Genomic DNA, 57,671 nt, shown 5'->3' on the forward strand with positions numbered 1-57,671 from the left:
TCAGGACCCTTCTTTATTACCAATTTTAGAACAGTATGGTGTATTACCACGGCACCCTTCCCAACTTTATGAGATGTTTTTTGAAGGGATCGTTTTATTTATTATTTTAAATTTGTTTGTTCGTAAGCCCCGTCCAATGGGGAGTGTGTCAGGATTGTTTTTGATTGGTTATGGTGCTTTCCGTATTTTTATTGAATTTTTCCGACAGCCAGATGCGCAGTTGGGGCTATTTGGTGGTATAAGTATGGGACAAATTCTGTCTATTCCTATGATCATTATTGGTATTTTTATGATGATTTGGGCGTATAAGAAAGATAGCCATTGTACAAATTATTCCATTACTAGCAAGGTAGAAAAAAGTAAGTAGCAGAAGATGTTAATACGGTTTTTTTATTTATAGTATTAAATAATAAATTTTTAGCGAGTAATAATAATGAAACAATATCTGGATTTATGTCAGCGTATTATAGATGAAGGTCAGTGGATAGAAAATAAACGCACAGGTGTTCGGTGTTTAACAATTATTAATGCTGATCTTGAATACGATGTCGCAAATAACCAGTTTCCTTTAATTACAACTCGTAAAAGTTTTTATAAAGCGGCTATTGCTGAATTATTAGGTTACCTAAGGGGTTATTCAAGCGCTGCACAATTTCGAGATATTGGCTGTAATACATGGAATGCCAATGCGAATGAAAATCAGGCATGGCTCAATAATCCGAACCGTAAAGGTGAAGATGACATGGGGCGGGTTTATGGTGTTCAGGGGCGTTCATGGCAACGGCCTGATGGCACTTATTTAGATCAGCTACAAAAAGTCATTAGTAACCTTTCGGTTGGGATAGATGATCGTGCGGAAATAATCACTTTTTACAATCCGGGTGAATTTGAATTAGGTTGTTTACGCCCTTGTATGCATACTCACACTTTTTCTCTATTAGCTGACACACTTTATTTAACTTCATACCAACGTAGTTGTGATGTTCCTTTGGGACTGAACTTTAATCAAATCCAATGTTTTGTTTTACTGGCACTTGTTGCCCAGATCACGGGTCACAAACCAGGTAAGGTTTATCATAAGATAGTGAATGCTCACATTTATGAAAATCAACTTTCAATCATGCGTGATATCCAGTTGAAGCGTGCTCCTTATTCTTTGCCACAATTGCGGATTAATCCTGACATTAAGACATTAAAAGATATTGAAACCTGGGTAAGTAGTAATGATTTTGAGGTCATTGGTTATCAATTTCATGATGCAATTAAATATCCATTTACGGTATGACGACTTTTATCAGTTACTGTAATCATCCAATATGAAATCAGTAACGATCCTCTCATTACTATTTTTAATTAATATTATGGTTAAATTAGTAAATAAATAGCTTCTGAAAACATTCAAATTTGGGAGGCATTTCTATTTTTGTTTGCCAATTTTATGTAATACAAAATTTTTAATAGATCTGTTTCCCTTCTATCTCATTTGATGATTTATTTTTTTATCCTAAATGCATAACAATAGTCTGTGTTGATTGAGTTACATATGGCAAAAATAGATGCGTCAACAAGGGTTCACAGTGCTTGAAATTATCATTGCGATTGCAATAACCGCGTTGATTACTGTTGCTAGTATCAAGGGATGGCGGAATTATCAAAATAAAATACATTTAATTGTTGTCACGCAAAAAGTTGCTGCTTTTATTGCTCGTCACCAAATGCAGGCGGCTTATTTGAATCAGGAGAGGCAATTAATAATTAAAACGGATAAAACGTCAAATTGGATGTTGATAGTGACAATTAAGGGTAAAAAGGATAACCAGCAAAGTACAGAAATGAAGTGGATTAATAGGCATGATGAAATTCTGTTAAAAAGTTACAGCCGAATATCGACCTTGTTGCTAGGTAAAAGAGGAACAGCATTACCGACTACTTTACATTTTAGCAATCAATCAGAAGATATTTCGCTCATAATTTCTGGTTTGGGACGAGTGCGCTTGTGTAGTCATCAAAGGCTAGGGGGAATCGCCAGGTGTTAAATAGACGAATTTCTTATAGGCTCAAGCAACAAGGTTTTTCACTAATTGAAGTCCTAATCAGCTTAATAATAAGTAGTATTGTTTTTCTCGCTATTATAACGCTATACCCAATACTGACGCAGCAAATTCATCGATTATATCAAACTTATCATCTTGATATTGTGGCGAGACAATTTTTATTAATGTTGGAAAAAGATGCTCGACGTTCAGGTTATTGTTTTGGAGAGTGTGTCGGAGTGGCATTGAAAATTAGTGAAAAAAGTGGAGAGGCAGAGCATTCCTGTATTCGTCTTATTTACGATTACAATTTAGATGGCAAATGGGAAAAAGCAAAAGATGAGACTTCTGATTTCTTTATCTATCGTATGCATCGAGGTATGTTGGAAATACACCGTAGCGGAATAGATTGTGAAGGGCAAGGTTGGATAAACCTATTTGATCCTAAACAGATAGTGGTTTCACAATTTGCTTTAAAAGAAGTGACAATGGGTAATAAACGTTTTTTAACTGTGTATTTAAGTCTATTTCCACGCACATATCCAGATCTCTTAAGGGAATATAAACTGAAAATTTATTTAAGAAATCAATCGATATGAAACAAATAAATTGGATTTTTTCCCACAAAAACCAACAGCAAGGTAGCATTTTATTAATGGCAATAATAATGCTGATTACTATGAGTTTGTTAATGTTAAAAGCGTTGCATCATCATCAGGATAATATATTGCAGATGTTGGAAAATGAACAACGCTATTGGCTTTTTTTTGAGCAAGCAGAGTCTGCATTAGCATGGGGAAAATATCAACCTTGGGTTATTACTAAGCAAAAAAATTCCTCATGGTCTTGTCAGCAGCCGATAGGTGCTAATTTTAAAAGTTGTTTGCGCCACTATAAAAATGATTATTTTCTATTAGCCGGCCATGCTTATTTTGACGATAAAATTGTATTTTCACTTTATCTATGGTTGAAAGAAGATAAAAATGTAATGTCAGGTTTTATTCCTTTAAAGCAGGGATGGCTGGATTTTTGTCCAGTTAAAAGAACGGAATTTTGTCAATGAAACGTGCTAAACCCAATAGGCAATCTGGAATGGCAATAACCGAAGTTATGATTGCTATAGCGTTATTTGCTATTTCAGCTATAGCATTAATAAAATATGTTCATAATCTAAAGGCTGGCTTTTTTCTCGCTTGGCAAAAAACACAACAATTTAGATTAATGCACACTTTTTTTGAAAGCGAAGAAGCGATGCCAAGCCTTAATTCTACCATCGCTGATATAACGAATGATAGACTTAAAAATATTGATTTATCATATCGTTATGTGAATATTACAGATACTTGTAAGCAAATATTGATTACATTTAAGATGCCTAACAATCAATTGACAGCTGCATCAAGGTGGTACTGTTCGTCAGGGAGAGCATATGCTACAAATTTATCATTCTAATCAATTAGAAATTCATAAAGAGCTGATTTCTAGTTTGATCAAAAGTGATCCCTTGACCAATCCATTTGAACAAGAAATTATTTTGGTTCAAAGTCCAGGTATGTCGCAATGGCTGCAAATAGAGCTTGCACAAAGCTTAGGAATTGCCGCTAATATTTCTTTTCCTCTACCGGCAACTTTTATTTGGGACATGTTTACTCGGGTTTTACCTGATATTCCAAAAGAGAGTGCTTTTAGCAAAGGGGCAATGGCTTGGAAATTAATGACAATTTTACCTTCCTTGCTACACGAGCCGGAGTTTGAAGCACTTAGACAATATCTGAATGAGGATATGGGTAAACGCAAGTTGTATCAATTATCAGGCCGTATTGCAGATTTGTTTGATCAATATTTAGTCTACCGACCACAATGGTTAGAAAACTGGCATAAGAAACAACTAATTGAGGGATTAAGTGATAATCAGCAATGGCAGAAGCGCCTTTGGTTAGCATTAATTGAATATACTGAAAAGCTTAATCAACCTAAATGGCATCGGGCAAATCTCTATCAACAATTTATACAAAGTTTACAGGTTAATCAGTCTTCCCATATTAGGTTGCCAAAACGCGTATTTATCTGTGGTATTGCCGCATTACCTCCCGTTTATTTGCAGGCATTAAACGCCCTTGGCCAGCATATAGATATTCATTTAATGTTTACTAATCCATGTCGTTATTATTGGGGGGATATTCAGAGCTATGCTTTTTTGGCAAAGCTTGAGCGGCGAAAGTTAAGGGACTTTCGCGATCAACATGAAATTACACGTTTTAAGAGAGAAAGTTCACCTGATACTTTATTTAATCAGCTAGGTGAACAATTTCTGACTAATCCACTATTAGCGTCTTGGGGCAAGTTAGGGCGTGACAACCTCTATTTTCTTTCTCAGTTGGAACAATCTAATGAAATCGCTGCCTTTGTCGATTTACCATGTGATTGTTTATTGCACCAGGTTCAGAGAGATATTTTGGATTTAGAGGATCATGCTCAACTTGGTTTAACTGAAGCAAGATACAATAATAGTTTTTTAAAAAGACAATTAAGCAAACAGGATAAATCACTAACATTTCATTCATGCCATAGCCCACAACGTGAGGTTGAAGTACTGCAAGATTATTTATTACGTCTATTTGAGGAAGATCCAACCCTAACCCCAAAAGATATAATTGTGATGGTGGCTGATATCGACAGTTATGCACCTTATATACAGGCGGTGTTTAGTCATGTATCAGCTAAACGTCAGTTACCTTTCTCTATTTCAGATCGAAAAGCTAGGCAGGTGCATCCTATTTTACAAGCTTTTATTTCATTACTTGATTTACCCCAAAGTCGTTTTACGACAGAACAAGTATTAGCGTTATTAGAAGTGCCTGCACTGGCTCGCCGATTTTCTATCTACGATGATGAATTACTTTTATTGCGTCGATGGATCAACGAATCAGGTATACGTTGGGGACTTAATGATGAAAATATTGCAATGTTGGAGCTGCCGGTAACAGGGCAGAATACTTGGGCCTTTGGTTTAAATAGAATGCTGCTTGGCTATGCAATGGATAGCCATATAGGGACTTGGAATAAAATTTTGCCTTATGATGAATGTACAGGCTTATCCGCTCAGTTAGCCGGACAGCTTGCCACATTGATTGATTCATTAACCAGTTGGAGAAGTATACTTAATCAGGAAAGGAAACTGGCAGAATGGTTGCCATTATGTCAATGTTTGTTAGATGCTTTTTTTGAGACTGATGAGCAAATTGAATCGATATTCATTTTTATACTCCAGCAATGGCAGAAAACTATTGAGACTGGAATAGTGGCTAAATATGAAGATAGCGTTCCTCTATCACTTATTCGTGATGAGCTAGTAACATGTTTTGATGATGAAAAGATTAGTCAACGTTTTCTTGCTGGTGCAATTAATTTTTGTACTCTAATGCCTATGCGTTCTATTCCCTTTAAAGTTGTATGTTTATTAGGTATGAACGATCGGATATATCCACGTTCAATACCGCCATTGGGATTTGATTTAATGGCTGAACAGCCACAACGTGGTGACAGAAAGCGTCGAGATGATGATCGTTATCTATTTTTGGAGGCTTTAAATTCCGCTTCTCAGCTATTTTATCTTAGCTATATTGGCCATGCGATGCGTGACAATCAACCACATAATCCCTCGGTGCTAGTAAATGAATTACTTGATTATATTAGCCAAAGTTTTTGTTTAGAGGGAGATGAGCATTTAAATGTTGATAATAGCGCTGATAGAGTAAAAGAACATTTAGTTACTAAACACACTCGAGTACCTTTTGCGACAGAGAATTATTTGCCTAATAGTATTCATCAGAGTTATGCCACTGAATGGTTATCAGCAGCCAAAAAACAGGGGATTCCACCGCCTGAATTCTGTACACCGTTGACGCCAATAATTGAAAATGACAATGAAATATTATTAGAGCAGTTACTCTCTTTTTATCGACACCCGATACGGGCATTTTTTCAACAAAGGTTAAAAGTTAATTTTTTTAATGAAGAAGTGCAGTTACCGGAAAATGAGCCCTTTATTGTAAATAATTTGCAACGTTATAAATTTAATGAACGCTTACTTAAGGCTATGATTTATGAAGAATCTCTGGAGGAGCTGTTAACGACTTTACGGGCAACAGGTGGATTACCGGCAGCACATTTTGGTCAAATTTATTGGGAAAAACAGATCCAAGATATGCAGCCGTTAGCTAATAAAGTAAAGATAAATTGTCATGAATGTTTTAATAAACTATTTGTTGAACCCTTTGAGAATGCTCGTTTGGTCGGACAATTACGAAATATTCAGCAAAACGGCATTATTCGTTATCGTCCTGCAAATTTAACGATTAATGATGGCTTATCACTATGGATAGAGCATTTAATCTTTTGTTTAACAGTTAGATCTGGTGAAAGTTACTATTGGGGGAGAGATGATAGTGAATGGTGTTTTGAGCCAGTGGATAAATATCAGGCGAAAGTATATTTACAACAGCTTATTAATGGTTATCAAGAGGGAATGAACTCGCCATTACCACTTTTTAATAAAAGTGGCTGGAATTGGTTAATGTCATGCTACAACAAAAAAAGTGATCAATTTGATTTTGAATCTGAGGCTGTTTCGCAAAAAGCAAAAAAGCAACTTATCCAATCTTTACAAGGTACATATAATCAACCAGGTGAGATGGCAGATAGTTATATTGGACGAGCTTTCAGTAAAATAGATAGCAATTTGCTTGAAACAATACAAATAAAGGTACGTACTTACTTATTGCCAATGGCGATCTTTAGAAAAAATAACAAGAGGATGTAATAAGATGCTTAAAATGACATGGGTTGTTATGAAAAACATGATAGTCGTGCTCTTATTACTATTTGGTACAGTAAGCTTTGCTAAGCAGAATTGGCAAGTTTTGCCTGATAAGATAAATAAAAATGAAAAAGATACTCGAGGGTATCAGGCGATAAAACTTGCTAATGATATGATTGTATTGCTGGTATCTGATTCGAAGGCCAATAAATCATTAGCTGCAGTTACTTTACCAGTAGGCACAATGAACAGTCCGGATCAACAACTTGGTTTGGCGCATTACCTTGAACATATGGTATTGATGGGGTCTAAACGCTATCCTGAACCAGGTGCAATATCAGAATTTTTGCAAAAACATGGTGGCAATCATAATGCTAGTACGGCTCCAAATCTTACTGTTTACTACTTAGAGGTTGAAAATGATGCTTTAAGTGCAGCTACAGATCGTTTGGCAAGCGCACTAGCAGAACCATTGCTTGATCCTAAAAATGCAGATCGAGAACGTAATGCTGTCAATGCAGAATTAACAATGGCACGTGCTCGCGATGAAATGCGATTATGGCAAGTTCGTTCTGAAACACTTAATCCAGCTCATCCTAATTCACGTTTTTCTGGTGGAAATTTAGAAACGTTGAGTGATAAACCAGGTAGTCATTTACAAACTGAGCTCAAGAATTTTTATTACCGCTATTACTCGGCTAATTTGATGAAAGGTGTCTTGTATGGCAATCAATCACTAAGTCAATTAGCTAAAATTGCAGCTGAAACTCTCGGTCGTATCCCGAATCGAAAGGTTGTTGTTCCGGAGATAACTGTACCCGCTATAACCGATAAAGAAAAAGGGATAATCATTCATTATGTGCCAGCACAACCTAAGAAAGCTTTACAACTTGAATTTAGTATTGCAAATAATTTAACTGAATTTCGTAGTAAGACTGATGGGTATATTGGGTATTTAATAGGAAACCGAAGTCATAATACCCTTGCTGATTGGTTGCTAAAAGACGGACTTGCTGAAGAGATTAATGTCGACGTGGCACCCGATGTTGATAGCAATAATGGTATTTTTTCGATCAATGTTTTATTAACAGACAAAGGATTGGAGAATAGAGATAAGATTATTGCAGCAATATTTTCTTATATTGATTTATTAAAAGAGAAAGGTATTAAGAACGATTATTTTAACGAGATCGCTAATGTTCTAAAACTTTCATTTCAACATAATTCTATTGTGCGTGATATGAATTATATTCAACAGCTGTCTAATCAAATGTTGAATGTGCCAATAGCCCATGTGCTTGATGCTAATTACATTGCTGATCATTTTGATCCTAAAGCAATAAGTAGCCGTTTAGCAGAATTAACTGCCAATAATGCTAGAATTTGGTTTATTGCACCAAATGAACCACATAATAAAGAAGCCTATTTTCTCAATGCACCTTATCAAGTTGATAAAATTAACAGCCAGCAATATCAGCGCTGGGCTGAATTAAAAAAAACAATCCATTTTTCGTTACCTGAATTGAACCCTTATATTGCTAATGATTTTTCTTTAATTAAACATTCCCGTCATTATCAGCATCCTGAATTAGTATATGAGAAAGGAAATGTGCGCATAGTTTATATGCCAAGCCAATATTTTGCTGATGAGCCTAAAGGGGGGATTGCTTTAGATTTACGTAATGAGCAGAGCAATAAAACGGCAAAATCTCAAGTTAGTGCAGCGTTATTAGAATACTTAGCCACTTTGAAATTGTCTCAATTAAGTTACCAAGCTTCTGTCGCCGGAATGGAGCTTGTTGTTTCTTCAAATTTAGGGTTGCAATTGAAAACCAGTGGTTATACACAACATCTAGCTGAATTGACAACAAAAATGGTTAAGGAATTTCTTACCTTTACAATTTCTGCCGATGAAGTCGCGCAAGCAAAATCATGGTATAGAGAACAGCTTGAGGTTACTAATAACCTTAAAGCCTTTGAGTTGGCAATGCAGCCAAAACAACGTTTAGAAAATGTACCTTATTTTGAGCAAGGACAGCGCTTAAAAGCTCTAGAAACGATCACAGCAAATGACATCCTAAATTACCGTCAAGAGACTATTGAAAATGCAGCCTTACAAGCGATTGTTTTTGGCAATCTCACTCAAAAGCAAGGGATTGATATTATTAAGTCCATTTACCATTTATTGAATAATAAAGGTAAAAATTGGTGGAGAGGAGACATTATTGTTGTTAATAAACAGCATAAAGTAAATTTTCAACATCAAGCAAATAGTACGGATAATGCGTTAGCAGAAATATTTATTCCGACAGGATATGACCGTTATAGAGGATTTGTATTATCAAATATTTTGGCCAATATTTTACACCCTTGGTTTTTTGAGCAACTGAGGACGCAAGAACAATTGGGCTATGCAGTTTTTGCCTTTAATACTAATTTTGGTGAGCAATGGGGATTAGGTTTTTTATTACAAAGCAATAATAAAACCCCTGCCTATTTGAATGCACGTTATCAAAATTTTTATCAATTGGCCTTTAAAAAATTAAATGCGATGCAAAAAAAAGATTTTGAGCAATACAAAAAGGCACTTTTGACGGAAATGGAACAGCCTCCGCAAACTTTTTATGAAGAAATAGATCGTTTTTTATCAGATTTTGCGAGGAATAATTTTGCTTTTGATAGTAGAGCAAAAATAATAAAAATATTAAAAACGGTTACCCAGCAAGATTTATTAACTTTTTATAACAATGCGGTTTTGCAACCAAAAGGTTTAGCTTTTGTTTCACAAATTATTGCCAAAGGTGTTAGTAAAGAGGGTTATGCTCAATTGAAAGATTGGATAACTTACCCCACTGCGTCTGAATTACAAAAGATTTTGCCAATTGAGGTAGATGCTAAGTGAGGAAGAGGAGAATACAAGCTTATCAACTGGATCCTTATCGTTTACCTCTCTATGGTCAACGGCTGATAGAAGCTTCAGCAGGAACAGGAAAAACCTATACGATTGCTTTACTCTATTTGCGATTGTTATTAGGTGTTGGGCAAAAAAATGCATTTTCTCGCCCATTAAGTGTTGAAGAGATTTTAGTGGTCACTTTTACAGAAGCAGCAACTGATGAGTTGCGATCACGTATTCGCCATAATATTCATCAGATGAGAATAGCTTGTATTAGAAATGGTATTGGATTTGATGAAACTTCAATATACCGAATCTTACTATCTTCTATTGCAGATAAAAACGAAGCCGCACAATGGTTACTTGCTGCTGAACGACAAATGGATGAAGCGGCGATTTATACCATCCACGGTTTTTGTCAACGCATGTTGGTGCATAATGCTTTTGAGTCAGGCATGCTATTTGAGCAATCGATAATAAAAGACGAACATACCTTACAGCAACAGGCTTGTGCTGATTTTTGGCGCTGTAATTGCTATCCACTGGATTATTCTATAGCAAAAGTTATTGTTGACGAATGGAGTGATCCAGAGGAACTGCTAGCGGAAATAAAGCCTTATTTACAAGGAGATATTCCAACCTTTATCAACCAACCCATTGAAACTCAATCAATAAAACAGCGCCATAAAACACTAATTGATACCATAAAAGTAGTAAAAGAGCTGTGGCTTTTAAATTCGGCGAGTTTCTTGGATTTAATTAGTGATTCTGCTGTTAATAAACGTAGCTACAGTCGCCGTAATTTACCGGTTTGGTTAGCTGAGGTCACTAGCTGGGCAAAGTCAGCAACCGTAGATTACAAAACACCGAAAGGACTTGCTCGCTTTTCCCAATCTGAACTGCGAGAGAAGACCCTAACGGGTAATGTACCAGAACATGAAGTTTTTCTTGCTATTGATAATTTGTTGCAACAATCACTTACATTACGTGATCTTATTATTTCAAATGCAATTATCAATATTCGTCAAACGATTGTTAAAGAGAAAAAACGGCGTGGAGAGATTGGATTTGATGATTTATTAAGTCATTTAGATCAAGCATTACAGGCAGAAGGAGGAGAGCGATTAGCTAATGCGATACGTAATCGTTACCCCGTTGTTATGATCGATGAGTTTCAAGATACCGATCCGCAACAATATCGAATTTTTCAACTTATTTATCAGGGACATGATTATTGTGGCTTATTATTTATTGGTGATCCTAAGCAAGCTATTTATGCTTTTCGCGGCGCGGATATTTTTACTTATCTTAAAGCTAAAGATCAGATTGAATCACACTACACCCTTGATACCAATTGGCGTTCATCACCAAATATGGTTGCGGCAGTTAATCAATTATTTAGTCGGGTGGCAAAGCCGTTTGTATTTGAGCAAATACCGTTTAATACTGTTAATCCAGCCTCTACGAATCAGCATTTAGCATTTATTCATAACACAGAAAAATTATCAGCATTAAATTTTTGTTATTTAGACAAAGAAACTGTTTCAACCATGGATTATCAGCAAACAATGGCTTATCAGTGTGCTCGTCAGATATGTGATTGGCTTAAAGGGGGTGAGAAAGGGACAACCTGGCTATATCGAGATAATGTAAAACAGCCGGTAACGGCTGCCGATATAATGGTGTTAGTCAGAAGTCGTCGTGAAGCAGTAATGATACGAGAAACCTTAAGTAAATTTAATATTTCGTCAGTTTTTCTTTCTAATCAAGAAAGCGTTTTTGCTACTGATGAAGCGCGCGATCTATTATGGTTATTACAAGCTGTGCTCTCACCCGAAAAAGAGCGTACGTTGCGTTGTGCATTGGCTACCCGTTTAATCGGGCTAAGTGCACAAGATATTGAACAATTAAATCAGGATGAAAATCAGTGGGAAAAACGGGTTGAAGAGTTTGCCAACTATTTATTGATTTGGCAGCGGCATGGTATTTTGCCTACATTACGGGCTATTATGGTTAACCATCGAATTGCTGAAAACCTACTAATGGATAATATAGAAGGTGAAAGGCGTTTGATGGATGTGATGCATCTGAGTGAATTATTGCAAGAAGCGGAATTACAACTTGATAGTGAGCATGCTTTAGTCCGCTGGTTAGCACGGCAGATAAACCAACCTGATCCTTTATTAGAAAATCAGCAAATACGTCTAGAGAGTGATAAGCACTTGGTTAGTATTAGCACGATCCATAAATCTAAAGGTTTAGAGTTTCCGATTGTTTGGTTACCATTTGCCTGTCAATTCTCTCAGCAAAAATTGGCCACTTTTCATGATCGTGATAATTTTCAAACATGCCTTGATCTGACACAGCAAGCAGAGAGCATCAGACTGGCTAATGAAGAACGTTTAGCCGAAGATTTGCGGTTGTTATATGTTGCACTAACGCGTTCAAAATATCATTGTAGTGTTGGTATTGCCCCGGTAATAAAAGGGCGCCCTAGTGGGGAAAGTGGTGACACAGATTTACATCAAAGCGCATTAGGTTACTTATTACAAAACGGCCAACAAGGCAATGCCGCTTTATTACGCGAAGCTTTAGGCGCATTAGTTAGTGAAAATATTAGTATCACAGCCATTAGTGATATTAACTTATCACCTTGGTATCCTAAAGAAAATAAACCTGTGACCTTATTGGCTCGAAATTTTACAGGTCAGATCCAAAATAGCTGGCGGGTTACTAGCTATTCAGGATTAACTTATCAAGATATATATTCTTCATCTGATAAGTTTACTGCTAGTGATGTAAATATCGAGATGGCTATCCAAGCTTTAGTACCTAAAATGGACGCAGATGCGCAAGGTGACAGCTTGCTGGTGCAAGATGCAATAGCAGATAGGAGTGTTCATACTTTTCCTAAAGGTGCCACCGCAGGAACTTTTTTACATTCCTTGTTGGAATTATTGCCATTTAATCAACATCCAGAAGAGTCTTGGTTAGTTGAAAAATTAGAACAAGCCGGTTTTTCTGCTGATTGGGCTCCTACATTAAAAATGTGGTTAATAAATATTTTTGACACCCCTTTGCTTAAAAATAATTTCTGCTTGTCAAAGATCACACCTGAGTATCAATTAAATGAAATGCAATTTCATTTACCAATAGAAAAATTATTATCGTCATCTGCCTTAGACAGATTAGTCCATCAATATGATGCTTTATCGCAACGTTGCCCACCACATAGTTTTGAACCAGTGACAGGTGTTTTGAAAGGATATATTGATTTAGTCTTTTTCTGGCAAGACAAATTTTATCTGCTTGATTATAAATCGAATTGGTTAGGAGAAAATGGTCTGGCATATAGTCAGCAGGCTATACAGAGCTCGATGATTGATCATAGATATGATTTACAGTATCAGCTTTATACATTAGCTTTGCATCGTTATTTACGAAATCGTTTACCTGATTATGATTATGAAAAACATTTTGGTGGCGTCATCTACCTTTTTTTGCGAGGGGTTGATGTTAACAACCCTGGTTACGGTATTTATCATACCATTCCTGCTTATGAGTTAATTAATAATCTTGATAAGCTATTTAAGCCAATTAATCGAGGTGAGGAATGATGATAACTTTACTAAAGCGAGCTGCTGAGCTTAATTTGTTTAATTCTTTAGACCTACAGCTTGCTATTCGGTTAGTGGAAGATGAAAACCCGTTATTATTATTAATATTTGCATTATTGAGTGCTGAAACTCGCGCAGGGCATGTTTGCTTGTTTATTGATAAGCTTCAACCACTCTATTTATTTGAAGGTAGGCAAGTTGAAATGGCTTTCGCCCTCTGGGAAATGGCGGGATCACCTGATAGTTGCAGTATCTATGCTGAGCTTAAACAATGTCATGCTGTTTGTGATGCTCAACAATTAGCCGCCAAGCCATTAGTGTTATCAGGTAACAAACTCTATTTTCAACGGATGTGGGCTGATGAAGGATTAGTGGCTGACTTTTTTTCTCGTCATTTGTTAGAAACCGTTGATGAACAGCGGCTAGCGACTATTTTAACACATCTTTTTACGCCCTTGAACACACCAGATTGGCAAAAAATAGCCGTTGCAGTTGCAGTAACCAGTCGGATTGCTGTTATTTCTGGTGGGCCAGGTACTGGTAAGACGACAACAGTAGCACGTCTATTAGCCACTTTAGTCAAATTAAGTCATGAAAAGTTGATTATTCAATTAGCCGCACCGACAGGAAAAGCGGCTGCAAGATTAACAGAATCGTTAAGTAATGCATTATTAAAACTGAATTTATCTGCAACCGAGCAAGCGGTTATGCCAGAACAAGCGCAGACTATTCATCGGTTATTAGGTGCTCAACCAGATAGCCAGTTATTACGTTATCATAAAGACAACCCACTGTTGTTAGACGTATTAATTGTTGATGAAGCATCAATGATTGATTTGCCTATGATGGCCAGATTGATTGAAGCCCTACCTGGCCACGCACGGGTTATTTTGTTAGGTGACAGAGATCAATTAGCTTCTGTTGAAGCAGGTGCTGTCCTCGGTGATCTTTGTCGTTTTTCCGAATGCGGATATAGTCGTGCAAGAGCAGCACAGCTGACTAAAATCACCGACTGTGACTTATCTGATTTTATATCGAACGAAGGACCCGAAGTTAAAGATCGGATTTGCTTATTACGAAAGAGTTATCGTTTTGAAGCGCAATCAGGAATTGGTCGACTCGCGACGGCAATTAACCAAGGTAATATCAAACATGTTGAGCAACTATTAACACAGCAAAGTGCAGATATTGCTTTTCATTCCGTTAATTCATCTGAACAATATGGCAAATTACTTTCTGATGCTGCTGCATGCTACCTGTGTTATTTGGATATGATTAAAGCGGGTCGCGATCCTGAAGAGATCCTGACTACTTTTAATCGTTATCGCTTATTAGCTGCTCTAAGGGATGGGCCATTCGGGGTTATAGGATTAAACGATAAATTAGAACAGCTTTTGCATCGTCAGGCAAGTATTCGACGACCAGCCTATAGCTGGAATAAAAACTATGAAGGCCGCCCAATCATGATCACTAAAAATGATCGTCCTCTAGGTTTATTTAATGGGGATATTGGCATCATGTTACGCGATGGTCAACAGGGTTTAAAAGCTTATTTTCAGTTACCAAATGGGGTGGTTAAAAGAATACAACCTAGTCGTTTACCTCAGCATGAAACCGCTTTTGTCATGACAGTACATAAATCTCAAGGGTCAGAATTTGAACATGCGGCGTTGGTTTTACCACCAATTTTTACGCCTATTATTAGTAAAGAGCTTATTTATACGGCAATTACGCGAGCTAAAAATCAGTTGACAATTTATGCTGATCGTCATGTATTTGCTAAAGCGTTAGTGACGCCGACAGAGCGGCGCAGTGGTCTGACTGAGCGATTAGTTTGATGAAAGTAGAACTATTTAACTTGCTAGCTTGTTTTATATTATTCATAGCCAATAGCCATAAAAAATAATAAATTATTAAACATAGGAACAGAATTGAAATATTGCGTTAAATAACTTTAGTTTCCGTTCTTATCAATTAATAAGTTACCTGTAGTAATTCTTATTTTCGTATTAATTGTTTTTTAGAAGTATAAATGGTCGATATTTGAGATGCTGTATAAAATATTTGAGCCTTATTATTATTCGATGGAAGGATGCAAATAAATGTTTAATTCAACCAATCAGACATCTCAGATTAGTAATTATTCATCTCAGGCAGTTAACCAACAAGCGGTTTCTGCCTTTACAGAGGCAAATACAGAAAATAAATTAGTTTCTCAATTTCTAACAGTAGGAAATTCTAATATTGATTTGCACGAGATAGAAAAAAAAGAAAATGATTTATTTGATGCAGTTAAAAAAACTCGAGCTCTTCTAACTGTCTCCAATACCCTTGAGCCCCCTGAGCAGACTAAAAGGTTTTATCAAGCTGGATTAGCCATTGGCATTGCGCATGATTTTCAACCGCTTGATCCAATTTCAGAAATAGCGGTAGCAAAAATGAAGGCTGAACACATTTATAATAATTTGCCGATAAAAAATCAGCTAGATGAGTCAGAATTGGTAATTGAAAATAGAGGAAAAGCTTTTGTAGCAAGTTTTTTATCGGCTAGTACTGTTTTGGATTCCACGGTCTATGCTCAGGCATTAAATATTGGTAGTGATGTTATAAATGAGAAGCCTACTGATAATCGAATGGTTAATCATTTTTTAACGATGTGGAATTTGCGTGATACTCTTGCAGTGCCAGCGCCTGACATGAAAACAACTAATTAACCGTTTCTTATTTTCGGATCTTCTCTTTATTAAATAGAGAAGATCCGCTATTTTTTTATTTTTTGCTTAAGATCAATAGAAAATTTTGTTTATTTAAATCATGTATTTTTTATTACAATAGAATTTATTAATTAATTTTTAATTAATTTTATAGTAATTTAATTAATATTAAGTATTAAAATTTTTGAGCATCGTTGATAATTATAAAGTGCTTGTTTTTTTATTGGCAACATATCAACTTTTGCCGGCAAAAATCCTCTTTCCTGAAACCAGTGAGTACTTTGGGTTGTTAATACAAAAAGTTTTTCTAATTTTAATTTTTTGGCTTGCAGAGTAATGTGTTCAAGTAGTTTTTCCCCTCGTGATAAATTTCGATAGTCAGGATGTACAGCCAGGCAAGCCATTTCTCCCGACTTTTCTTCTAAATAGGTATAAAGTGCTGCACAAGCGATGATCATATTTTCTCGCTCGATAATAGTATATTTGTCAATTTCCATTTCTAATTGTTCACGTGAACGGCAAATTAGTATTCCTTGCTGTTCCAATGGTTGAATTAATTCTAATATTCCAGTTATATCATTGATATTAGCTCGACGAATTTGTTCAGAATTTTCCCTTATAATTTGGCTACCAATACCCTTGTGAGAGAAAAGTTCTTGTAACAAAGCACCACTCTCTTGATAGCTTATTAAATGGCTACAACGAACACCCTGCCGGCATGCTTTAGTTGCACTACGTAAAAAAGGGAGTATATCAGAATGATTATTTTGTTGTTTTTCCAGTTCATTAATATGTATTTCAGCATCATTTGGCGAGAGTTGCGATAATATATTGCCATTTTTATCACTGATGCCTTGTGAAGAACAAAATCCAATTAATTTATCTGCTTTTAGCTTAATCGCTAATTGGGTTGCAATAGTTTCCGTGGCTAAATTAAAACTTTCTCCCGTTACTGAAACAGCAATTGGACCAATTAATACAATAGAACCACGCTCTAATTGATGATTGATGGCAATATCATCGATTCGTCGTATACGTCCGCTATGACAATAATCAATACCATTGTCGATCCCTAAAGGTTGAGCAATAATAAAATTACCACTAACGACATTAATATAGGCACCTTGTAATGGAGTATTATTGAGACTCATAGATAATAGAGCGGTAATATCCCATTGTAATGTACCTGATATTTGTTTAGTTAACTCGAGGGTATTGGCATCAGTGACGCGAATATTTTTATGATAGATTGCCGGATATTTATGGGTTATGAGTTTTTTATCTACCTGTGGGCGTATGCCATAAACAACAACCAGTCGAATCCCTAGACTGTGTAATAAACCTATATCGTTAATGATATTAGTAAAATTTTTATCTGCGATAGCGTTACCATTTAATGTAATAACAAATGTTTTATCGCGATGTATATTAATATAGGGAACAGAGTGGCGAAATCCATTAATTAAATCAGTACTACGTCCTTCCATATGTTTCTCATATAAATGGTTTGTTCCTAATGAGAGTCTTTTTATGATTTTTGACACAAAATAGCAAGAAAAAATGCATGAAAAATCATCATTATTGTTTCAGAATATATGAGTGACTAATTATTTTTAGAGAGTAATTTATTAATGACAGCTCATTAATGATTGGTTAAAGTTTTCTGTAGGTATTTTTTTGTTGTTGATAATATTGAGCGGTTTGTAATTATTTGATGCTTTAAGTGGGTTTTTCGATGGATCATTCAAAACACGGTTTTTCACGACGACGTCTTCTGCAAGGAGCAGCTGCTACTATGCTGTTAAGTATTAGTCCATTCGGACTAGCCTCATCTTCAAGTATAGTGGCTATTCGTATTTGGCCTGCTTCTAGTTATACCCGAGTAACTTTAGAATCGAATATTGCTTTAAAATATCGTCAATTTGCTTTGTCTGCTCCTGATCGTATTGTCGTGGATTTAGAAAATGTACAATTAAATAGTGTCTTACAAGGGATTGGCAAGCAAATCAGTTCACGCGATCCTTATCTGAAATTAGTGAGAGTAGGACAATTTGATCAAAAAACGGTTCGAATAGTTTTTGAAGTGAAAATTCATGTTGATCCACAAATGTTTACTATTGCCCCTGTTGCTGGTTTCAAACATCGCTTAGTTGTTGATTTTTATCCTGCTCCAGGTATTTACACCGATGACGATCCGTTATTAGCTCTATTAGAAGATTATAATAAAGGCAAGTTGGATGATGCGTTGCCGGTTAAAGCGAAAAAACCAGGTAAAGCAGGTAGAGATAGGCCGATTATCATTATGATCGATCCTGGTCATGGTGGGGAAGATCCTGGTGCGATAGGAAAATATAAAACGCGGGAAAAAGATATCGTATTGCAAATTGCCCGGCGATTAAAAATATTAATTAATCGTGAACCTAAAATGAAAGTTTATATGACTCGTAACGAAGATGTATTTATTCCTTTAAAAGTACGAGTTGCAAAAGCACGAAAAATGCAGGCAGATTTATTTGTTTCCATTCACGCTGATGCCTTTACTAATCGTAAAGCAAGTGGTTCTTCAGTATTTGCATTATCAACCAGAGGAGCAACCAGTAATACCGCCCGTTATTTAGCGCAAACACAGAATGAGGCAGATCTGATTGGTGGTGTTAGTAAAAGTGGTGATAAATATCTTGATCACACCATGTTTGATCTAGTTCAGACAGCGACTATTAATGATAGCTTGAAATTTGGTAGAGAAGTGCTTCAACGGATGGGTAACGTTAACAAGTTGCATAAAAACATTGTTGATCAAGCGGGTTTTGCGGTATTAAAGGCACCCGACATCCCGTCTATTCTGGTTGAAACTGCTTTTATTAGTAATATTGAAGAAGAACGAAAATTAAAAACAGCAAAATTCCAACAGCAGATGGCGGAATCTATTTTCCGGGGCATTAAAGCGTATTTTGACAATGGCGGAAAGCTGGCTTTGCGTTAAGCGGGTTAATTAGATAAATAATAGCTTTGTTGGGAAACTATTCTGATATTGAATGGAAGTTGGTTGCGGGGGCCGGATTTGAACCGACGACCTTCGGGTTATGAGCCCGACGAGCTACCAAACTGCTCCACCCCGCGTCTGAAAGGGTTAATGTTTTTTAATATTGGTTGCGGGAGCCGGATTTGAACCGACGACCTTCGGGTTATGAGCCCGACGAGCTACCAGGCTGCTCCATCCCGCGCCCGATAGCGGCTCACTATACTCAGGATCAGATCCGATGCAAGTTTTTTTCTTAAATATTGCGATATTTTATTATATCTTGTACATAAAAGAGGCGTGATGATTGATTTTTGTTCTTTTATGCACATTAGGCATCATGCATATTGATAGACTATGTCAGCAAAAATCGATAGCTAAATAAGCCATCAACAAAATAAATACATTATTTTTTTAATGGTAATGTAAAAGTAGTTATTTAATTATTATCTTAAATCAGTAAAATATTTTATTAAAAATTACCTTGTCGATTGGGTAAGGGGGTAATTTATTGCTAATTTAAATATCCAGAATGAGATTCAATTAAACTGATAAGTATGAGACAGATAGTATGAGTTAATCGTTATTACTCAATCGGTTATTATGCCATGCCGATAAATAGATAACGAGTCGATTTTATTATCATAATAGATATAATCAGGATTTGAATTAATAAATTAATTTTTTATTATTGGTGAACACGCTATTTTTGTTAACTAAGGTTAAACATGCAATTACTCCTTTCAGAAGCTTGGCTGCGGCGCTTCGCTGGTATCGGCCGCCTCTATGGTCAAAAAGCCTTAATGCTTTTTGCTCGCTCTCACATCTGTGTTGTTGGTATTGGTGGCGTAGGTTCATGGGCTGCGGAAGCATTAGCAAGAACAGGGATCGGTACGATTACGCTGATTGATATGGATGATGTTTGTGTGACAAATACTAATCGACAATTGCATGCATTAAGCGAAAATATTGGTCAACCAAAAGTTGAAGTCATGAAATCACGTATCTTGCAAATTAACCCTGAATGTCAAGTTAATATAGTTGATGATTTTGTCTCGGCCACGAATCTTACTGAGCTGATATCTATGCAATTTGATTATGTGATTGATGCTATCGATAGCATACGGCCTAAAGCTGCTTTATTGGCTTATTGTCGTCGTTATAAAATACCCATTGTCACCACTGGAGGAGCTGGTGGGCAAATTGATCCTACACAGATCCAAGTTAAAGATTTAGCGAAAACGATCCATGATCCCTTAGCTGCCAAATTACGTGAAAGATTAAAAAGTGATTTTAAAATAGTCAAAAATAGCAAAGGTAAATTAGGTATTGATTGTGTCTTTTCGACCGAACAGTTAGTTTACCCACAAAGTGATGGAACAGTTTGTACGACTAAAAGTAATGTGGAAGGGACAATGCGTATGGATTGCGCCGCTGGTTTTGGCGCAGCAACAATGGTAACAGCGAGTTTTGGTTTTGTTGCTGTTTCGCATGTCTTAAAAAAATTACAGCGTAAAATGATAGCTAGTGAAAGAGGATGAAATAATTTGTTAATTCAGTATAATCCGTTAAGGTAATAGCGTAATTTTCAGCCTGTTGCCAATTAATGGCTTTCATCCAGTCTATAACCGCGTTAAACGCCAACACTCTGGCAATATTTGGCTTGCCTGCTTCAAATCCATAAAGAATGGCTTCTGCGGTAAAATGGGAAAAATTAGCTTTGGTTAATATTTTCCCCCCCTTGCAAGGAGCTATCTCTGCTAACAGTGCGATTTTTCCATCACAGATACCTAATCCTGTTGGGCCATACAGTTTATGGGCTGAGAATACATAGAAATCAATGTCTAAAGCTTGCACCTCAAGACCACGATGCACAATGCCTTGTGCACTATCAGCCACGACTAAAATATTATGTTGATGCACTAATTTAGTGATAGCCTGAATATCGGGTTGTTCACCGTTAACATTCGACATTTGGCTAATCACAATGATCCGTGCTCTTGTATTAATAAGCGCTGTTGGGTGTTTAATCGAAAGTTGTTTTGTCTCTTCTAAGGGCCATTTAACTATTTTAGTATCAGCCTGTTCAGCCACGATCAACCATGGGATCAAATTGGCATGATGTCCAATTTCGCTAACTGTTATTTTGTCATAGGGTTGGAGGCGAGAGCGAAAATAGCCTTGAATAATAAAATTAATTAATTTAGTACTATCTTTTGTCCAAATAATTTCCTAGGTTTGATTAGCATTAATCAGTTTCGCTACTTTCTTGCGAGTTTGTTCATAAATATACGTTGCTGTTTATGCGGTAGGATATTGGTCGCGATGAACATAGGTATTAATATGTTGATAGTAATCAACGGTCGCCGCGAACAACTTATTGAGTTTGAAGGCAGTCGCCGCACTGTCTAGAAAAATAGTTTTGTCTTGGATTGCAGGAAAATATTGGCGAAATTGTGCTATAGAAAATGTTGTTGTCATGAAAAGCACGGTAATCAGAATATTTAGGATCTCTATGTCTAATTATTGCAATTTAACCATGCCAGAAATGATCTTTCTCACAAGGTCTGTTATATTTGCTTAAATTAGAAAAATAGTACTAGTCTTGATTAATAATATCTATTCTATCTGTATTATAAGTATATCATCCGATTATATTCGGCGATGAGAAAGATATTTATTTAAAGTATATAAAAAAACGCCGCGATAAGTGCGGCGCGATAAAATTACTATGGACAGACAAGGTAAATGTATAGGAGTGAAAATAGTAGTATTAACTACCCAACCTGGAAAAACCAGATAATTTGCAAACACAACATCACATCCATAAAGCCAAGAATTTTAAATAAATTAACTACTTAGCGATTCATTCAGGCCTAGGAAGCAGTCTTACTATAGACATATACTGGTTTATCTACAATGGACAATTTATAATGCTTCAGATTATAAAAACTAATGGATATATAAGGATGAGTAAGACGCGATCATGTCAAAATGTATGCCTCCTCTTAATGCATTAAGGGTATTTGATGCTGCAGCACGTCATTTAAGTTTTACTAAAGCAGCAGAGGAACTTTATGTTACCCAGGCTGCAATAAGTCATCAAATAAAAGGTTTAGAAAATTTCTTAGGTTTGAAATTATTTCGTCGGCGTAATCGTTCATTATTATTGACTGAAGAAGGACAAAATTATTATTTAGATATTAAAGAAATTTTTTCTTCATTACGTGAAGCTACTCGGAAACTACAGGCACTCAGGGCAAAGGGAGCATTAACCGTCAGTTTATTACCGAGTTTTGCTATTCAATGGTTAGTGCCGCGTTTATCGAGTTTTAATCATGCTTATCCTGATATTGATGTGCGTATTCAGGCTGTTGATCATGAAGGAGATAAAATGGCCGATGATGTTGATGTGGCTATCTTTTATGGTTATGGTAATTGGCCAGGCTTAAAAACAGATCGTTTGTATGCGGAATACTTAATACCAGTTTGTGCGCCAGCCTTATTAGCGGGGCGTTATCCATTGAAAAAACCGCAAGATTTGATTCATCATACATTGCTACATGATTCTTCTCGGCGTGATTGGCAAGCTTATGCACGTCAATTATTATTACAAGACATTATTAATGTAGAACAAGGACCCATTTTCAGTCATAGTGCTATGGTTATTCAAGCCGCCATTCATGGTCAAGGTATTGCATTGATTAATAATGTTATGACAAAAAATGAACTTGACTCAGGTCGTTTGGTATGTCCGTTTAATGATGTTTTAGTCAGTAAAAAAGCTTTCTACTTAGTTTGTCATGATAATCAAGCGGAGTTAGGTAAGATTGCTGCATTTCGTCAATGGATCCTTGCAAAAGCAGCTAGCGAGCAACAAAAATGGGGATTTGTTACCGGTGAGTCGTAAACTATATGACAAGTAAAATAATTAATTTAAAAGGGAAAGGATATTAACGTGAATGCTCGTTTAATGTTGATATTTGCAGGAATTAGTGGATTTTTTTGCGTTGCATTTGGCGCAATAGGTTCACATTTATTATCACCTCTACTAAACCATGATCAAAGAGAATGGATTTGTATTGGTTTACGCTATCAATCAATGCATACTTTAGTACTTATGATATTAGGTGCTATCTTATTACGTAAAGTCATATTATGGTTTTACTGGGGAGGTATTTTCTTCAGTATAGGCATTTTATTGTTTAGTGGTAGTTTTTACTGTATGGCACTATTACAAGTAAAATATTTTGCTCATTTGACACCAGTAGGCGGTTTTTGTTTTTTGATTGGCTGGATATTGATTGTTATTGGTGCAACTCGGCTTAGGAATCCAATAATACGTCATGAATAATAATGTTATTTTATATTGTCGTTCAGGATTTGAAAAAGAGTGTGCGGCAGAAATTACCGATAAGGCGACGCAGATCGGTGTTTATGGTTATGCAAAAGTAAAAGATAATAGTGGTTATGTTCTATTTGAATGCTATCAGGCTACTGATGCAGACCGTTTGGCTAAAGAGATACCTTTTGCTACATTAATATTTGCTCGTCAACTGGTGGTTGTTAGCAATTTATTGAAAGATTTGCCATCCAACGATCGCGTATCGCCGATTGTTACGTTATTGCAAGGTGTCATTGAACGAGCAGGTGAATTGCGAGTTGAAGTGCCTGATACCAATGAGAGTAAAGAACTACTGAAATTTTGCCGTAAATTTACTGTACCTTTACGTCATGCGCTTCGCCAACAAAAAATATTGTTATTGAAAGAAAACCATCAGCGTCCGGTTATCCATATATTTTTTATTGCGGCCGGCTGTTGTTATGTCGGCTATTCTTATGCGAAAAACAATTCACCTTTCTTTATGGGGATCCCACGGCTAAAACTGCCAGCTAATGCTCCAAGTCGTTCAACATTAAAACTGGAAGAGGCATTTCATCTATTTATTCCTTATGATGAATGGGAAGAGCGTATAGCATCGGGAATGAAGGCGGTTGATCTAGGTGCTTGTCCAGGTGGATGGACATATCAATTAGTGAAGCGCAGTATGATGGTTGATGCGGTTGATAATGGCCCAATGGCGGAGAGTTTAATGCAAACAGGTCAGGTACGTCATCATCGTATTGATGGTTTTAAATTTACTCCACACACTAAGAATATTACTTGGTTGGTTTGTGATATGGTTGAAAAACCGGCAAAAGTTGCTGCTTTGATAACAGATTGGTTGTTAAAAGGATGGTGTCGAGAAGCAATATTTAATTTAAAGCTACCAATGAAAAAACGTTATCAAGAAGTTTCACATATTTTGAACAAAATATCACTGACCCTAATCGAAAATGGTATTAATGCTCAAATTCAAGCAAAACAACTCTACCATGATCGTGAAGAGATCACGGTACATGTAAGACGAATTTGGTCAGCCTCTATACCAGAACGGGATTAAAAGAGAAGTAATTAACAATAAAATTTATATTTTTTATTGAGTTATGGCATAAATCTTAGTTGTTGTAAATTTCCATTTAACTGTAGATCCGTTTTGAGAGAAGCTACCTGTCGGCTAATAAAAGCTATTTTTTGCCCCGCTTCAATTCGTTTGCGCCATTTCTCAGGTAACGAATTGATATTAGCAAAAATAGCTTCTAAGGTAGGATATTGCTGAAGTAAGGTTGCTGCAGTTTTAGGGCCAATACCCGTTATACCGGGGATTTTACTGCTATTTATGCCAGTTAGTCCCCAATAATCTTGCAGCTGTTCAGGTTTAACACCAAATTCTTTGTTAACAAAGGATAAATCAAGCCAGCGTTTTTGAAAATAATCACGAATATAAATTGATGATGAGAGTAGCTGACAATAACCTTTATCTGTTGAAATGATGGTGACACGATATCCAGCGGTAGCCACTTTAATTGCTAATGTTGCCGCCAGATCGTCTGCTTCATTTTCAATGGAATGCCAACAAGCTAATCCTTGCGCCTTAAATGCAATTTCAAGATTGTTTATTTCTTGATAAAGATCATCAGGCATTGCTTGTCTGCCAGCTTTGTATTGAGGTAAAAGTTGTTGCCGCCAGTTATTTTTCTGTTGTTCTTTGCTATCGAATATTGCTACTGCATGGGTTGGCAAAGTATGGTTAATCAGCTGGCGAAGGGTTAAAACACAAGCTTGTTCGCAAGGGCTTCCCTGAACGGCATGAATACGTCTGATTAAATTTAAAGCATCAACAATAAGTAAGTGGATCATAATGTTTTGTGCATAGTTTGTTTTGTCAGTTATTTGATTATTTCATAGCAGGGTATATAGGCTGAACTGCTAGGTAGTTTCATTCGATGTTGACTAACAAATCCGCGTAATAATTTATCCATATGCGCCATAATTTTGGCATCACCATGGAGTTTATAGGGGCCATGCTTTTCAATTTCTCTCATACCAACTTCTTTCACATTACCGGCAACAATGCCAGAAAAGGCTCGTCGTAAGTTAGCGGCCAATTTTTCCGGTTGCTGCGGATCACAAAATAGATTAAGTTTTGCCATATTGTCATGGGTTGGCGTAAAAGGTTTTTGCAGTTCTGAATTAACTTTTACTGACCAATTAAAGCTATAGGCATCACCGCTATTGAGACGACTTTCTTTGACTTGTGGCATCAGTTTTTTCATTTCACGGGCCACAGCTTCTGGATTATCGATAATAATTTGATAATAATTACCAGCCTGTTCACCAAGGGTGTGCTTAATAAAATCATTAAGGGTGTCAAAATAAGCTTGGCTTTCTTTGGGGCCAGTGAGTATTAATGGTAATGCCTGATTACTATTGGCAGGATCCATTAAAATGCCTAATAAATAAAGTAGTTCCTCTGTAGTGCCTGCACCGCCTGGGAAAATAATGATACCATGAGCTATTCGCACAAATGCTTCAAGGCGTTTTTCAATATCTGGCATAATAACAAGTTCATTAACCAGAGGGTTAGGCGGCTCAGCAGCAATAATGGAAGGTTCAGTTAAACCAAGAAAACGACCATTTTTGTAACGTTGCTGAGCATGGCCTACCGCGGCGCCCTTCATTGGCGCCTCCATTGCGCCTGGGCCACAGCCAGTGCAGATATTTAATTCACGTAATCCTAATTCATTTCCGACTTTGCGGGCATAAAGATATTCAATTTCATTTATTGAATGGCCTCCCCAGCAAACAATGGTATTTGGATCTTCATCAAGATGCAGTACTCGGGCATTACGCAGAATGGTAAAAATAATGTTAGTGATATTGATACTATTATGCAGGCTTAATGCCAGCAGTTTTTCTGCTGATATAATCTGGGCATGAACAAAAAGAATATCTCTTAACACAGAAAATAAATTTGCTTGTAGTGAACGGATAATTCTGCCATCAACAAAAGCTTTTTCCGGCGGATTAATTAATTCCAGTTTGACACCGCGCTCACGCTGGAGAACATTGATATCAAAATTGGGATATTTAGCGATTAATTCTTTACTATTATCTGTCTTACTACCTGAATTAAGCACAGCTAAGGAGCAGTTTCTAAATAGTTGATAAAGATCGCTACTGGCAGTACGTTTAAGGATGCTAACTTCAATTTGAGATAGTAGATCCATTGAGCCTAGCGGGCTAACATGTGTTATCAATTTAAACTCCTTACTGCCGTGCTAATCGCATCATTGTTGGCTGGAAATTCTCATTGCTACGCCAAGGGTTGATGTCCAGCCCGCCACGGCGTGTATAACGGGCATAAACGCTTAACTTATTTGGTTGACATAAATGAAGAATATCATTGAAAATGCGCTCGACACATTGCTCATGAAATTCATTATGGTGTCTGAAAGAGACTAAATAGCGGAGTAGTTTTTCTCTATCAATTTTAGGGCCAAAATAATGAATTTGTATGGAGCCCCAGTCAGGTTGGTTGGTAATTAAGCAATTAGATTTTAGCAGATGACTAACTAATGTTTCTTCTACCTGTATACTCTCAGTGGCATTTTTAAGATAATCACGATTAAATTCATAATCAGTAATTTCTATCTCTTGCTCATCAATACATTCACCAGGCAGATTATAAATAGTTTGATTGGTAAAAATGGTGAGTGGCTGTAATTTTACTGTCACTTCTCCTGCCGCGCATGCAGTCAGATCTTGGGTTAGTTGTTTTTCAACTTCTTGCCAGCTGATAAATTTTGTCTGATTGAAACTATTTAGATAGAGCTTAAAACTTTTAGATTCAATCAAATTTACGCTACTAGCATTAATGGTAACATGGCCGATAGCAACTTGCGGAACGCCTCGACTGTTTAGCCACGAAAGCTCATAGAGCGTCCAAATATCTGCGCCATGAAAAGGCAATTTATCTGATGATAATCCTAAGGGTTGTCGATTTAAGCGACGTGGAACAGCCTGCAGTAGATGGGGTGCATAGTTATCTTGATATTCGGTTTTTTTTCCGAGCGTTAGGTGTTGTAGCTCGCCATTATCTTGATAAATTGGCATAGAGTTCCTTCCTAAAAGAGAAAATCAGTAAGATAGTTGCTAGCTTAATCGATATATTAGAGTAAGCTTGTTGTTTAATGTATAGCTTAACAACAAATTGCACAGATAGATAATAATACCTAATGATACTTTTATATATTAGAATGATTTATCTCTCTAATTCATCACTAATGAGAATAATCGACCATGGAAGCAACGATTTCTCAGGCATTAAATGAACTTACCCAGCGTTATATTGCTTACTGGCAACAACAAACAGGTGGTTTACCGGCTAGTAATAGTTTTTACAGCATCCCTTCACCTTGTATAGAATATAGTAAAGATGAAGTCATCTATTGGTTACCTAAACCTTTTCCAATGCTAAATGAAAAGTTACATTCTGTTGAAAAAGCGTTGGATATCCATTTTTACCCTAATATTCATCAATTTTATACTACGCAATTAGCGGCTGATATGCGAGTAAGGTTTCAAGGTAGGCAACTTGATTTAATTCAGGTATGGAATATGACAGACTATACTCGTTTACAAGAGAACTTAATTGGACATTTAATTACGCAAAAAAGACGTAGACTAACCCCAACTCTCTTTATTGGCAGTTTAGATTCTGAATTTGAAATTATTTCTGTAGATAATATCACTGGCCAAGTTATATTAGAAACATTGGGTCAAACAATACGTAGCGTCTTAGCTGGTAACCTGATTGAATTTTTAAAACAACTTACTCCTGTAATTGAAGTGTAATGTAATTAAGATATTTACTTTTTTTTTGTGAGATATGGCTTACAAATTATGTAAGTTATATCTGCGTTTATTGCTTTTTAAACCATGAGGCAAGATGAAATATTTTTTTATTTCAGTAGGATAAAAAAATATTCTGTAATTATCGAGAAAAAATGATTAAAAACTATTTTTTCTATTCTTGTGTTCCTCAGATAAATCCGACATTCTTATGCCCGCCGATAAGTTAGCATTTATCAAATGAACCATAAATCGTAACGAGAAGTAGAAATAATCTAACAGCAGTTTATTGCACGCACTAGATTCAGTGATTGTTACTAATAATAAGTGGTGAATGAAAGTTTATTTTCTAACTTTGAAATTATTAGATGTTTAATAATATAGAGAAATAAGAAGGGTAGTGTTAGGGATAACGAATGATAAGTATGATTGCTTACAGATAACTACCTCGTAAATAGTAGGAAGATCTATTCAGCAGGATGCTGATGATGCAGGATGCATAATATTCTATTTAATAACGTTACATATTATATAACCAGTCGATTTTATAGGCTGGTTTTTTTATGGTTAAGATAGTTTTACAAAAGATTATTTTAATGTCTCAGTCGCTAATAAAAATATAACATTATAAGTCAGTAATGTTATTCATAATTAATAAGTGTATTTTGATTGATTAAAATTTTATAGATTGGCCGTTTTATTAAGATTTATTTATGCGTAATAAAATTAATATCGCAGGCTGCTTTTTTGTTTGATAGCTAATAATGTTATGATTCATTTATTTTTACTTATGATAATAGTGTAGGAAATGAATATTAATTTGTTAGTTATAGAAAAACTTCGTCTCATTGAAGCTGAAATGAAAAATCTTAATCTTTGGAGTAATACACCGCCGCCAGCGGAAGCTTTTGCTAGTCATTTGCCTTTTGCCATTGACACCATGGAGGCACATGAATGGTTGCAATGGGTACTATTACCTAAACTCTATAAGATTATTGAACAAGATATTGCTTTACCAAACGTATTCGCTATCACTCCCTATTTTGAAGAAATCTATAAAAGAGAACAAGATGGGCGCTATTGCCAATTATTGGCATATTTACATGCGTTAGATAAAATTTTTGCACAAGGTAACATAACGGATGCTTGAAGTGCTTTTTCAGGATCAGCATTTGATAGCAATACACAAACCCGCTGGATGGCTTGTACATCGGAGTTGGCTTGATCGTCATGAAACTCGTTTTGTCATGCAAACAGTGCGTGATCAAATTGGTCAGTATGTTTTTCCTGTTCACCGTTTAGATAAACCAACTTCAGGGGTGTTATTGATGGCGCTTTCTAGTGAAGTTGCCTGCCTTTTAGCGCAGCAATTTGAGCACCATGCAGTAGAAAAAAAGTATCACGCGATCGTACGGGGCTATATTAATGGAGCTGGTATTATTGACTATCCACTGAAGGAGGAAAAAGATAAAATTGCTGACAAATATGCTAGCAGAATACGCCAACCTCAATCGTGTATTACTCATTATTTGCCATTGGCTAGAGTTGAATGTCCGATAGAGATAGGTCGTTATCCTACTTCACGTTTCTCTCTGTTAGCGCTGAAGCCGAAGACGGGTCGCAAGCATCAATTAAGACGTCATATGGCACATATACGTCACCCTATAATTGGTGATACTACCCATGGCGATCTGCGTCAAAATCGGGGTGTTGCACACCATTTTGCTACCAGCCGTTTAATGTTACATGCGAGTTATTTATCTTTTAAGCATCCAATGACAGGTGATAAATTGCAGCTGATAGCAAAGTGGGATGATGCTTGGATGCATTTGTTATCACAGTTTGGTTGGTTAGGTATTGTGCCTGAACTCGAGAGTCAACATTCATCGAAGGTATAAATTTTAATACTAATAGTTATGCTAGTTTGTTTAAGTGAAATGTAATTTGGCTTAACAGCCAGTTAGTATTAGCATAAATAAGCTAGCTGTGGATTTTTCAGGAGAGCTTTTTTAAATCTGATTTAATTTCAGCAATTTTGCTTATTACTACAGATTCTAAATGACATAAATCATTTAATATCTTACTTTTTAAATCATGTTTGGTTTGGTCATGTTGACAAATTTGATTTAATTCTTCGATCACATCCTGTAGGTGGAGATTAATTTCATTGATTTCTTTGAGATTATTGTCAAGATTAATCAGCTTTCGTTGCAGTGGATATTTGAATTTTACGCTTTTAGCATAATGTTCATCTTTATCTTTGCGAAAATAGATCTTTAGAATGTCATGGTTAGCTTCTTGGCGAAGGGTGTAGTGATCGATATCTTTAGGTTGAGTAATACCTAAACTTTTTAGATTATCATACATATTATTATTGCTGGAATAAGGTTATTTAACAATTATTATAGGTTAGCATAATAATAAGAATAAGCGGATAGATAACTAATAATCCGCTATGATATTTTTTAGTCTATTGTTCTTAGTAATTCATTAATGCCAACTTTCTTCCTGGTTTTCTCATCGACTTTTTTGACAATAATCGCGCAATATAGGCTATAGTTGCCATTTTGGGCCGGTAAGTTACCTGCGACGACGACAGAGCCGGCCGGAATTCGGCCATAGAGAATTTCACCAGTTTCCCTATCATAAATTTTGGTACTCTGGCCAATATAGACCCCCATTGAAATAACCGAGCCTTCTTCAACAATCACACCCTCAACAATTTCAGAGCGAGCACCAATAAAACAGTTATCTTCGATAATGGTTGGATTAGCTTGTAAGGGTTCTAGCACACCACCAATACCTACACCACCGGATAAGTGAACATTTTTACCGATTTGCGCACATGAGCCAACCGTGGCCCAGGTATCTATCATGGATCCTTCGTCAATATAGGCACCAATATTAACATAGGAGGGCATTAAAACGGTATTTCGAGCGATATACGCGCCTTTTCGTGCCGTTGCAGGTGGAACAACTCTAAATCCTTCTTGTTGAAAACGGGCATGATCATAGTCAGCAAATTTCATGGCTACTTTGTCAAAATAGCGGCTTTCTGCGCCTTCGATTAATCGATTATTATTGATACGAAAAGAGAGTAGCACGGCTTTTTTTAGCCATTGATGAGTTATCCATTGTCCATCGATCTTATCAGCGACTCTTAACTGACCTTTATCAAGTTGGTTTATAACCTGATTGATTGCATCACTTAATTGAACATCGGTCGTCGCCGGTGTGATTTCTGCCCGATGTTCAAAAGCATTTTCAATAATGGTTTTAAGTTGCTCCATAAAATTACTCATCCTCTGGGTTGTTATTATTTAACATGTTTACTTTTTTCTTTGTTTATTGAAGTCAGGGTTTGTGCTAATTTTTCTGCCAGCTTTTGTTGTCTATTTTGATCAAGTGCTTGGTTGTTTTGATCAGTAAGTACAAACAAATCCTCAACTCTTTCACCAATCGTTGTGATTCTGGCTCCGTGTAAAAGTACGGCCATTTCAGTAAATATATTACCGATCTGTGCCAATAATCCGGGTTGATCGAGGGCAATAAGTTCCATATAAGTTCGTCTAGCATTTTGATTGGGCAGAAAATGAACTTTAGTAGGTACATTAAAATGGCGAAATCTATGATGGACGTTACGCCTTTTCAATGTATTGCTATCTGAAGTTTTAATAACTTTTAATAAAGCTTGGCGAATATTTTCATAGCGATCTTTAGCCAGAGGTTGTCCTTTAGGATCTAAGACCACAAAAGTATCCATCGTCATATTATCTTTGTTAGTAAAGATTTGAGCGCTGTGAATATTAAGATTTCGTCTATCAAGTTCTCCAGCAACGGCGGCAAATAGTGAAGGCCGATCTGGACACCAGATAAAAATTTCAGTACCACCATGAATAGATATTGTACTGATCAATATTAGCGGTTCATTTAAATTATGTTTTAATAGAGCGCTGGCGTGCCAGGCAAGTTGCTGTGGATTATGACGTAAAAAATAATCAGCATGGCAGCGTGACCATAATTTTTTCAGTTCACCTTCATCAATATTTTTTTCACGTAGTTGGGTTAACGCTTGCAGGCGATGGAGTTGGATACGTTGACGTAAAGTAGGTATTGCTTGTGTACCTTGATTTAATTGATTTTTAGTTAACAGATACAGCTCTTTTAAAAGACTCTGTTTCCAGCTATTCCATAAGGTATTATTGGTTGCGCATATATCGGCAACAGTCAGGCACAGAAGATAATCTAGACGGTTTATTGATTTTATTTCACTGGCAAATTGTTTAATAACCACAGGATCTTGAATATCACGCCGTTGGGCGGTCACTGACATCAAAAGATGTTGACGTACAAGCCAGGCAATTAAGGATGAATCATGCTCAGAGAGGCCGTGGGCTAGGGCAAATTGCTTTGCATCTTTTGCGCCCAGTTCAGAGTGATCTTCTTTTCTACCTTTAGCGATATCATGGAACATAGCCGCCAGACGTAAAATTTCAGGCTGAGCAAGCTTAGCATAAATGGCAACGCATAAAGGGTGTTGGCTATTATTTTTTTCATCAGCAAATTGATCAAGTTTTTGTAATACGCGAATAGTATGTTCATCGACGGTGTAAGCATGAAAAAGATCAAATTGCATTTGTCCAACTATATTTTGCCAAACCGGCATGTAAGCGCTGAGTACATCATGTAAGTGCATGGGAACAATGGCACCTTTTACCGCTCTAGGATGGCGCAGAATAGTAATAAAAATTTCACGAGCAAGCGGGATTTCACACAGAGGTTTAGCCAGTTTTTGACAAGCAAGCCGTAATTGACGTAACGTAGCCGAGTATATTCCTTGAATATTTATATGTTCGGCCATTTGATAAAATAGCCGTAATATGGCAGCGGGCTCACGCTGGAAAAGTGTACTGTCAATCAGATCGATCAGATCTCCTCTAAGTTGAAAGTCATGATCAAGTTTATGTGGTGCAGTTAGGTTTTTTTCGCTAAGAATAGCTTCATCAAACAGTTGTAGCAGCATGCTATTGAGTTCTCGGACACGTCGTGTGGCACGATAGTAATCTTTCATCATTTGCTCAACGGATTGATTGCCTTCACCTTGATAACCGAGTAAGTGGGCAACATTTAATTGATGTTCAAATAATAGGCGATTATCATAACGTTTGATTATTAAATGCAGCGCAAATCGGATACGAAGTAAAAAATTTAGACATATTTTTAACTCGCGATATTCTGCTGGGTTTAGAAAGCCGAAATGAACTGTCTGCTCAATTGTAGTTGTGCCAAAATGTCTGCGAGCGATCCATAACAATATATGAATGTCACGTAAGCCGCCGGGGCTACTTTTGATATCTGGCTCAAGATTGTAACTAGTACTGTGATAACGTTGGTGGCGTAGGTGTTGTTCATTACGTTTGGCGGCAAAAAACTTATCAGATGGCCAAAAATCATCGCTAAATATGGCTTGCTGTAACGCTCGAAACAGAGATTGATCGCCACAAATTAACCTTGATTCAAATAAATTAGTTGCAATCGACAGATCTGCCTGTCCTGCTTGTAAACACTCTTCTAATGTACGTACACTATGACCAATTTGGAAACCTAAATCCCATAATAGTGTAATAAATTGACCTATCTTAGCTGTGATAGTGGTAGCTAAAGGATGCTGACTTAAAATTAATAAGTCTATATCTGACAGCGGATGTAATTCTTGTCGACCATAACCGCCTACTGCAATTAAAGATAATTGAGGAATTGCTGCAAAACCATGAATCTGCCAAAGACGCTGTAACAATTTATCAAGATAATGGCTACGCATGGCAATAAGTTCAGCGGCCGCAACACCCTGTTTAAAAGATTGTTCTAACCATTTTTGCAAGCGCTCTACCTGTTGTTTTAATAAAGGTAAAGTAAACTCTTCTTGAGATAATTTATCAAGAGAAAGGATGAGCGGGACAGGTTGATTACTTTTCATCATGGTTGCGTAACCGAAATTGCTGCAGGAGATCTGATTATGAGATCGCTAATAAATGGTATTAATAAACAATAAAAAATAGTAAAACAATATCATTCACATAAAAGCCTCCAAAATTATGGAGGCCAAGCAGAAAATTATTTATTCACTAATATAGCCGAAATAAATGGTTCTTCTTCTTTTCGCAAGGTTAAAATTTCACACCCATCGTCGGTGACAGCTAATGTATGTTCATATTGTGCTGACCAACCTCGATCTTTTGTTTTTACTGTCCAGCCATCTTTCATCGTTCTAATACGATGATCGCCGGTATTTACCATCGGTTCGATAGTAAACGTCATGCCTTTTTGCAGTATTACACCGCCGTCATCAGCATCGTAATGTAATACTTGAGGTTCTTCATGAAAAACTTGACCAATACCATGGCCACAATATTCACGCACAACCGAAAAATGATGTTGTTCAACAAAATTCTGAATTGCCTGACCTATCGTCCGTAAACGAATACCCGGTTTGACCATTTTTAAGGCAAGATAAAGGCTTTCCTGTGTTACCTTACATAACCGTTCGCCTTGGATAGTTGGTTTACCGACAATGAACATCTTGGACGTGTCGCCATGGAAGCCATTTTTAATCACGGTAACATCAATATTAATGATATCACCTTCTTTTAAGATTTTTTCATCACTCGGAATACCATGGCAAATAACATCGTTAACAGAGGTACAAATAGACTTAGGGAAGCCATGGTAATTTAAACAGGCTGGAATAGCTTGCTGTTTTTCGACAATATGGGAGTGACAGATACGATCAAGTTCTCCGGTGGAAACGCCCGGTCTTATGTAAGGTTCAATAATTTCTAACACTTCTGCTGCCAAATGTCCGGCGATACGCATTTTCTGAATATCTTCTTCCGTTTTAATTGAGATAGCCATGAATTCTGCCTATTTATGCTGTTCTAAGTGAGTAATAAAACACTTATCAGCCAATTATGTTGATTAAATATAAATAATGTATGTTGACGGTTATGTTAGCAGCGAAGCGCGGTTATGCCAACTAACGACTTAACATATCAATTTTTTTTAAAATATGAAAATAGCCAAAAAGTAATGTTCGGTTATTTTAAATTGAATTATTGTTAGTGAGCGGCGAAAAAAATTATAAAAATTATGGCATTAACAACAACACACAATAAAATATTGTCATAGTGAATTTTATTCAGCTAAATGACTTAAGTGCAGAAAAATATAACTATGGGTGGTGTTTTATCTTATTTTATGGTATAAAGCGCGCCGGCATTCTGCGTATTTTCACTGTAGAAAAGGCAGATTGGCACTAACATAAACTTAACTGTGTTATAACACACACAGATCGGCACATTTTCCGGGGTGCTCTTATGTAGGAAGCCCTACAGCTAATGAGTCGGGGAATGGGATCTGTGGAGGCATAACCCCAATTTACTAAATTATAGAGGTTTAAATGGCAACTGTTTCCATGCGCGATATGCTTCAGGCAGGCGTTCACTTTGGTCACCAAACTCGTTACTGGAATCCAAAGATGAAAACTTACATCTTTGGTGCGCGCAACAAAGTGCATATCATTAATTTGGAAAAAACTGTTCCAATGTTCAATGAAGCATTAGCTGAATTGACTAAAATTGCATCACGAAAAGGCAAAATTCTGTTTGTTGGCACTAAGCGCGCAGCAAGCGAAGCTATAAAAGAAGCGGCTAATGGTTGTGATCAGTATTTCGTTAATCATCGTTGGTTAGGTGGTATGCTGACTAACTGGAAAACGGTACGTCAGTCTATTAAGCGCCTAAAAGATTTAGAAGCACAATCTCAGGATGGTACTTTTGATAAATTGACCAAAAAAGAAGCGTTGATGCGTACCCGCGAGCTTAGCAAGCTAGAAAATAGTTTGGGTGGTATTAAAGAGATGGGCGGTTTGCCTGACGCTTTATTTGTTGTTGATGCGGAACATGAGCATATTGCAATTAAAGAAGCAAACAACTTAGGTATCCCTGTATTTGCGATTGTTGATACTAATTCTGATCCAGATGGTGTTGATTATATCATTCCTGGTAATGATGATGCGATCCGGGCAGTTAAGCTGTATCTGGATGCTGTTGCTAAAGCTGTTCATGAAGGTCGTTCTCAGGATCAGGCGATTAAACCAGAAGAAAACATGATAGAGACTGAATAATAAGGCCAGCTCTTCGTTAAGCACAGAAGAGCCCTTATAAACCAGGTATTACAATATATTGGTTATAGGGGCCTAATTGGCTCCTTTTTACTTATCAGAATGAGAATTGTCTGCATGGGATGATTTCCCATCAGATAGATTGAGGAATAAATCACATGTCTGGAATTACCGCTGCTTTGGTAAAAGAACTGCGCGAACGTACTGGCGCAGGTATGATGGAATGCAAAAAAGCATTGGTTGAAGCTAATGGGGATATTGAATTAGCTATCGATAATATGCGTAAATCAGGTCAAGCAAAAGCGGCTAAGAAAGCCGGTCGTGTGGCTGCCGAAGGTGTGATCATGGCGGAAGTTTCTGCCGATGGTAAATTTGGTGCGTTGCTTGAGTTGAATTGTGAAACGGATTTTGTGGCTAAGGATGCGAGTTTTATCTCATTCGGTAATGAAGTATTGCAAGCCGTTGTTGCAAATAAATTGTCAAATATTGATGAATTGAAGGCAAAATTTGAAGAGCAACGTACAGCAATCGTTGCCAAGATTGGTGAAAATATTAATATCCGCCGAGTTGAGATCCTAGAAGGTGAAAAAATCGGCTGTTATTTACATGGTGTTCGCATTGGGGTTCTTGTTTCTGCTGAAGGTGCGGATAATGAGCTTGTCAAACATATTGCTATGCATATCGCGGCGAGTAAACCTGAATATGTTACACCAGCAGATGTGCCAGCCGATGTTGTTGCCCATGAACATCAAATTCAATTAGATATCGCAATGCAATCTGGTAAGCCGCGTGAAATTGCGGAAAAAATGGTCACTGGCCGCATGAATAAATTTACTGGTGAGATCTCTTTAACTGGTCAACAATTTGTTATGGATCCAAGCAAAACAGTTGGTGCGTTATTAAAAGAGAAAAATGCAAAAGTGACTAACTTTATCCGTTTTGAAGTTGGTGAAGGTATCGAAAAAGTGGAAACTGATTTCGCTGCTGAAGTAGCGGCAATGAGTAAATAATGATACCAATTGATAAATAGAGCCGCCAATGGGCGGTTCTGTTTTATCTAATATTGATAATTTATTTTTTATCTGTCTGATAATACATTATCAATGATAATTTATGTGTAAATATGCCACTAAATTATTTGATTCAGCATATGCTTAATTCAACGAATTAGGGTTATTATTTAAACTAAATTATCTTTTTACTAAAGAAATGAAGAAAAGTAACTAATCAACTATTTTACATTCAGACTTTGAACAAAGAATTTTAAACCTTCAATAATTTATCTGCTCAGGACGAAACACCATGGCAACTAATGCAAAACCCGTATATCAACGTATCTTGCTTAAGCTTAGTGGCGAAGCTCTACAAGGTTCAGAAGGTTTTGGTATTGATGCGAGCATTTTAGATCGTATGGCGCAAGAAATTAAGGAGCTGGTAGAGTTAGCGATACAGGTTGGTGTCGTTATTGGTGGTGGCAACCTATTTCGTGGTGCAGGACTAGCCGAGGCTGGGATGAATCGTGTCGTTGGCGATCATATGGGAATGCTAGCGACAGTAATGAATGGATTAGCCATGCGTGATGCTTTACATCGTGCATATGTTAACGCCAGGCTTATGTCTGCAATACCATTAAATGGTGTATGCGACAATTATAGTTGGGCTGAAGCTATTAGTTTGCTTCGTAATGGCAGAGTTGTTATTTTCTCGGCAGGCACTGGAAATCCTTTTTTTACAACAGACTCAGCGGCTTGTTTACGAGGTATAGAAATTGAGGCAGATGTTGTTTTAAAAGCCACCAAAGTTGATGGTGTCTATTCTGCCGACCCATCAAAGAGTTCCGATGCGGTTTTTTACGATAAGTTAACTTATCAGGACGTATTAGAACGTGAATTAAAAGTGATGGATTTGGCGGCATTTACTCTGGCTCGTGATCATAATTTACCTATTCGCGTTTTCAACATGAATAAACCCGGTGCGTTACGTCGGATTGTGATGGGTGAAAATGAAGGCACGTTAATCTCACGTGATTAATCTCTTGAGAGACACGAATGATTTTTAGCGGTATGATATTCTCAGCATCGTTAAAATAATTGAATTGGGTTATCGGTTATAGCCTAAATATTTATAACCAGTTGCTAAGGGTTTAAATGTGATTAATGAAATCAAAAAAGATGCTCAAGAACGTATGGAAAAAAGCGTTGAAGCATTGAAAAGTCAAATCAGTAAAGTTCGTACTGGCCGTGCATCGCCAAGTTTATTGGATGGTATAGTGGTTGAATATTATGGTGCTGCAACGCCATTGCGTCAGTTAGCAAATATTACAGCTGAGGATTCACGTACTCTCGCCATTACTGTGTTTGATCGTACGTTAGCACCGGCAGTGGAAAAAGCCATTATGGCATCAGATCTGGGTCTTAATCCTTCTTCAGCAGGAACCATAATACGGGTGCCTTTACCGCCGTTGACGGAAGAACGACGTAAGGATTTGATTAAAGTTGTGCGTAATGATGCTGAACAAGGGCGTGTTTCTGTTCGTAATGCACGACGAGATGCAAATGATAAAATCAAGGCCTTACTAAAAGATAAAGAAATTAGTGAAGATGATGAACGTCGTGCACAAGATGAAATCCAGAAGTTGACCGATAATTTTATTAAAAAAGTTGATGAAGCTCTGGAGCAAAAAGAAAAAGAATTGATGGAATTTTAAACATTTTTATAATAAAGCCATACGCTTTATATAAAAAGTAAGTATGGCTTTATTATATCGCTAAATTTATTGCTCCATTTTTATGTTATGCTATATCGCTGAGTTAGGTATAATCCTTTTTAATTAAATAGTAGAGCATACATATCACAATGATACGTCTGACAATTTTAGGCTCGACGGGTTCAATTGGTAAAACGACACTATCAGTAGTCAAAGAAAATCCAGCAAAATTTGAAATTATCGCATTAGTTGCACATAAAAATGTGGCTACTATGGTTCAGCAATGCTTAGAATTCCAGCCACAATATGCTGCTATGTCAGACGAAAAATCAGCCAATGTTCTAAGAAGCATGCTAATTAAACAAGGATGTAAAACTGAAGTTTTATCAGGCCAAAAGGGAGTTTGTGAACTAGCTGCACTGGATAATGCGGATCAAGTTATGTCAGCGATTACTGGAATTGCTGGTTTAATACCAACATTAGCTGCGATCCGTCAAGGTAAACGTATTTTATTAGCCAATAAAGAATCATTGATTACGAGTGGGCAACTGTTTTTCGACGCCATCAAAAAATATGGGGCTCAGGTACTGCCGATTGATAGTGAACATAATGCGATATTTCAAAGTTTACCGACTGAAATTCAGCGTAATTTAGGTTTTGCTAATCTTGAGCAACATGGGATAACGCGCATAGTATTAACTGGATCAGGTGGCCCTTTCCGTGAAATTGCCCTTGCTTCTCTTAAGAATATGACGCCTAATGAGGCTTGTAATCATCCTAATTGGTCTATGGGGCGTAAGATTTCGGTTGATTCGGCAACCATGATGAATAAAGGGCTTGAATATATTGAAGCACGGTATTTCTTTAATGCCTCAGCCGAGCAAATTGAAGTTATCATTCATCCACAATCTGTTATTCATTCGATGGTACGCTATCAAGATGGGAGTGTGATCGCTCAATTAGGTACGCCTGATATGAGAACACCGATTTCTTATAGTATGGCTTATCCAGATCGTATTCCTTCAGGTGCGGCTGCACTTGATTTTAACCAATTATCTTCATTAACCTTTATTGCTCCAGATTACCAGCGTTACCCTTGTTTGAAATTAGCCATTGATGCTTGTCATCATGGGCAAGCAGCAACCACAATTTTAAATGCTGCGAATGAAGTTTCCGTAGCTGCGTTTTTGGCAGGAAAGCTTCGATTTACAGATATTGCGCAAGTTAATTTGGATATAGTAGAAAGGTTAAGTTTAGCCGAACCTGATAGCATTGATGCAGTTTTAGCGATTGATAGTGAAGCACGTCAAATGGCAATTAATTATATTGAAACATTAGCAATATCCTATTAATAAATAATTTTAGATGCTTAAATGTTTCTATATTTATCTCAGCTTAATTTTTATAAAATTATAATGAGTTAAGGGTATTAAAAATGAATAAAGAGCTAACTATTAACTTTTTAGTAAATATGAAAATTGTTTGCCTCATCTTAAGTAATTATATTTTTATTATCCAAAATAATTAAGTGCAATAGTTATGTTAGCTTATAGTAAAGGAACTCTTTTGGCATGAAACTTATGTATGATAATGATAGCTCACAGCAACGAATTCCGAGGCATGTTGCTATTATTATGGATGGTAATGGACGTTGGGCGAAACTACATGGAAAGTTAAGAATCAAAGGGCATCGAGCAGGAACAGAAGCGGTGCAAAAAGCGGTTAAATTTGCAATCGAAAATGAGATTCAGTCTTTAACACTCTATGCCTTTAGTAGTGAAAATTGGAGTCGACCAGAAACTGAGGTTAGTGCTCTGATGGAACTTTTTACTTGGTTTCTAGATGATGAAGTTAAAAACTTAAATATTCATAATGTTAAATTAACTATTATTGGTGATATCAGTCGATTTAAACCTAAATTACAAAACCGTATTAAACACGCGGTTGAATTAACCGCAAATAATTCTGGACTACAGCTCAATATTGCCGCTAACTATGGTGGTCGTTGGGACATTACCAATGCAATAAGACTTATTGCTGAAAAAGTTAAAGCAGGTTCATTATTACCAGAAAATATTAACGAAGATAGGGTAAATGAATTTATTAGTCTACATGATCAACCAACCGTTGATTTAGTGATTAGAACTGGGAGAGAATATCGTATCAGTAATTTTCTTTTATGGCAGATTGCTTATGCTGAATTTTATTTTACCGATGTGCTCTGGCCGGATTTTGATGAAGAAGCTTTCAAGAGTGCAATTGTGGCTTTTAATCAGCGTGAACGACGTTTTGGTAACACTGAGCCTGATGATATCAATGAAGAATAGGGGACTCTTTTGCTAAACTTAAATTCTCGTATCATTACAGCTATCATACTTGTTCCATTAGTTATTGCTGCACTTTTTTTCTTACCGCCTAATTTGTTTGGTTATGTTATCATTGTTATTTGCTCGTTAGCTGCTTGGGAATGGAGCCAATTCATTGGCTGGACAGCGCCGATTAAACGAATGATATGTGCTGTTTTATTTGGTATTTGTTTATTGGGTTTACAATTATCATTGCAAGATCTCAGTCAATTAACAACAGAGCCTTTGATTATTTATATTTTATCGGCTGGATTAGTTTGGTGGTTAGTTGCGATAATCTTGGTTGTCACTTTTCCTACTTCTGCTCGATTCTGGTCCCAGTCAGTAATATTAAAAATTTTGTTTGGTATTTTAACCATTTTACCTTTTTACTGTGGCATGTTGGTGTTAAAAAGTGTCGATTATCATATTAACAATTTTATCGGTGCTTGGTGGATACTTTATGTCATGCTATTAGTTTGGAGTGCAGATACTGGCGCTTATTTTTTCGGTCATTTATTTGGTAAACACAAACTGGCAGCAAAGGTTTCTCCTGGTAAAACCTTGGAAGGTATGCTCGGGGGGATGTTGACAGCGGGTATTATTGCCTGGTTATTTAGTTTATCTGTTCCTGTTTTGCTGATATCCAAGAATTTACTATTTTGTTCTGTTATTGTTGTGATTATCTCTGTGTTTGGTGATTTAACGGAAAGTATGTTTAAACGTCAGTCTGGGATTAAAGATAGTAGTCATTTAATTCCAGGACATGGTGGTGTATTAGATCGAATCGATAGTTTGACAGCCGCTATACCTGTCTTTGCAGGATTGACATTGTTATTTTTTGGTTCTTAAGGTATATCATGGGATTTCTTTGGAGTTTAGCTGCATTTATTATTGCATTAGGTGTGCTAATTATCGTACATGAATTTGGCCATTTCTGGGTAGCTAGGCGCTGTGGTATTTATGTTGAACGTTTCTCCATTGGTTTTGGAAAAGCCTTATGGCGTAAAGTAGATCGCCATGGGACAGAATTTGTTATCGCTCTGATCCCCTTAGGTGGTTATGTTAAAATGCTAGATGAGCGAGTTGCTCCTGTAGCGCCAGAGTGTCGCCACTTTGCTTTTAATAATAAAACAGTAGGTCAGCGTGCCGCAGTGGTTAGTGCTGGGCCAATCGCCAATTTTTTATTAGCAATATTTGCTTATTGGTTAGTTTTCATTATTGGTATACCTTCCGTGCGCCCGGTTATTGAAGATATTCAATCAAAGTCGATTGCTGAGCAAGCTAATATTTCACCAGGTATGGAACTAAAATCAATAGATGGAATCGAAACCCCTGACTGGAACGCAGTTCGTCTCGCCTTAATTAGTAAAATTGGTGATGAGGAATTAAGTTTGAAGGTTTTACCTATTGGAAATTCAACGCCGATAAGCAAAGTGATTGATTTGAGGGAATGGCACTTTGATCCAGAAACCCAAGATCCAGTTTTATCTTTGGGGATTATGCCTGTTAGTGCCAGACAAGATCCGGTTGTACGTAATATTCAACCTGGCTCAGCGGCGGCATTATCAGGTTTACAAATAGGAGACAGGATTGTAAAAGTAGGTGAACAAATAATAGATATTTGGCATCCATTCACCTATTTTGTTCGACAAAGTCCTAACGTTCCATTGTTATTGACTATTGAAAGACAAGGTGAACAACAGCAATTAACGTTAACACCGGAAGTAAAAACGATAGCTAAAGGCCAGCAAATTGGTTTTGTTGGGCTTGAATTATCAGTAATACCACTGGCAGATGAGTATAAAATCACTCAGCAATATGGTCCGTTTTATGCGCTGTATCAGGCAACGGATAAAACGTGGCAATTAATGAAATTGACAGTAAGCATGATAGGTAAATTGGTTACCGGTGATATTAAACTTAATAATCTTAGCGGACCTGTTTCTATTGCAAAAGGGGCCGGCATTTCCGCTGAGTCCGGGTTAGTGTATTATCTGATGTTTATTGCATTAATTAGTGTCAATTTAGGGATCATTAACCTGTTTCCTTTGCCTGTATTAGATGGTGGGCACTTACTTTTCTTGTTAATCGAAAAGATTAAAGGAGAGCCAGTGTCTGAGCGTGTACAAGACTTCAGCTATCGTATTGGTGCTATTGCATTGATATTATTAATGGGGCTTGCACTTTTCAATGATTTCTCTCGTCTTTAAGAGAGAGACTAGTTAGGAATACTCATAACAACAATGGCGATGAAAAAGTTGCTCATAGCATCGCTGCTATTTGGCAGCGCCACTGCATACGGTTCAGACGGGTTTGTAGTACAAGATATTCATTTTGAAGGACTTCAGCGTGTCGCCGTTGGTGCAGCACTATTGAATATGCCGGTTCGGGTAGGAGATACGATTAATAATGACGATATAGGTCGTACTATTCGAGCGCTATTTTCAACTGGTAATTTCGAAGATGTTAGAGTTTTGCGTGATGGAAATACGCTAATTGTTCAAGTAAAAGAGCGGCCAACCATTGCAAGCATCACATTCTCTGGTAATAAGTCAGTTAAAGACGATTTATTAAAGCAAAATCTGGAAGCTTCAAATATTCGCGTTGGTGAAGCCCTTGATCGCACTAAGCTTGCGAATATCGAAAAGGGTCTTGAAGATTTTTATTACAGTGTTGGTAAGTATAACGCGACGGTTAAAGCTGTAGTCACACCGCTACCGCGTAATCGTGCTGACTTAAAATTAATCTTTTCTGAAGGCGTTTCAGCTAAGATCCAACAAATTAATATCGTCGGTAATAAAGCATTTACCACTGCTGAATTGGTAAATCGTTTTCAATTACGTGATGATGTGCCTTGGTGGAATTTTATTGCTGATCAAAAATATCAAAAACAAAAACTAGCTGGCGATTTAGAAACACTACGCAGTTTTTATCTCGACCGAGGTTATGCCAAATTTAATATCGACTCAACCAATGTCAGTCTCACACCAGATAAGAAAGGTATTTATGTCACCATCAATGTGACAGAGGGCGATAGATATACCATATCAGGCGTTGAATTGAATGGCGAAACCGCTGGTCATTATGATGAAATCAATCAATTAATCACCATCAAACCTGCTTCGCTTTATAATGGTACTGAAGTCACTAATATGGAGAACAAAATTAAGGATCTCCTTGGCCGTTATGGTTATGCCTATCCCCGTGTTATTACCCAACCTGAAATCAACGATGAAGATAAAACGGTAAAACTGCATGTGAATGTTGATGCGGGTAGCCGTTTCTATGTTCGCCAAATCCGTTTTGTCGGCAATGATGTTAGTAAAGATTCTGTTTTACGTCGTGAGATGCGTCAAATGGAAGGCGCTTGGTTAGGCAATGATTTGGTTAACTTGGGTAAAGAACGATTAAATCGAACTGGTTTTTTTGAGACTGTTGATGTTGAAACGCAACGAGTACCCGGTACACCGGATCAAGTTGATGTTGTCTATAAAGTTAAAGAACGTAATACCGGCTCGATGAACTTTGGTATTGGTTTTGGTACTGAGAGTGGTATCAGTTTCCAAGTCGGCGTTCAACAAGAAAACTGGCTTGGTACAGGTAATGCCGTTGGTATTAGTGCCAGCAAAAATGATTATTCGACTTATGCGGAATTATCATTAACTGACCCTTACTTTACGGTTAATGGGGTTAGCTTAGGTGGGCGATTATTCTATAATGATTTTAGTGCCAAGGATGCCGATCTTTCACGCTATAATAATAAAACCTATGGTGTTGATAGTACCTTAAGTTTTCCTTTTAATGAAAATAATGCATTTCGAATCGGAGCAGGTTTTGTTCATAACTCCCTATCTGATATGAAAGCTCAAGTTGGCATGTGGCGTTATTTACAAAGTATGGGTGAAAATCTCAATTTTGATGATAAAGCGCGCTATAATGCTAATGATTTTACCCTTAATTTAGGCTGGACTTATAATAACTTGGATCGTGGTTTCTTCCCGACAGCGGGGAATAAAACCTCATTAAATAGTAAGATCACTATTCCAGGTTCTAACAATCAGTACTATAAGATTCGGTTTGATACATCGCAATATTATCCGATTGATGAAGATAAAAAATGGGTGGTATTAGGTCGAGCACAACTGGGTTATGGTAATGGTTTTGGCGGTAAAGAATTACCGTTTTATGAAAACTTTTATGCTGGTGGTGCCGGAACGGTACGTGGTTTCCGTTCCAATAATATCGGACCTAAAGCGATTTATCTTGAACAAGATAAAAAAACAGGGCAAATCAATCCAAAATCGGGTAGTCCATCAACGGATGCTGTTGGTGGTAATGCAATGGCAACAGCGTCATTAGAATTAATTACGCCAACCCCGTTTATTGATGAAAAGTATGCTAATTCAATCAGAACCTCTTTCTTTATTGATGCGGGTACTGTTTGGGATTCGAATTGGAGTAACACCCCGGCAAGCTGGAGAGCAGGAATGCCTGACTATGGTAAGGCATCCAATATTCGAGTTTCGACAGGGATTGCATTACAATGGATGTCACCGCTTGGCCCACTGGTCTTTTCTTATGCCAAGCCAATAAAAGATTATGAAGGTGACAAATCTGAAGAGTTTCAGTTTAATATCGGTAGGACGTGGTAAAACGTCAATTCATCAATTCGCTTGTGGTCAGTTCATAAGAGATAAGGAGTTTAGTGTGAAAAAATTGTGGTGTGCAGCAGGTTTAGGTTTAATTTTATCCGTATCTGCCAGTGCTTATGCAGAGAAAGTTGCCGTTATTAACGTAGGTGAAGTTTTTCAGAACATAGCGACCAATAAAGCAGTATCTAAGCAACTGGAAAAAGAGTTCAAAGGACGAGCGAATGAGTTGCAAAATATGGAAAAAGACTTACAGGCTCGGGCGGAAAAATTGCAAAAAAGTGCAGCTAAGCCTAATGAGAAAGATCTGCAAGCGTTTGAGGCTAAACGGACAGATTTTCTTAAAAAAGCACAGCAATTTGAACAAGATAACCAGCGTCGTCAGCAAGAAGAGCGCAATAAAATTTTGCAAACTATCAAGACGGCCACCAAAGCTGTTGCTGAGAAAGAGCGTTATGACGTTGTGGTTGACGCGAGTACGGTTCTCTACCCAGAAAACAGTTCCAACCTGAAAAATATTACCGATCTGGTTATTAAGAAGGTTAAATAATAAATGGTTTCTATTCGATTAGCTGATTTAGCCCAAAAATTGGACGCGCAGTTACATGGTGATGGTAATATTATCATCACCAGTATTGCGCCTATGCATTTAGCGAAGGAAGGGCAAATTACTTTTTTATCGGATAGCCGTTACCTAACGCAATTAGCAAAATGTAAAGCTGCTGCTGTGGTATTAAAGCAGAAGGATCTACCAGATAGTACAATAGCAGCATTAGTGGTTAAAGATCCTTATCTTGCCTATGCGCGATTAGCTCAAATTTTGGATACAACGCCTAAGCCTGCACAAAATATCCATCCTTCTGCAGTTATTGCCGAAGATGTTCAGCTCGGTGAAGATGTTGCCGTTGGCGCTAATGCCGTTATCGAGTCAGGGGTGACATTAGGTAATCAGGTTATTATCGGCGCAGGTTGCTTTATCGGTAAAAATGTCAAGATCGGTCAGTCTACGCGTTTATGGGCAAATGTTTCGATTTATCATAATGTTGAGATAGGCGAACAGTGTCTAATCCAATCTGGAACAGTCATTGGTTCAGATGGGTTTGGCTATGCAAATGAAAAAGGCCAATGGGTAAAAATACCGCAATTAGGTACAGTTATCATTGGTAATAATGTCGAAATCGGTGCTTGTACTACCATTGATCGCGGCGCACTGGACAATACAATTATTGGTAATGGGGTCATCATTGATAACCAATGTCAGATTGCTCACAATGTGATTATCGGTGATCATACTGCTATTGCTGGTGGGGTTGTTATGGCCGGTAGTCTGAAAATAGGCCAATATTGTATGATTGGTGGAGCTAGCGTGATTAATGGACATATGGAAATTTGTGATAAAGTTACTATAACCGGAATGGGAATGGTAATGCGTCCAATTAGTGAGCCTGGAATATACTCTTCAGGCATTCCATTACAGCCAAATAAGGTTTGGCGAAAAACAGCCGCTTTAGTCTTGAATATTAACGAAATGGCTAAGCGCCTGAAGGTACTAGAACGTAAGGTATTTAGTAAAAATAACTAAATACCATTGTGTAGATTTGTTAATTGCGGCCTGCGGAGTAACCTTATTTAGGGTTAAAGCAGGCCGCATTATTCATATATGATTTTTTAAATTTAAACAAGAAGAGTCTTTTCTATGAGTGATAAACATACTCTGGATATAGAAGAAATTTTAGGGTTGTTACCCCATCGCTATCCTTTTTTGTTAGTTGATCGTGTGTTGGATTTTGAAGAAGGTAAATTTTTACGCGCTGTAAAAAATGTCTCTTTTAATGAACCTTTCTTTCAAGGTCATTTTCCTGGTAAACCCATATTTCCGGGTGTATTAATTCTTGAAGCCATGGCTCAGGCTGCTGGTATTTTAGCCTTCAAGAGTGTCGGAAAATTGGAGCCTGGTGAACTTTATTATTTCGCTGGCATTGACGAAGCAAGATTTAAGCATCCGGTACAACCTGGCGACCAGATGATTTTTGAGGTAACGTTTGTTAAAACGAAGCGTGGTTTGACACGTTTTGAGGGTATAGCAAAAGTGGGTGATAAAGTTGTATGCGAAGCGACAATGATGTGTGCTCGCAGTCAAGAAGCGTAAAAATGAGGGCTGAAATGATTAATAAAACAGCGATTATTCATCCTTCTTCTATTATTGAAGAGGGCGCGATTATCGGTGCGAATGTCCGTATAGGCCCGTTTTGCTATATTGGTTCTCAGGTTGAAATTGGGGCAGATACCACCCTGAAATCTCATGTGGTTGTCAATGGCAATACTAAAATTGGTTGTAATAACCAGATATTTCAGTTTGTTACGATAGGTGAAATTAATCAGGATTTAAAATACCAAGGAGAGCCAACTCGTGTTGAGATTGGTGATCGTAATCGCATTAGAGAGAGTTGCACTATTCACCGTGGTACCCTACAAGGCGGAGGTTTAACCAAAATAGGTAATGATAATCTATTGATGGTAAACACCCATATCGCCCATGATTGTTTGCTAGGCAATTATTGTATAATTGCTAATAACGGTACGCTTGGTGGACATGTTAAACTGGATGATTATGCCATTATTGGTGGTATGAGTGCGGTGCATCAATTTTGCCAAATTGGTGCTCATGTTATGGTTGGAGGCTGTTCCGGTGTTGCCCAAGATGTTCCGCCTTATGTCATTGCGCAAGGCAATCATGCGACTCCTTATGGAGTGAATATTGAAGGTTTAAAACGTCGTGGTTTTGATAAAGAATCACTACATGCGATTAGGAACGCGTATAAAATCCTTTACCGGTGTGGTAAAACGCTAGACGAGGCCAGACAAGAATTGGTTGAACTAGGCAAAAATAATCAACAGGTAAAAATACTGAGTGATTTTTTAGAAGATTCAGCGCAATCTAACCGCGGGATTATTCGTTAACAAGCAACCTGAATAGGAGAAATCTTTGGCGAATAGTCAGCAAGTTGCAATTCAACAACGACCTTTGACTATTGGTCTCGTTGCGGGAGAAACATCAGGCGACATACTTGGTGCGGGTCTTATTCGTGCGTTAAAACAGCAAGTTCCTAATGCGCGTTTTGTCGGTGTTGCCGGCCCATTAATGCAAGCAGAGGGCTGTGAAGCCTGGTATGAGATGGAAGAGCTTGCTGTTATGGGGATAGTTGAAGTTTTGGGGCGACTTCCGCGATTATTAAAAATTCGTGTTGACCTAACTAGACGTTTTGCTAACTTGCAGCCTGATATATTTGTTGGCATAGATGCGCCTGACTTTAATATTACGCTTGAGAGGAAATTAAAGCAAACAGGGATAAAAACCATTCATTACGTCAGTCCTTCTGTTTGGGCGTGGAGACAAGATCGTGTTTTCAAGATAGGGGAGGCGACAGATCTGGTGCTTGCTTTGTTACCCTTTGAAAAAAGGTTTTATGATCGCTACGACATTCCCTGTCGTTTTATCGGCCATACCATGGCTGATATCATACCGTTACAGCCTGATAAACAGGCAGCCAGAGCACAACTCAGTATAACCCATGATGCTAAATGTTTGGCTATTTTACCGGGTAGCCGTCGTGCTGAAATTGAAATGTTGAGTGCAGATTTTTTGCACGCTGCTCAGATTTTGACAAAAGACTTTCCTCAATTGCAAATCTTAGTTCCTATCGTTAATCAACAGCGTCGGCAGCAATTTGAAGCAATTTATCGAGAGGTTTCACCAACCTTACCACTGAAAATTTTAGATGGCCAAGCGCGCATAGCGATGATCGCAGCTGATGTCACTTTATTAGCTTCTGGGACAGCATCATTAGAATGTATGTTAGCAAAATGTCCGATGGTAATTGGATATCGAATGAAGGCAATAACCTATTGGTTAGCTAAGCGCCTGGTTAAAACGCCTTTTATTTCGTTGCCTAATTTATTGGCAGGCGAAGCATTGGTTAAAGAATTTATTCAGCAAGATTGTCAACCTGAACAATTAGCAGTCTCACTTAAGTCATTACTGAACGACGAAAAAAAGGTTGAGCAGCTAAAACAGACCTTCTTGCAACTGCATAAAAGTATCCGTTGTCATGCCGATCAACAAGCAGCTGAAGCCATCTTGGAGCTAAGTAAAAAATGAATAATTTTATTTATCCTAAAGCTAAGTTTATTGCTGGTGTCGATGAGGTTGGTCGAGGGCCTTTAGTCGGGGCAGTGGTGACAGCGGCTGTGATTTTAGATCCCAAGCAGCCAATAATAGGACTGGCGGATTCAAAAAAATTAACTGAGAAGCGGCGTAATGCACTCTATATTGAGATTCAAGACAAGGCATTATGTTGGAGTATTGGACGCGCAGAGCCCGAAGAGATAGATAAAATCAATATATTACAGGCAACTTTTTTAGCCATGCGCAGAGCAGTGGCAGGACTTACTACTCGGCCTGATATTGTGTTGGTGGACGGCAATAAGAGCCCTGGCTTTCCTGTACCCTCTCAAGCAATTATTAAAGGTGATAGTTTAGTGCAGGAAATTAGCGCCGCGTCAATATTAGCGAAAGTGACCCGTGATAGGGAAATGCGAGAGTTAGATATCCTTTTTCCAGAGTATGGTTTTGCTCAACATAAAGGTTACCCAACAGCATTTCATTTAGAAAAACTGGCTCAGCATGGTGCAACACAGTTTCATCGCAAAAGTTTTGCTCCTGTTCGCCGAGTACTAAATTCTAGAGAGTATAGCTAAGAAAATGGCCGAACCACGTTTTATACACCTGCGCGTACATAGTGACTATTCCATTATGGATGGGTTAGCAAAAATTAACCCACTCGTTAATCGAGTGGCAGAATTAGGCATGCCGGCACTGGCGATAACTGATTTTACCAATCTTTATGGTTTAATAAAATTTTATGGTGCTGCTCATGCAGAGGGTATTAAGCCGATAATTGGTGCAGATTTTTATCTAGAAAGTGAGTTACTCGGTGATGAAGTTGCTCATTTAACCATACTGGCTAGAGATAATAAAGGTTACCATAATCTGACCTTGCTTATTTCAGCCGCCTATCAAAAAGGTTATGGCGCGATAGGACCAACAATCAAACGAGAATGGTTGGTAACCCATAAAGAGGGGCTATTATTACTCTCAGGTGGTTGCCAGGGAGATGTGGGTAAATTTCTATTACGCGGAAATCAGCAACTGGTTGAGCAATGTTTGGATTTTTATCAAACTCATTTCCCTAATAACTATTATCTGGAACTTGTCAGGACAGGACGGCCTGATGAAGAAAGCTATTTACATGCAGCAGTTCAATTGGCAGCTGAAAAAGGCGTGCCAGTCGTTGCCACCAACAATGTCCGCTTTATTAATAGCGATGATTTCGCCGCACATGAAATACGGGTGGCTATCCATGATGGTTTTACACTCGCTGATCCGAAAAGACCTAAAAATTATAGCCCTCAGCAATATCTACGCAGTGAACAGGAAATGGTTGAATTATTTGCTGACATTCCTGAAGCACTTGAAAATAGTGTCGAAATTGCTAAGCGCTGTAATGTGATGATGCGTTTAGGTGAATATTTTCTGCCGCAATTTCCCACTGGCGATATGGCAACGGAAGATTTTCTTATCAAATGTGCAAAAGCTGGTCTGGAAGAACGTTTACAATTCCTTTATCCCGATGAGAAAGAGAGAGCTGAACGACGAGTAGAATATGATGAACGTTTAGATACCGAGTTACGCGTAATTAACCAAATGGGTTTCCCGGGTTATTTTCTGATCGTAATGGAATTTATTCAATGGTCAAAAGATAACGCTATCCCGGTTGGCCCGGGACGAGGTTCAGGTGCTGGCTCATTAGTGGCTTATGCATTAAAAATTACCGATTTGGATCCGCTTGAATTTGATCTGCTATTTGAACGTTTTCTTAATCCTGAACGTGTATCCATGCCTGACTTTGATGTCGATTTTTGTATGGAAAAACGCGATCAAGTCATTGAACATGTTGCGCAAATGTATGGTCGTGAAGCTGTCTCACAAATTATTACCTTTGGTACCATGGCAGCAAAAGCGGTTATTCGAGATGTTGGCCGGGTATTGGGGCATCCGTATGGATTTGTTGATCGTATCGCCAAATTAGTTCCACCTGATCCTGGTATGACCCTTGAAAAAGCATTTGTTGTAGAGCCACAACTGCAAGAAATTTATGATGCTGATGAGGAAGTTAAGGCATTGATAGATATGGCGCGTAAACTGGAAGGTGTGACGCGCAATGCAGGTAAACATGCTGGCGGGGTGGTGATTGCACCGACCAAAATAACCGATTTTGCACCACTTTATTGTGATCCTGAAGGGCAAAATCCGCTTACCCAATTTGATAAAAATGATGTTGAATACGCCGGTCTAGTAAAATTTGATTTTCTGGGTCTGCGGACTTTGACAATCATTAGTTGGGCGTTAGATATGATTAATCAACGTCGAGCAAAACAAAATTTAGCGCCTATTGATATAGCGACGATCCCGCTCACTGACCAAAAATGTTTTGACCTGCTCCAACGGGCAGAGACGACAGCGGTATTCCAACTTGAATCGCGTGGTATGAAAGACCTGATTAAGCGATTACGTCCTGATTGCTTTGAAGATATGATAGCTTTGGTTGCACTTTTCCGTCCCGGCCCACTACAGTCAGGGATGGTGGATAATTTTATTGATCGTAAGCATGGACGAGAAGCTATCTCCTATCCTGATGTTGAATGGCAGCATGAATCATTACAACCGGTTTTAGAACCTACCTACGGTATCATTCTTTATCAAGAACAAGTTATGCAGATTGCGCAGGTGCTTGCTGGCTATACGCTAGGTGGAGCAGATATGCTCCGGCGGGCAATGGGTAAGAAAAAGCCTGAAGAAATGGCACAACAGCGCTCAATTTTTGAAGCGGGAGCGGTAAAAAATGGTATAGACGGTGAGTTAGGCATGAAAATCTTTGATCTGGTGGAAAAATTTGCCGGTTACGGATTTAATAAATCACATTCTGCTGCTTATGCGTTAGTTTCTTACCAGACCCTGTGGTTAAAAACCCATTATCCGGCTGAATTTATGGCCGCTGTAATGACAGCGGATATGGATAATACCGAGAAAGTGGTTGGTTTAGTTGATGAGTGTTGGCGTATGGGCTTGAAAGTACTGCCACCCGATATCAACAGTGGATTATACCATTTTCATGTCAATGACAGAGGTGAAATTGTTTATGGTATTGGTGCAATTAAAGGTGTTGGTGAAGGCCCAATAGAAGCCATTATTGAATCTCGACAAAAAGGTGGTTATTTTAAAGAAATTTTTGATCTTTGTGCGCGGGTCGATACTAAAAAACTTAATCGTCGAGTGATGGAAAAATTGATTATGTCCGGTGCTTTTGATCATTTAGGTCCGCATCGAGCCGCATTAATGTCTTCATTAGAAGATGCCTTAAAAGCGGCAGATCAACATGCTAAAGCAGAAGCTATTGGACAAACTGATATGTTTGGCGTATTAGCTGAAGCGCCTGAGCAGGTTGAACAATCTTATGCTAGTGTAGCTAAATGGCCTGAACATTTAATATTAGAAGGTGAACGTGAAACGCTAGGTCTTTATTTAACTGGCCATCCGATTACCGCCTATTTGTCAGAGATTGAACGTTATACTAGTGGATTGAGACTTAAGGATGTGAATCCAACGCCGCGGGGACAAATGTCTACGGTGGTTGGTTTAGCGCTAACAGCTAAAGTGGTAACAACTAAACGTGGCAACAGAATAGGCATATGTACTTTAGATGATCGCTCTGGACGCTTGGATATCATGTTATTTTCTGATGCATTAGAAAAGTATCAGCATTTACTAGAAAAAGATAAAATATTAATTGCCACAGGTCAGGTCAGCTTTGATGATTTCAATGGTGGTAATAAAATGTCTGTTCGTGAATTGATGGATCTTAGTGAAGCTCGTGCAAAATATGCCAGGAGTATTGCTATTTCATTAACAGATAGACAAATTGATGACCAATTATTAAACCGTCTTCGTAGCACATTGGAACCTTATCGTTCAGGAACAATACCGGTTCATCTTTATTATCAGAAGAAAGACGCGCGCGCTAAATTAAAATTAGGTGTCACTTGGCGGGTTACTCCGACAGATAATCTTCTAACTGAGCTGCGAACTCTGCTAGGAAATCAGCAGGTAGAATTAGAATTTGACTAAATAGGAATATTATGAGCCTTAATTTTCTGGATTTTGAACAGCCGATTGCGGAGTTAGAAGCAAAAATAGACTCGTTAACGGCAGTAAATCGTCAGGATACCAAGCTAGATATTGACCTAGATGAAGAGGTTGCTAGACTTCGCGAAAAGAGTTTAGAGTTAACACGCAAAATTTTTTCTGACTTAGGTGCTTGGCAAATAGCACAACTTGCTCGCCACCCGATGCGACCTTATACCTTGGATTATGCTCAGCGTATATTCACTCATTTCCAAGAGCTAGCGGGTGATCGTGCTTATGCTGATGATAAAGCCATTGTTGGTGGATTGGCTCGATTGGATGGGCGTCCGGTAATGGTTATTGGGCATCAAAAAGGACGTGAAACAAAAGAAAAAATTCGGCGCAATTTTGGCATGCCAGCACCGGAAGGATATCGTAAAGCTCTACGATTGATGGAAATCGCAGAGCGTTTTAAATTACCGATTATTACCTTTATTGATACACCGGGAGCCTATCCTGGTGTTGGAGCGGAGGAACGCGGTCAGTCTGAAGCAATTGCCCGTAATTTACGTGAAATGTCACGGCTCTCTGTACCTATTATCTGTACCGTAATTGGTGAGGGAGGCTCTGGTGGCGCATTAGCTATTGGTGTGGGTGATAAAGTGAATATGTTACAGTACAGCACTTATTCTGTTATCTCACCTGAGGGCTGTGCTTCTATTCTTTGGAAAAGTGCCGATAAAGCACCATTAGCCGCTGAAGCGATGGGGATCACCGCTTCGCGTTTAAAATCACTTAATCTGATTGATAACATTGTTGAAGAGCCGTTGGGTGGCGCGCATCGTAATTATGAGCAAATTGCGCATAATCTTAAACAGCGGATTTTAAATGATTTGAGTGATATCGATTCATTTAGTCCGGAAGAGCTGATAAACAGACGCTATCAACGTTTAATGGAATGTGGTTATTGCTAATATCGCGGTAGCAAATGAATAAAATGGAAATAACTATTAATGGTTATTTCCATTTTTTAATGGGTAAAATGTTTCATTGTTGATTTATTATCAGAAATGATCCTTAAAAAAATTTATTTCTCCTTTTATTTTCTAAGTAAATTTTATTTAATACAATACATTATATGAATACTGTTAGTATGATGAGTGGAAAATAGAGCAAATAATTAATGCCGAACAGAGGTAGTAAGAATAATTATGAATGTTGATGAGGCTGCATTACTGAACCAAATTATAAAAGCTATCGGCTCAACACGCCGAATATTGCTAGGCTTCAGTGGTGGACTGGATTCAACGGTTTTATTACATGCCTTAGTGACATTACGTCAAACCGCAGTGCCAAATCTTAACATCCGTGCGGTCTATATTCATCATGGGCTTAATGATAAAGCTGATGATTGGGCTATCCATTGCCAGCAAGTTTGTTGCGACTTGCAGGTAGCGTTTTATTCACAGCAGGTTTATATCGATCCGACTAAAAAAGGGATAGAAGCAGCGGCGCGTGATGCACGATATCGAGCGTTTCGCGAAATATTATTACCTGAAGAAATTATTGTTACTGCCCAACATTTAGATGATCAAGCAGAAACTTTTTTATTAGCATTAAAACGCGGGAGTGGGCCAGCAGGCTTATCTGCCATGCCAATTTCTATTCCGTTTGCTGATAGCTATTTAATCAGACCTCTATTATCTTTTAGCCGTCAGCAATTAGTTGTTTATGCGCAAAAAAGAGCACTTTCTTGGATAGAGGACGATAGTAACCAAGATCAGCGCTATGATCGTAACTTTTTACGTTTGGCGATAATGCCACATTTTAACCGGCGCTGGCCACATTTTTCGCAAGCGGTTGCCAGAAGTGCCAGTTTATGTGCAGAACAAGAAACCTTACTAAATGAGTTACTACAAGATTATTTATCTCAGCTAGTAACGGCAGAAGGAGCCTTGCAGCTTGATGCTTTAGCAAGTTATTCTGAAATAAAACGTAACGCAATATTACGCCGGTGGTTGAGTTTTCATCGAATTTTGATGCCTTCTCGTGTTCAATTAAAACAGATTTGGCAAGACGTGATCTGTGCGCGGCCAGATGCCGAACCGCAATTTAAGTTAGCTAACAACAATGTTATTCGGCGTTTTAAACAACAACTTTGGTTGCTACCTCAATTTAACGATCTGACTAAAATTTGTTTAGTGTGGCAGTTGCCTGCAGCCATTAAATTGCCCGATAACTTAGGGACGCTAAGGGTGGTAGATAAAGGTATTAGTTTGCGTGCTCCATTACAAAATGAAAAGGTTACTATTCGATTTGGATTAAAAGGCAATATTAAAATTATTGGCCGTCAACACGCGAGGCGGAGTAAAAAACTTTGGCAAGAATTAGGGGTTGCTCCATGGTTAAGAGAAAGAATACCTTTGATTTATTATAACGATGAACTTATTGCGGCTGTTGGCGTATTTATTACCGAATCAGGGCGATGTATTCAAGGGATGTCTGAATTGAAAGTAAAATGGATAACAGATAAAAAACCCTTACTTTACTAGTAAGGGTTGTTATTGCGCTTGTTTAATATGGCTTCTTTTATGATCCAGAATGATCAATAACGATGTCTCCAATTTCAGGATGACTAAAACTAACAATATGATCTAATCGCAGTTGCTTTTTTTCATTAGCGGCATCAACAACCAGATATTCAACCTGTTTTTTTAACAGCAGATCGATTGCTTTGCCTTCAATAATCTCCCCATTATTTAGTTTTATGGTTAATAGAAGACTATGTTGGCAAGCGAGTTCTAAATAATCATAGTCATCACAGTTAATTGGTTTGTATTCAGTATCTTTAGACATAATCCCTCACCACTATTGTTAAGTGGCGGTTATTTGCCGCCTTCGGATATTTGTAATTATAAGCATCTACTACTTAAAGCGCATAATAGCAGCAGACTTTTTTTTGTAACGAAGCACGAAAACGTCAGTATGATTTTGGCTAATATTAATGGTACACAATGAAATTGAATAAATGGTTTTAAATATTGTTTAACCAGGTAAAATGATTTGCTGAAAATAAGCGATTGTTATTGTAATAGATCTATGTTATTGATGGATTTTGGAGCGAATGATGAATCAAAAAGTATTAAAAATATTGCTCATAATTGGTGCGGTAAGCCTAGCTGGCTGCCAGCATAAATTACCACAATCTCAGAA

The 57,671-nt window shown here is 37.6% G+C and carries 49 protein-coding genes and 2 tRNA genes (2 of these 51 running past the window's edge); 38 read left to right on the plus strand and 13 right to left on the minus strand.

Annotated elements, in window-relative coordinates:
* The 11 genes from lgt to QE177_RS02510 all read left to right on the plus strand — a co-directional run.
* On the plus strand, positions 1 to 367 hold the final stretch of the coding sequence (gene lgt, locus QE177_RS02460; RefSeq protein WP_280551176.1) for a prolipoprotein diacylglyceryl transferase. The gene continues 533 nt to the left of window position 1, outside the view; only the last 367 of its 900 coding nucleotides appear in the window; its start codon lies off the left edge, out of view; it ends in the stop codon at positions 365 to 367.
* A gap of 66 nt (positions 368 to 433) precedes the next feature.
* Positions 434 to 1,285 carry a thymidylate synthase gene (locus tag QE177_RS02465; RefSeq protein WP_280551177.1) on the plus strand — a complete coding sequence of 284 codons (852 nt, stop codon included), beginning with the start codon at positions 434 to 436 and terminating at the stop codon, positions 1,283 to 1,285.
* 292 nt (positions 1,286 to 1,577) lie between these two features.
* Entirely contained in the window at positions 1,578 to 2,036 is a 459-nt protein-coding gene (locus QE177_RS02470) for a hypothetical protein (RefSeq protein ID WP_280551178.1), read from the plus strand.
* Positions 2,030 to 2,632 (plus strand): prepilin peptidase-dependent protein, encoded by a 603-nt coding sequence (locus QE177_RS02475; protein ID WP_280551179.1) that lies wholly within the window; start codon positions 2,030 to 2,032, stop codon positions 2,630 to 2,632. Before QE177_RS02470 ends, QE177_RS02475 begins: the two co-directional genes overlap by 7 nt.
* Positions 2,629 to 3,096 carry a YgdB family protein gene (locus QE177_RS02480; RefSeq protein ID WP_280551180.1) on the plus strand — a complete coding sequence of 156 codons (468 nt, stop codon included), beginning with the start codon at positions 2,629 to 2,631 and terminating at the stop codon, positions 3,094 to 3,096. The genes QE177_RS02475 and QE177_RS02480 overlap by 4 nt, the downstream gene beginning before the upstream one ends.
* Complete coding sequence (locus QE177_RS02485) at positions 3,093 to 3,485, plus strand: type II secretion system protein (RefSeq protein WP_280551181.1); 393 nt, start codon at positions 3,093 to 3,095, stop codon at positions 3,483 to 3,485. The genes QE177_RS02480 and QE177_RS02485 overlap by 4 nt, the downstream gene beginning before the upstream one ends.
* Positions 3,463 to 6,855 (plus strand): exodeoxyribonuclease V subunit gamma, encoded by a 3,393-nt coding sequence (recC, locus tag QE177_RS02490; RefSeq protein ID WP_280551182.1) that lies wholly within the window; start codon positions 3,463 to 3,465, stop codon positions 6,853 to 6,855. The genes QE177_RS02485 and recC overlap by 23 nt, the downstream gene beginning before the upstream one ends.
* Before the next feature lie 4 nt (positions 6,856 to 6,859).
* Positions 6,860 to 9,754 (plus strand): pitrilysin, encoded by a 2,895-nt coding sequence (gene ptrA, locus QE177_RS02495; protein ID WP_280551183.1) that lies wholly within the window; start codon positions 6,860 to 6,862, stop codon positions 9,752 to 9,754.
* Entirely contained in the window at positions 9,751 to 13,365 is a 3,615-nt protein-coding gene (recB, locus tag QE177_RS02500) for an exodeoxyribonuclease V subunit beta (RefSeq protein WP_280551184.1), read from the plus strand. Before ptrA ends, recB begins: the two co-directional genes overlap by 4 nt.
* Positions 13,365 to 15,203 (plus strand): exodeoxyribonuclease V subunit alpha, encoded by a 1,839-nt coding sequence (gene recD / locus QE177_RS02505; RefSeq protein WP_280551185.1) that lies wholly within the window; start codon positions 13,365 to 13,367, stop codon positions 15,201 to 15,203. The genes recB and recD overlap by 1 nt, the downstream gene beginning before the upstream one ends.
* Positions 15,204 to 15,467: 264 nt before the next feature.
* Positions 15,468 to 16,079, plus strand: a complete 612-nt coding sequence (locus QE177_RS02510; protein WP_280551186.1) for a hypothetical protein — start codon at positions 15,468 to 15,470, stop codon at positions 16,077 to 16,079.
* A gap of 158 nt (positions 16,080 to 16,237) precedes the next feature.
* Here QE177_RS02510 and argA read toward each other — a convergent pair whose 3' ends face one another.
* Positions 16,238 to 17,566 (minus strand): amino-acid N-acetyltransferase, encoded by a 1,329-nt coding sequence (argA, locus tag QE177_RS02515; protein ID WP_280551187.1) that lies wholly within the window; start codon positions 17,564 to 17,566, stop codon positions 16,238 to 16,240.
* Positions 17,567 to 17,814: 248 nt separating this feature from the next.
* Here argA and amiC point away from each other — a divergent pair, with 248 nt between their 5' ends.
* Positions 17,815 to 19,062: an N-acetylmuramoyl-L-alanine amidase AmiC gene (gene amiC / locus QE177_RS02520; RefSeq protein WP_280551188.1), complete on the plus strand. Its 1,248-nt coding sequence runs from the start codon at positions 17,815 to 17,817 to the stop codon at positions 19,060 to 19,062.
* Between the two features lie 60 nt (positions 19,063 to 19,122).
* Here the strand turns inward: amiC and QE177_RS02525 are convergent.
* Positions 19,123 to 19,199, minus strand: a tRNA-Met gene (locus QE177_RS02525).
* A gap of 27 nt (positions 19,200 to 19,226) precedes the next feature.
* A tRNA-Met gene (locus tag QE177_RS02530) sits at positions 19,227 to 19,303 on the minus strand.
* A 523-nt stretch (positions 19,304 to 19,826) separates the two neighbouring features.
* On the opposite strand from QE177_RS02530, the gene tcdA reads away from it, so the two are divergent.
* On the plus strand, positions 19,827 to 20,639 hold the full coding sequence (tcdA, locus tag QE177_RS02535; RefSeq protein WP_280551189.1) for a tRNA cyclic N6-threonylcarbamoyladenosine(37) synthase TcdA: 813 nt from the start codon (positions 19,827 to 19,829) through the stop codon (positions 20,637 to 20,639).
* Here tcdA and QE177_RS02540 read toward each other — a convergent pair.
* Together QE177_RS02540 and QE177_RS02545 are read right to left on the minus strand one after the other, a co-directional pair.
* Positions 20,623 to 21,327 carry an aminotransferase class V-fold PLP-dependent enzyme gene (locus QE177_RS02540; RefSeq protein WP_348519924.1) on the minus strand — a complete coding sequence of 235 codons (705 nt, stop codon included), beginning with the start codon at positions 21,325 to 21,327 and terminating at the stop codon, positions 20,623 to 20,625. The two genes, tcdA and QE177_RS02540, sit on opposite strands and share 17 nt — an antisense overlap.
* Positions 21,328 to 21,399: 72 nt before the next feature.
* The gene (locus tag QE177_RS02545) at positions 21,400 to 21,579 is read right to left on the minus strand and encodes an aminotransferase class V-fold PLP-dependent enzyme (protein ID WP_280551190.1); all 180 of its coding nucleotides are present in this window, start codon (positions 21,577 to 21,579) and stop codon (positions 21,400 to 21,402) included.
* Positions 21,580 to 22,084: 505 nt separating this feature from the next.
* Between QE177_RS02545 and QE177_RS02550 the strand changes: the two genes are divergently transcribed.
* The 3 genes from QE177_RS02550 (at position 22,085) to rlmM (ending at position 24,542) form a co-directional block, all read left to right on the plus strand.
* Positions 22,085 to 23,008: a transcriptional regulator GcvA gene (locus tag QE177_RS02550; RefSeq protein ID WP_280551191.1), complete on the plus strand. Its 924-nt coding sequence runs from the start codon at positions 22,085 to 22,087 to the stop codon at positions 23,006 to 23,008.
* Positions 23,009 to 23,071: 63 nt separating this feature from the next.
* A complete protein-coding gene (locus tag QE177_RS02555) occupies positions 23,072 to 23,452 on the plus strand; it encodes a DUF423 domain-containing protein (protein WP_180560478.1) in 381 nt (126 codons plus the stop codon).
* Complete coding sequence (gene rlmM / locus QE177_RS02560; protein WP_280551192.1) at positions 23,445 to 24,542, plus strand: 23S rRNA (cytidine(2498)-2'-O)-methyltransferase RlmM; 1,098 nt, start codon at positions 23,445 to 23,447, stop codon at positions 24,540 to 24,542. Before QE177_RS02555 ends, rlmM begins: the two co-directional genes overlap by 8 nt.
* Before the next feature lie 41 nt (positions 24,543 to 24,583).
* Here the strand turns inward: rlmM and xni are convergent, their stop codons facing one another.
* From xni to queF, 3 genes are read right to left on the minus strand one after another with little or no spacing between them, the layout of a single operon-like run.
* Positions 24,584 to 25,339 carry a flap endonuclease Xni gene (gene xni / locus QE177_RS02565; protein WP_280551193.1) on the minus strand — a complete coding sequence of 252 codons (756 nt, stop codon included), beginning with the start codon at positions 25,337 to 25,339 and terminating at the stop codon, positions 24,584 to 24,586.
* Positions 25,340 to 25,368: 29 nt separating this feature from the next.
* Entirely contained in the window at positions 25,369 to 26,739 is a 1,371-nt protein-coding gene (gene ppnN, locus QE177_RS02570) for a nucleotide 5'-monophosphate nucleosidase PpnN (RefSeq protein ID WP_280551194.1), read from the minus strand.
* 10 nt (positions 26,740 to 26,749) lie between these two features.
* Positions 26,750 to 27,595: an NADPH-dependent 7-cyano-7-deazaguanine reductase QueF gene (gene queF / locus QE177_RS02575; RefSeq protein ID WP_280551195.1), complete on the minus strand. Its 846-nt coding sequence runs from the start codon at positions 27,593 to 27,595 to the stop codon at positions 26,750 to 26,752.
* A gap of 186 nt (positions 27,596 to 27,781) precedes the next feature.
* On the opposite strand from queF, the gene syd reads away from it, so the two are divergent.
* The 3 genes from syd to truC all read left to right on the plus strand — a co-directional run bounded on the left by syd (position 27,782) and on the right by truC (position 30,231).
* Complete coding sequence (gene syd, locus QE177_RS02580) at positions 27,782 to 28,336, plus strand: SecY-interacting protein (protein WP_280551196.1); 555 nt, start codon at positions 27,782 to 27,784, stop codon at positions 28,334 to 28,336.
* Positions 28,337 to 29,141: 805 nt separating this feature from the next.
* Positions 29,142 to 29,483, plus strand: coding sequence for a YqcC family protein (locus tag QE177_RS02585; RefSeq protein WP_280551197.1), 342 nt, complete (start codon positions 29,142 to 29,144; stop codon positions 29,481 to 29,483).
* Entirely contained in the window at positions 29,476 to 30,231 is a 756-nt protein-coding gene (truC, locus tag QE177_RS02590; RefSeq protein WP_280551198.1) for a tRNA pseudouridine(65) synthase TruC, read from the plus strand. The genes QE177_RS02585 and truC overlap by 8 nt, the downstream gene beginning before the upstream one ends.
* A 97-nt stretch (positions 30,232 to 30,328) precedes the next feature.
* Here the strand turns inward: truC and QE177_RS02595 are convergent, their stop codons facing one another.
* The 4 genes from QE177_RS02595 to map all read right to left on the minus strand — a co-directional run bounded on the left by QE177_RS02595 (position 30,329) and on the right by map (position 35,245).
* Positions 30,329 to 30,700, minus strand: coding sequence for a DUF3461 family protein (locus QE177_RS02595; protein ID WP_280551199.1), 372 nt, complete (start codon positions 30,698 to 30,700; stop codon positions 30,329 to 30,331).
* 98 nt (positions 30,701 to 30,798) lie between these two features.
* On the minus strand, positions 30,799 to 31,623 hold the full coding sequence (gene dapD, locus QE177_RS02600) for a 2,3,4,5-tetrahydropyridine-2,6-dicarboxylate N-succinyltransferase (RefSeq protein WP_280551200.1): 825 nt from the start codon (positions 31,621 to 31,623) through the stop codon (positions 30,799 to 30,801).
* A gap of 26 nt (positions 31,624 to 31,649) precedes the next feature.
* Entirely contained in the window at positions 31,650 to 34,313 is a 2,664-nt protein-coding gene (gene glnD / locus QE177_RS02605; RefSeq protein ID WP_280551201.1) for a bifunctional uridylyltransferase/uridylyl-removing protein GlnD, read from the minus strand.
* A 134-nt stretch (positions 34,314 to 34,447) separates the two neighbouring features.
* Positions 34,448 to 35,245: a type I methionyl aminopeptidase gene (gene map, locus QE177_RS02610; protein WP_280551202.1), complete on the minus strand. Its 798-nt coding sequence runs from the start codon at positions 35,243 to 35,245 to the stop codon at positions 34,448 to 34,450.
* A gap of 544 nt (positions 35,246 to 35,789) precedes the next feature.
* Here map and rpsB point away from each other — a divergent pair.
* From rpsB to tilS, 18 genes are all read left to right on the plus strand, one after another.
* Entirely contained in the window at positions 35,790 to 36,515 is a 726-nt protein-coding gene (gene rpsB / locus QE177_RS02615; protein ID WP_280551203.1) for a 30S ribosomal protein S2, read from the plus strand.
* A gap of 155 nt (positions 36,516 to 36,670) precedes the next feature.
* Entirely contained in the window at positions 36,671 to 37,522 is an 852-nt protein-coding gene (gene tsf / locus QE177_RS02620; protein WP_280551204.1) for a translation elongation factor Ts, read from the plus strand.
* A 292-nt stretch (positions 37,523 to 37,814) separates the two neighbouring features.
* Positions 37,815 to 38,543 (plus strand): UMP kinase, encoded by a 729-nt coding sequence (pyrH, locus tag QE177_RS02625; RefSeq protein ID WP_026822084.1) that lies wholly within the window; start codon positions 37,815 to 37,817, stop codon positions 38,541 to 38,543.
* A gap of 118 nt (positions 38,544 to 38,661) precedes the next feature.
* On the plus strand, positions 38,662 to 39,219 hold the full coding sequence (gene frr / locus QE177_RS02630; RefSeq protein ID WP_180560456.1) for a ribosome recycling factor: 558 nt from the start codon (positions 38,662 to 38,664) through the stop codon (positions 39,217 to 39,219).
* A 149-nt stretch (positions 39,220 to 39,368) separates the two neighbouring features.
* On the plus strand, positions 39,369 to 40,571 hold the full coding sequence (gene ispC, locus QE177_RS02635) for a 1-deoxy-D-xylulose-5-phosphate reductoisomerase (RefSeq protein WP_280551205.1): 1,203 nt from the start codon (positions 39,369 to 39,371) through the stop codon (positions 40,569 to 40,571).
* Between the two features lie 219 nt (positions 40,572 to 40,790).
* Positions 40,791 to 41,546 (plus strand): polyprenyl diphosphate synthase, encoded by a 756-nt coding sequence (gene uppS / locus QE177_RS02640; RefSeq protein ID WP_280551206.1) that lies wholly within the window; start codon positions 40,791 to 40,793, stop codon positions 41,544 to 41,546.
* 9 nt (positions 41,547 to 41,555) lie between these two features.
* Positions 41,556 to 42,416, plus strand: coding sequence for a phosphatidate cytidylyltransferase (gene cdsA, locus QE177_RS02645; protein ID WP_280551207.1), 861 nt, complete (start codon positions 41,556 to 41,558; stop codon positions 42,414 to 42,416).
* A 5-nt stretch (positions 42,417 to 42,421) separates the two neighbouring features.
* Entirely contained in the window at positions 42,422 to 43,777 is a 1,356-nt protein-coding gene (rseP, locus tag QE177_RS02650; protein ID WP_280552196.1) for a sigma E protease regulator RseP, read from the plus strand.
* Positions 43,778 to 43,810: 33 nt separating this feature from the next.
* Positions 43,811 to 46,219 (plus strand): outer membrane protein assembly factor BamA, encoded by a 2,409-nt coding sequence (gene bamA / locus QE177_RS02655; RefSeq protein WP_280551208.1) that lies wholly within the window; start codon positions 43,811 to 43,813, stop codon positions 46,217 to 46,219.
* A gap of 55 nt (positions 46,220 to 46,274) precedes the next feature.
* Positions 46,275 to 46,766 (plus strand): OmpH family outer membrane protein, encoded by a 492-nt coding sequence (locus tag QE177_RS02660; RefSeq protein ID WP_280551209.1) that lies wholly within the window; start codon positions 46,275 to 46,277, stop codon positions 46,764 to 46,766.
* Between the two features lie 3 nt (positions 46,767 to 46,769).
* Complete coding sequence (gene lpxD / locus QE177_RS02665; RefSeq protein ID WP_280551210.1) at positions 46,770 to 47,798, plus strand: UDP-3-O-(3-hydroxymyristoyl)glucosamine N-acyltransferase; 1,029 nt, start codon at positions 46,770 to 46,772, stop codon at positions 47,796 to 47,798.
* A gap of 114 nt (positions 47,799 to 47,912) precedes the next feature.
* Positions 47,913 to 48,365, plus strand: a complete 453-nt coding sequence (gene fabZ, locus QE177_RS02670; protein ID WP_280551211.1) for a 3-hydroxyacyl-ACP dehydratase FabZ — start codon at positions 47,913 to 47,915, stop codon at positions 48,363 to 48,365.
* A 14-nt stretch (positions 48,366 to 48,379) separates the two neighbouring features.
* Positions 48,380 to 49,177 (plus strand): acyl-ACP--UDP-N-acetylglucosamine O-acyltransferase, encoded by a 798-nt coding sequence (gene lpxA, locus QE177_RS02675; protein WP_280551212.1) that lies wholly within the window; start codon positions 48,380 to 48,382, stop codon positions 49,175 to 49,177.
* A gap of 49 nt (positions 49,178 to 49,226) precedes the next feature.
* Complete coding sequence (gene lpxB, locus QE177_RS02680) at positions 49,227 to 50,375, plus strand: lipid-A-disaccharide synthase (RefSeq protein WP_280552197.1); 1,149 nt, start codon at positions 49,227 to 49,229, stop codon at positions 50,373 to 50,375.
* A complete protein-coding gene (gene rnhB / locus QE177_RS02685; RefSeq protein WP_280551213.1) occupies positions 50,372 to 50,974 on the plus strand; it encodes a ribonuclease HII in 603 nt (200 codons plus the stop codon). The genes lpxB and rnhB overlap by 4 nt, the downstream gene beginning before the upstream one ends.
* Positions 50,975 to 50,978: 4 nt before the next feature.
* Positions 50,979 to 54,461: a DNA polymerase III subunit alpha gene (gene dnaE, locus QE177_RS02690; protein WP_280551214.1), complete on the plus strand. Its 3,483-nt coding sequence runs from the start codon at positions 50,979 to 50,981 to the stop codon at positions 54,459 to 54,461.
* A gap of 11 nt (positions 54,462 to 54,472) precedes the next feature.
* Positions 54,473 to 55,432 carry an acetyl-CoA carboxylase carboxyl transferase subunit alpha gene (accA, locus tag QE177_RS02695; RefSeq protein WP_026822070.1) on the plus strand — a complete coding sequence of 320 codons (960 nt, stop codon included), beginning with the start codon at positions 54,473 to 54,475 and terminating at the stop codon, positions 55,430 to 55,432.
* 237 nt (positions 55,433 to 55,669) lie between these two features.
* Positions 55,670 to 57,010, plus strand: coding sequence for a tRNA lysidine(34) synthetase TilS (gene tilS / locus QE177_RS02700; protein ID WP_280551215.1), 1,341 nt, complete (start codon positions 55,670 to 55,672; stop codon positions 57,008 to 57,010).
* Between the two features lie 37 nt (positions 57,011 to 57,047).
* On the opposite strand, the gene rof is transcribed toward tilS, so the two are convergent.
* Positions 57,048 to 57,314, minus strand: coding sequence for a Rho-binding antiterminator (gene rof, locus QE177_RS02705; protein WP_280551216.1), 267 nt, complete (start codon positions 57,312 to 57,314; stop codon positions 57,048 to 57,050).
* Positions 57,315 to 57,585: 271 nt separating this feature from the next.
* On the opposite strand from rof, the gene nlpE reads away from it, so the two are divergent.
* Positions 57,586 to 57,671: the 5' portion of an envelope stress response activation lipoprotein NlpE gene (nlpE, locus tag QE177_RS02710; RefSeq protein WP_280551217.1), read on the plus strand. Its footprint extends 577 nt past the window's final position; the window shows 86 of its 663 coding nt (coding positions 1-86); the start codon lies at positions 57,586 to 57,588; its stop codon lies beyond the right edge, outside the window.

Origin of the sequence: Arsenophonus sp. aPb, from assembly GCF_029873475.1 — a bacterium.
Taxonomy (GTDB): Bacteria; Pseudomonadota; Gammaproteobacteria; order Enterobacterales; family Enterobacteriaceae; genus Arsenophonus.

Coding starts and splice junctions, on each gene's coding strand:
- rnhB (WP_280551213.1), top strand. CDS start 50,372: ATGAATAATTTTATTTATCCTAAAGCTAAGTTTATTGCTGGTGTCGAT.
- QE177_RS02545 (WP_280551190.1), bottom strand. CDS start 21,579: ATGACAACAACATTTTCTATAGCACAATTTCGCCAATATTTTCCTGCA.
- dnaE (WP_280551214.1), top strand. CDS start 50,979: ATGGCCGAACCACGTTTTATACACCTGCGCGTACATAGTGACTATTCC.
- lpxD (WP_280551210.1), top strand. CDS start 46,770: ATGGTTTCTATTCGATTAGCTGATTTAGCCCAAAAATTGGACGCGCAG.
- bamA (WP_280551208.1), top strand. CDS start 43,811: ATGGCGATGAAAAAGTTGCTCATAGCATCGCTGCTATTTGGCAGCGCC.
- accA (WP_026822070.1), top strand. CDS start 54,473: ATGAGCCTTAATTTTCTGGATTTTGAACAGCCGATTGCGGAGTTAGAA.
- fabZ (WP_280551211.1), top strand. CDS start 47,913: ATGAGTGATAAACATACTCTGGATATAGAAGAAATTTTAGGGTTGTTA.
- QE177_RS02595 (WP_280551199.1), bottom strand. CDS start 30,700: ATGTATGATAATCTAAAAAGTTTAGGTATTACTCAACCTAAAGATATC.
- tcdA (WP_280551189.1), top strand. CDS start 19,827: ATGCAATTACTCCTTTCAGAAGCTTGGCTGCGGCGCTTCGCTGGTATC.
- xni (WP_280551193.1), bottom strand. CDS start 25,339: ATGATCCACTTACTTATTGTTGATGCTTTAAATTTAATCAGACGTATT.
- argA (WP_280551187.1), bottom strand. CDS start 17,566: ATGGAAGGACGTAGTACTGATTTAATTAATGGATTTCGCCACTCTGTT.
- rof (WP_280551216.1), bottom strand. CDS start 57,314: ATGTCTAAAGATACTGAATACAAACCAATTAACTGTGATGACTATGAT.
- map (WP_280551202.1), bottom strand. CDS start 35,245: ATGGCTATCTCAATTAAAACGGAAGAAGATATTCAGAAAATGCGTATC.
- queF (WP_280551195.1), bottom strand. CDS start 27,595: ATGCCAATTTATCAAGATAATGGCGAGCTACAACACCTAACGCTCGGA.
- QE177_RS02480 (WP_280551180.1), top strand. CDS start 2,629: ATGAAACAAATAAATTGGATTTTTTCCCACAAAAACCAACAGCAAGGT.
- pyrH (WP_026822084.1), top strand. CDS start 37,815: ATGGCAACTAATGCAAAACCCGTATATCAACGTATCTTGCTTAAGCTT.
- QE177_RS02510 (WP_280551186.1), top strand. CDS start 15,468: ATGTTTAATTCAACCAATCAGACATCTCAGATTAGTAATTATTCATCT.
- truC (WP_280551198.1), top strand. CDS start 29,476: ATGCTTGAAGTGCTTTTTCAGGATCAGCATTTGATAGCAATACACAAA.
- recC (WP_280551182.1), top strand. CDS start 3,463: ATGCTACAAATTTATCATTCTAATCAATTAGAAATTCATAAAGAGCTG.
- uppS (WP_280551206.1), top strand. CDS start 40,791: ATGAAACTTATGTATGATAATGATAGCTCACAGCAACGAATTCCGAGG.
- QE177_RS02550 (WP_280551191.1), top strand. CDS start 22,085: ATGTCAAAATGTATGCCTCCTCTTAATGCATTAAGGGTATTTGATGCT.
- lpxA (WP_280551212.1), top strand. CDS start 48,380: ATGATTAATAAAACAGCGATTATTCATCCTTCTTCTATTATTGAAGAG.
- tilS (WP_280551215.1), top strand. CDS start 55,670: ATGAATGTTGATGAGGCTGCATTACTGAACCAAATTATAAAAGCTATC.
- QE177_RS02555 (WP_180560478.1), top strand. CDS start 23,072: ATGTTGATATTTGCAGGAATTAGTGGATTTTTTTGCGTTGCATTTGGC.
- recD (WP_280551185.1), top strand. CDS start 13,365: ATGATAACTTTACTAAAGCGAGCTGCTGAGCTTAATTTGTTTAATTCT.
- QE177_RS02465 (WP_280551177.1), top strand. CDS start 434: ATGAAACAATATCTGGATTTATGTCAGCGTATTATAGATGAAGGTCAG.
- glnD (WP_280551201.1), bottom strand. CDS start 34,313: ATGATGAAAAGTAATCAACCTGTCCCGCTCATCCTTTCTCTTGATAAA.
- dapD (WP_280551200.1), bottom strand. CDS start 31,623: ATGGAGCAACTTAAAACCATTATTGAAAATGCTTTTGAACATCGGGCA.
- syd (WP_280551196.1), top strand. CDS start 27,782: ATGGAAGCAACGATTTCTCAGGCATTAAATGAACTTACCCAGCGTTAT.
- QE177_RS02485 (WP_280551181.1), top strand. CDS start 3,093: ATGAAACGTGCTAAACCCAATAGGCAATCTGGAATGGCAATAACCGAA.
- rpsB (WP_280551203.1), top strand. CDS start 35,790: ATGGCAACTGTTTCCATGCGCGATATGCTTCAGGCAGGCGTTCACTTT.
- rlmM (WP_280551192.1), top strand. CDS start 23,445: ATGAATAATAATGTTATTTTATATTGTCGTTCAGGATTTGAAAAAGAG.
- ptrA (WP_280551183.1), top strand. CDS start 6,860: ATGCTTAAAATGACATGGGTTGTTATGAAAAACATGATAGTCGTGCTC.
- QE177_RS02585 (WP_280551197.1), top strand. CDS start 29,142: ATGAATATTAATTTGTTAGTTATAGAAAAACTTCGTCTCATTGAAGCT.
- tsf (WP_280551204.1), top strand. CDS start 36,671: ATGTCTGGAATTACCGCTGCTTTGGTAAAAGAACTGCGCGAACGTACT.
- amiC (WP_280551188.1), top strand. CDS start 17,815: ATGGATCATTCAAAACACGGTTTTTCACGACGACGTCTTCTGCAAGGA.
- ispC (WP_280551205.1), top strand. CDS start 39,369: ATGATACGTCTGACAATTTTAGGCTCGACGGGTTCAATTGGTAAAACG.